This is a genomic window from Stenotrophomonas sp. GD03654, assembly GCF_029845105.1.
In the GTDB taxonomy this organism is placed as follows: domain Bacteria; phylum Pseudomonadota; class Gammaproteobacteria; order Xanthomonadales; family Xanthomonadaceae; genus Stenotrophomonas; species Stenotrophomonas africana.
Window position 1 is genome coordinate 1 of sequence record NZ_JAOCLC010000047.1, and the last position, 42022, is coordinate 42022.

The following is a 42022-nucleotide window of genomic DNA, read 5'->3' on the forward strand; positions in this document are numbered from 1 at the left end:
TGCCCGGCCCGGGACCACTCCCGAACCGGCTTGGCATCGCCCGCTCCTGCGGACCTCCCTTTCAGCGCTGTACCTTTGACTGTACGTACCGGGCGGCTTCGTCTCCCCCCGATTGTCAGTAGCCTGTGCCCTCCCCTGCATTGGGGGAGGGTTTTTTGCAGACTCCCGGCAGCCCGCGGTGATTCCCCCCGCACTCTGCCCCAACCCTCCTGCAACCTGCGTGCCAGAACCTGCGCCAGAGCATTGGCACGGCGCATGCATCAACGAAGTCCTCAAGACCCAGCGGCGCAGGCCGCTATTTTCGTTGACGACGGGTCAGCGCCTAGCGGCCAGGCCCGATACCAGGAGAATCACATGGCAAGCTTTGGATACGGTGGCATCGGCTCGGGCCTGAACATTTCAGACATCGTCAGCCAGCTGGTGGCGGCCGACCGCAAGCCCGCCGACAACGCGCTGAACCTGCAGCAGTCCAAGGCCAAGATGCAGCTGTCGTCAATCGGCACCGTCACCTCGGCCTTTGACAAGCTGAAGACCGCATTGACCGCACTGAAGGCCACCACAGCCTTCGACACCCGCACAGTAACCGCCACCGGCAAGGCCGGACCTAACAATGCCGACGACGTGCTGTCGGCATCGGTGGCACTGTACGACCAGGGTTTGACCAAGGCGGCAGCCGCCAACGGCACGCACCAGGTGGAGGTGAAATCCCTCGCCACAGCACACAAGCTGATTGCCAACGCCTCGGTGCCCAAGACCGACACCTTCGGCGCCGGAACCTTGACGCTGACCGTTGGTGTGGGCGACAAAGCAAAGACGATGAAGGTCGAGGTGGAGGCCGGCGACACGCTCACCACCGTGCGCAACAAGATCGACGCCGCAGGCCGCAAGGAAGGCGTGCAGGCGACCCTGATCGCTTCGGGCGACAACCAGTACCTGTCGATCGCTCAGGAGAAAACCGGCGCCGCCAATGCGATCAAACTCGAATACGGCGGCAGCGACCCGAAGTTGAGCGCACTGGTTGGCAGCCTTCAGGAGAACACCGCGGCAGCCGATGCCGAGCTGACCATTGATGGCGTCACGGTAATCAGCGACAGCAACACCGTGACCGATGCCGTACCAGGCCTGACCCTGAACCTAAAGGTCAAGGGCAAGAGCACGGTCGTGATCAGTACCGACACCACTGCAGCCACCAAGGTGATGCAGGACTTCGTCAAGGCCTACAACGATGCGATCGCCGCCATCAATACCGAGACCAAGTACGACGCCAAAACCAAGGAAGCGGCGACGCTGACGGGCGATGCGCAGATGCGCGGCGCTTCCAGTCAGCTGCGTTCGATGATGGGCGCTGTACTGAAGGACCTGTCTGCGGATGGATTGGACCCGAAGAAGCTCGGCCTGCAGACCCGTGGCTATCCCAATGCCGACGGCAGCCTGGTGCTGGACGCGACCAAGTTCGCAGCGGCGCTTGCCAGCCAGCCGGAGAAGATCCGCTCGGCGATCACCGGTGATACCGGCGGCGCCGGCAAGCTCTACACGATGGTCGACGGTTACGTCAGTACGACCACGGGCAAGGAAGGCGCCTTCGTCGCCCGCACCAAGGGCCTGAACACCACGCTGGACAACATCGACAAGCGACGCAAGGACTTGGACGTCCGCATGAAGAACGTCGAGGAACGCTACAAGAAGCAGTTCCTGGCATTGGACAGCCTGATGGGCAAACTGCAGCAGAGCAACACCGCATTGCAGCAACAGCTGGCACAGCTGAACCGTTAAAGGACTGCGTGCGACGCTCAAGTTTGACGTGTAACGCACCGATAACGGACGCAACAGCAATCATCGCCGCGCCGTCGGCAACGGTCCCCACGATCGCCCGGCGGCACCCCGCGCAAGGAGAATCACGAATGTACGGTTCCAGCCGTCAATATGCCGAGCAGTACCGCCAGGTGGGAGTGACCAGTGCGGTCGCCGATGCCGATCCGCACAAGCTGGTGGCGATGCTGCTGGCCGGCGCGCTGGAGCGCGTACGGCGCGCGCTGGCCAGCCTTGAGCGCGGCGACCAGGCCGGCAAGGGCAAGGCGATCGGCGAGGTCTGTGCAATTGTCGGCCACCTCAACGGCTCGCTGGATCATGAAGCCGGCGGCGAGATCGCCGGGAATCTGTCGGCGCTGTACGACTACGTGCTGCAGCGCCTGACCGAGGCCAACCTGCACAACGATCGTGCCGCGCTGGATGAATCGCTTCAGCTGCTGGGCGAGATCGACAGCGCCTGGAATGCGATCCCGCAGGAACAGCGCCGCCCGGCCGCGGTGGCGCCATGAGCCTGCACGAACTGCACGCCCAGCTGGACGCCTTCGAGAAGGCCTTGGGCGACGAGTCCCTCGAGCAGGCCGACAGCCTGCTCGACGGTCACGACAGCACCCTGCATGCACTGCTCAGCCAGCCGCTGACCGCCGCCGACCAGGCACCGCTGACCGCGCTGTTCGAACGCCAGCAGAATCTGCTCGGCCTGCTGCGCCAGCGCCGTGATGCAGCAGCCGCACTGATGAACGACGGCCAGCGCTCCCTTCGCGCGGCACATGCCTACCTGCAGGCAGAATCGCTGGCATGACCCAACTGCCGACCACGTCGCTGCATCATCCGGCCGAAAGCGAGCTGTTCGACGAGACGCTCAGCTGCGAGCTGGCCCTGCCGGCCGAGTTCCAGGCAGGCAGCGCGGCCGGTCGCACCAGCAGCGCCGAAGGCCTGCTGCGCAGCCTGGCGCTGGTTGAAGACAGCCGCGTTGACGAACATGACGACCGCAATGAAGCCAGCCTGCAGTTGCAGCGGCTGGAGGCCAAGCTGGATCTGGCGATGGTGCTGCTCGGCCGTCTGGTACGCCAGCAGGGCCAGGAACTGACCCTGCGCCCCGTGCGCTGGTCGCGCCGCGGCATCCGCCTGCAGCTGGGCCCACGCAGTGGTGCCAGCCCCGGCCAGGCCGGCGTGGTGCGCCTGCAGCCCAGCGATTGGCTGCCCGACCACATCGACCTGCCGGTGGAAGTGGTCGCCGAGGCGGCTGACGGCGGTGGTGGCCACTTCCTGTGGCTGCGTTTCCAGCGCCTGGGTGACGGCCTGGAGATGGCAATGGAGCGGCACTTGTTCCGCCTGCACCGCCGCCAGGTGGCCGAGGCGCGCCGCGCCCGCTGAAACCTGCCACCATCACGCTTTGCGGGCAAGCCTTGGCGCGCCCGTTCAGCTAAGTTAAGGTGGACTCCCCTACACGGATCTGTTGCGTGCCTGTGCGAGTTCTCATCGTCGACGATCACACCCTCGTCCGCGCCGGCCTGGCGCGGCTGCTGCAGGGGTTTGCCGACGTGCAGCTTGTTGCCGAGGCCAGCAACGCCGAACAGGCACTGCAGCTGGCCCTGCAGCACGCACCGGATGTGGTGCTGATGGACCTCTCGCTGCCGGGCCGCACCGGCCTGGAAGCACTCAGCGACATCCGCCTGCGCGCGCCCGGTACCCGGGTGGTGATGATGACCATGCACGACGATGCCGCTCACGTGCGCGATGCGCTGGATCGGGGCGCGGTCGGGTTCGTGGTCAAGGATGCAGCACCGCAGGAGTTGGAACTGGCGCTGCGCGCCGCGCACGCCGGCCAGGTGTTCCTGAGCCCGCAGATCTCCGCCAAGATGCTGGCACCGATGCTGGGCCGCGAGAAGCCCACCGGCATCGCCGCGCTGTCGCCGCGCCAGCGCGAGATCCTGCGCCGCATCGGCAAGGGTGAGAGCAACAAGGAAATCGCCGCCGACCTCGGCATCAGCGTCAAGACGGTGGAGACCCACCGCGCACGCATGATGGAATCGCTCGGCTGCCGCCGCGCCAACGATCTGCTGCTGCTTGCCGCGCGCCACCAGCACGAGCTGGAGTAAGCGCCAGCCTCGGCGTGACGAAGCGATGGCTGGGTAGAGTGGGCTGTTGGTAGAGTCGACTGCCAGTCGACTTGCGCGGAGCGCGGGACTTTTCCTTGGTCTGATCGGAGAGCAGTCGACTGACAGTCGACTCTACCGGTGATCGTCTCTATCGACAGCCGACGCAGCCAACCCGCACCCAGCGTCGAATTCCCGTCACCCTGACACTCCCCGACAGGAATCCGTACACGGCGCAGCCCGATCAACCCGGGCCCTGCACCGGAAATCAGCAACTTAGCAGCGATCATCGTCAACAATCCGCGTCGATGTAGGGAATACCCCTACACCCTGTCAGGACATTCACCAAGCCCCTCAGGAACCCCCTGATTCCGCCCCCGCCGGATCAAAAGCAAGATGTGTTCCACAAGGCGCCGGGGAGCGGTGCCGGGGAACCACGATGAAGGCTGCACTCTCGACCCAGCTGGGCCAACAACTTCACCTCACCCCGCAGTTGCTGCAGTCGATCCGGCTGCTGCAGCTCGATGGCCTGCACCTGGAGCAGGAAATCCAGCGCCTGCTGGACTCCAACCCGCTGCTGGAGATCGAAGAGGCCGAAGCGCCCGCCGCCGATGCCACCGAGGCCAGTGCCACCACGATGGACACCGCCGCCTTCGACGAACTGCCCGAGTCGTCGATGTGGGACGTGGCCGGCGCCAGCTGGCAGGACGGCGACGACGACCGCATGGCGCGCATCGCCGCCGGCGAATCGACCGACCCGCAGCTGCGGGTGCTGCAGCGCCTGTCGCTGGACATGGACGACCGCCAGCTGGCCGTCGCAGCATTCTGGCTCGATCACTGCGACGAGGCCGGCTACCTGCAGGCACCGCTGGACCAGCTGCAGCTGCTGGCCAGCGCCCAGTTCGATATCGCCGCCGACGGCGTCGAAGCCATCCGCCAGCAACTGCTGCACGGCGAGCCCGCCGGCATGGCCGCGCAGGACCTGCGCGAAGGCCTGCAGGCGCAGCTGCGCAGCCTCCACGGCGTAGTCCCCGCCCGCCACCTGGCCACCCGCATTCTCGATGGCGCACTCGACGCGCTGGCCGCGCATGACTACCCCGCCCTCGCCCGCCTGCACGACGCCGAGATCGACGACGTGCGCGAAGCCGTGCGCCTGATCCTCTCGCTGCAGCCGCGCCCGGGTGACAGCCTGCTGCCCGAACGCAATGCCGTGGTGGTGCCGGACGTGGTCGCCTGGCACGCCGACGACCAGTGGAAGGTCGCGCTGAACCCGGCCACCAGCCGCCGCGTCTCGATCAACAGCCAGTACGAACAGGCCCTGGCCGAGACCAGCGAGGCCGCACCGGCACTGCGCGAAATGCTGCAGGAAGCGCGCTGGTTCAGCCGCGGCCTGTCGATGCGCTACGACACCCTTCTGCGCACCGCGCGGGTGATCGTCGAGCGCCAGGCCGCGTTCCTGGTGCGAGGCGAGGAGGCCATGGCGCCGCTGACCCTGAAGGAAGTGGCCGAGGAAATCGGCATGCACGAGTCCACCGTCTCGCGCATCACCACCGGCAAGTTCCTTCAGACCCCCCGTGGCACCTTCGAGCTGAAGCACTTCTTCGCCGTTCGCCTGGAAGGTGCCAGCGTCTCCGGCCAGGCCGTGAAGGCCATGGTCCGCCGCCTGATCGACGCCGAACCGGCCGGCCGCCCGCTGGCCGACGAGGCCATCGCCGGCCTGCTGTCGCGTCAGGGGGTGAACATTGCCCGCCGAACCGTCGCAAAATACCGAGAACAACTGGACATCGCCCCGGCCCGTGAACGGCGCCGGCTTGGCGCCAGGCAACCGCAGCTGGCCCGGGTGGGCTGAAAAGGATGTTGGACATGAACAAGCTCACGGTCCTGTTGGTCGATGACCACGAGGGCTTCATCAATGCGGCGATGCGCCATTTCCGCAAGATCGACTGGCTGCAGATCGTCGGCAGCGCCGGCAACGGCCTGGAAGCGATCGAACGCTCGGAGACGCTGCGCCCGCAGGTGGTGCTGATGGACCTGGCCATGCCGGAAATGGGTGGCCTGCAGGCCACCCGCCTGATCAAGTCGCAGGACGATGCACCGTACATCGTGATCGCCAGCCACTTCGACGACGCCGAGCACCGCGAACACGCGCTGCGCGCCGGCGCCGACAATTTTGTCAGCAAGCTGTCCTACATCCAGGAAGTCATGCCGATCCTGGAAGGCCTCAGGGAGGATCGATCGTGAGCGAATCGCGCATCCTGGTGCTGGACAACGACGCCGTGCGCGCAGAGCGCACCGTTGCCCTGCTGGAGTTCATGGATTTCAACCCGCGCTGGGTTGCCGACGCGGCCGACTTCGACCTGGGCCGCCAGCGCCAGAACGACTGGATGGCCGTGATCGTCGGCAGCCTGGACGACACCGCTGCCAGCACCGCGCTGTACCACTGGCTGGGCGGCAGCAGCCTGCCGCCGCCGGTGCTGCTGGCCGATGGTGATGCTGCAGCGTTTGCCCAGCAGCACGGTCTGCACGAAGCCAACATCTGGCCGCTGGAAACGCCGCTGCGCCATGCGCAGATGGAAGCCCTGCTGCGCCGCGCCAGCCTCAAGCGCCTGGACGCCGAGCACCAGGCCGGCGCCGCGCAGGATCAAGGCCCGACCGGCAACGGCCCGGCGGTGACTGCACTGCGTACCATGATCGAGCAGGTTGCCGCATTCGATACCACCGTACTGGTGCTGGGCGAATCCGGTACCGGCAAGGAAGTCGTGTCGCGTGCGATCCATCAGCGCTCGCCGCGCCGTGATGGTCCGTTCGTGGCGATCAACTGCGGCGCCATTCCGGCCGACCTGCTGGAAAGCGAACTGTTCGGCCACGAAAAGGGCGCCTTTACTGGCGCACTGACCGCGCGCAAGGGCCGTTTCGAAATGGCCGAGGGCGGCACTCTGCTGCTCGACGAAATCGGCGACATGAGCCTGCCCATGCAGGTGAAGCTGCTGCGCGTGCTGCAGGAACGCAGCTTCGAGCGCGTCGGTGGCAACCAGACCATCCGCTGCAACGTGCGCGTCGTGGCCGCGACCCACCGCGATCTGGAAACGCGCATCGCCGAAGGCAAGTTCCGCGAGGATCTGTTCTATCGCCTCAACGTGTTCCCGATCGACGTGCCCGCCCTGCGCGAGCGTCGCGAAGACCTGCCGGCGCTGGTGGAAACCATCGCCGCACAGTTGGCGCGCACCGGCCGTGGCGAAGTGCGCTTCACCCCGGAAGCCCTGCAGGCACTGGCCGGCTACGACTGGCCGGGCAACGTGCGCGAACTGACCAACCTGGTCGAACGCCTGGCGGTGCTGCATCCGGGCGGTTCGGTGCGCGTGCAGGACCTGCCGGCCCGCTATCGCGGCGATGCCGCGCTGGCCGCCCCCGCGCCGGCACCTGAGGTTCCGGTTGCCAGCGAAGAACGCCTGGACCTGCGCAGCTTCTCGTTCCACACCCCAGGCAGCGGCAACCAGCCGGCGCTGGAACACGGTATCGCCGTCAATCGCGCAGCCGCCCCGGCGGCACTGCCCGACGACGGTCTGGACCTGCGCAACCACATGGCCAACATCGAACTGGGCCTGATCAACGAAGCACTGGAACGCACCCAGGGCGTGGTCGCCCACGCCGCCCAGCTGCTCGGCCTGCGCCGCACCACCCTGGTGGAAAAGCTGCGCAAGTACGGCATCGAGCGCGAGCAGGCCGAACTGGCCGGCTGAAGCGCGCTACCAGCATGAAGGGGGCACCAACGCCTGGGCTTGCCCGGGCGTTGGTGTTTCTGCCCCCCTTTACACGTTTTCCTAAAGACAGCGGAGCCGAACTGCGGTGGATTGGAGGGACACCCCAAGGAGCTCCCACCATGCATCGCACCACCCTGCTCGCCGCCCTGCTCTTCCCGGTCCTGGCAACTGCCGCCAACTGCTCCCTGCCGACCACTCTGGACCAACGCCAGTTCACCAACCTCAGCGACCCGTTGTACGCGCCCGACAACCCCAACGCCGGCGGTAGCTACCGCTATCAGCGCCTGGCCCCGCATATCGCGGAAATCCAGATGACCGAGGCCTACCCGGCCGGTCCCGCCCACTACACCCTGCTGCTGACCTGCCAGAGCAACCATCAGGGTCGCTTCATCTACACCCAGCACGACGGCCCCATCGCACCGCGCCAGCGCCAGAATTCCGGCCACTGGACCCTGCAGCCGTAGGCCAGAAAACCGACGCCGGTTAAATGGCGCCTCCAAGGGGGTCAGATCCCGAGCCGACCAAAGCGTGTCGACCAAGGTCGACACCCACCAAGAGCAGCGTGCCGACCAACGGTCGGCACCCACCATCAGCAGCAGATTCCAACAGATCGCGGCCAACTGTCGAAGGCGGGGTGGGTCCGGTTGCGGGGGCGTGAGCCGCATGGATGCGGCGACCGAGCTTACATGGACGTACTTGCAGCGCCCCCCGTAACCGGACCCACCCCGCCACCCACGGATAGCCTGATTTTGACGTTGATGTTGACGTGGCCTCTGCGGGTGCAGGGCGCAGCCCTGCCACCAAACACCCCCACCCTCACTTCACTGAATCGAAAACCGGTTTCGGCACGGCACTTGCACCTGCTCCAGCAGACAACCCCATCCCCTGTTTCTGGAACCGTTGCAGATGTCCCACTCCGTCACTTCGATCCTTTCGCAGATCCGCTCCTATCAGACCCAGATGGGACAGCCGGCGCTCAACCCGCTGGGCGAAACGCCGCGCAGCAACGCCCTGCCGGGCACGGTGCTGGACGCGCCGCAAGCCCAGCCGGCCAGCTTCACCGAAACCCTGCGTGGTGCGATTGCCGGCGTCAACGATGCGCAACAGAAGTCCGGCGCCCTCGCCAAAGCCTTCGAAATGGGCGACCCCAGCGCCGACCTCGCCAAGGTGATGGTCGCCTCGCAGCAGTCCCAGATCGCCTTCCGCGCCACCGTGGAAGTCCGCAACCGTCTCGTCCAGGCTTACCAGGACGTGATGAACATGCCGCTGTAAGGAATAGAGACGCATGGCACTGACGCTCTCCAAGGACAGCCTGAACGCCGAAAAGGCCGGGCAATGGTTCGACCGCCTGCAGAGTCTGCAGATCACCCGTCGGCTGGGCCTGATGGCGATGATCGCGGTGGCGGTGGCGGCAGGCCTGTCCGTGTTCTTCTGGTCGCAGAAGCCCGGCATGGTCCCGCTGTACACGGGCCTGGACCAGAAGGCGACCGCTGAAGCGACCGACCTGCTGCGCGCCGCGCAGATTCCGTTCGCGCTCGACCCGGCCACCGGCGGCATCACCGTGCCGGAAAAGAACCTGCATGATGCCCGCCTGAAGCTGGCCGGCTCCGGCTTGACCGACAGCGGCAAGCTCGGCTTCGAGCTGATGGAACGCGATCCGGGCTTCGGCGTCAGCCAGTTCGTGGAAAGCGCACGCTACCAGCATGCGCTGGAAACCGAGCTGTCGCGCACCATCAACACGCTGCGCCCGGTGCGCGATTCGCGCGTGCACCTGGCCATTCCCAAGCCCAGCGCCTTCACCCGCCAGCGTGACGTGGCCAGCGCCTCGGTCACCCTGGAACTGCGTGGCGGCCAGCAGCTGGAACGCAGCCAGGTGGATGCCATCGTGCACATGGTCGCGGCCAGCATTCCGGACCTCGCTCCGGAACGGGTGACCGTGGTCGACCAGAGCGGGCGCATGCTCAGCATCACCGACCCGAACAGCGAAGCGGCGGTCAACGCCGCCCAGTTCGAGCAGGTGCGCCGCCAGGAAACCTCGTTCAACCAGCGCATCCGCGAGCTGCTGGAGCCGATGACCGGCCCCGGCCGGGTCAACCCGGAAGTGAGCGTGGACATGGATTTCTCGGTGACCGAGGAAGCCCGTGAGCTCTACAACGGTGAACCGCAGAAGCTGCGCAGCGAGCAGATGAGCGAGAACACCACCAGCACCCCGGGCCCGCAGGGCGTGCCGGGCGCGACCAGCAACAGCCCGCCGGGCCAGCAGGCCGCCCCGGCCACTGCGCAGACGCCGACCGAAAGCAGCAAGAACGCGACCCGCAACTACGAGCTGGACCGCACCCTGCAGCACACCCGTCAGCCGGCGGGCCGCATCAAGCGCGTCTCGGTGGCGGTACTGGTGGACAACGTGCCGCGCGCAGGCGCCAACGGCAAGGTCAGCCCGCAGCCGCTGTCGGCCGCCGAACTGACCCGCGTCGAAGCACTGGTCAAGCAGGCCGTCGGCTTCAATGCCGAGCGTGGCGATACCGTGTCGGTGATGAACGCCCCCTTCGTGCGTGATACCACGCCGGTCGAAGGCCCGGCCTGGTGGGAGCTGCCGTGGGTGCACGACGCCGGCCGCATGCTGCTGGGCGCCGTGGTGGTGCTGGCATTGCTGTTCGGCGTGCTGCGCCCGGCATTGCGTGCGATCACCGGCCAGAACAAGAAGAACGACGAACAGGCACTGGAACCGCACACCGCGGACGTGCAGCTGGTCGATGACGATGGCATGCCGCTGCCGGCGCTCGGCGCCGACCGGGCCAGCCTGGGCGGGCCGGATGCACTGGCCCTGCCGGTGGATTCATATGAGGAACGACTGCGGATGGCGCGTGAAGCCGTAAAGACCGACTCCAAGCGCGTGGCCCAGGTGGTCAAGGGCTGGGTGGCCAATGACTGAGGCACAACTGACCGGCGTACAGCGCGCGGCCGTGCTGCTGCTGTCCCTGGGTGAGCTGGATGCAGCCGAAGTGCTGCGCCACATGGAACCCAAGGAAGTGCAGAAGATCGGCATCGCCATGGCCACCATGACCGACATCACCCGCGAACAGGTGGAACGGGTGATGGACCAGTTCGGCCAGGAGCTGGGCTCGAAGACCTCGCTGGGCGTGGGCTCGGACGACTACATCCGCAACATGCTGGTGCAGGCGCTGGGCAGCGAGAAGGCCGGCAACCTGATCGACCGCATCCTGCTGGGCCGCAACACCACCGGCCTGGACGCACTGAAGTGGATGGACCCGCGTGCGGTGGCCGACCTGGTGCGCAACGAGCACCCGCAGATCATCGCCATCGTGATGGCGCACCTGGAAACCGACCAGGCCGCCGACGCGCTGAAGCTGCTGCCGGACCGTACCCGCGTGGACGTGCTGCTGCGCATCGCCACCCTCGACGGCATTCCGCCGAACGCGCTCAATGAACTCAACGAGATCATGGAGCGCCAGTTCGCCGGCAACCAGAACCTGAAGTCGTCCAACATCGGTGGCGTGCAGTGCGCGGCCAACATTCTGAACTTCATGGACAGCGGCCAGGACCAGGCGATCCTCGGCGAGATCGCGCGCATCGATGCGCCGCTGAGCAACCGCATCCAGGACCTGATGTTCGTGTTCGACGACCTGGTCGACCTGGATGACCGCGAAATGCAGCTGGTGCTGCGTGAAGTGAGCGGCGAGCGCCTGGGTCTGGCCCTGCGCGGTGCCGACATCAAGGTCCGCGACAAGATCACTCGCAACATGTCGCAGCGTGCGGCCGAAATCCTGCTGGAAGACATGGAAGCCCGCGGTCCGGTGCGCCTGTCCGACGTGGAAGGTGCGCAGCGCGAGATCCTGGCCATCGTCAAGCGCATGGCCGATGAAGGCACCGTCACCATTGGTGGCAGTGCGGAGGCCATGCTGTGAGCAACGTCGTGCGCTGGCTTGCCCCGGACCTGCTGGCCCAGCCCGAACCGGCGCTGGAGCAGGAGGACGCGTTCGAACTCACCGAGCCGGACCCGGAACACGAGCCGGAGCCGCCGCTGCAGCTGCCGACCCTGGAGGAAATCCAGGCCATCCAGGACAACGCCGAGAAGGAAGGCTTCCAGCACGGCCATAGCGAAGGTTACGGCCAGGGCCAGGCGGAGGTGCGTCGCCTCGCCGCACAGATCGAAGGCATCCTCGACAACTTCAGCCGACCGCTGGTGAGGCTGGAGAACGAAGTGGTCGGCGCACTGGGCGAGCTGGCGGTACGCATCGCGGGCGCACTGGTCGGCCGCGCTTACGAGGCTGAGCCGGCGCTGCTGGCGCAGCTGGTCGGCGAGGCCATCGACGCGGTGGGTGGCAGCACCCGCGAGGTCGAAGTGCGACTGCACCCGGATGACATCGCCGCCCTCGCCCCGCTGTTGAGCCTGCCGCCACAACAGCGCCTGGTGCCAGACACCAGCCTGAGCCGCGGCGATCTTCGCGTGCACGCAGAAGCCGTGCGCATCGACGGCACCCTGAAAGCCCGCCTGCGAGGCGCGCTGGACGCGGTGATCCGCCAGACCGGAGCCAATGCATGAACCCCGATCCGCAGCCGACGCCGCCACCGGCCGACTGGGCCATGGCCCGCAACCTGCGCCTGGCCCGTCGGCTCGACGGCCTGCGCGTGGATACCGCCCATGGCCGTGGCCTGATCCGCGAAGGCGTGCTGCGCCGCGCGGTCGGACTGACCCTGGAAGCCGTCGGCTGCGAGGCGCCGCTGGGCGCCAGCTGCAAGGTGGAAGTGGTCGACGGCGGCTGGGTCGATGCCGAAGTGGTCGGCTTTGCCGGCGAGCGCACCTACCTGATGCCCAGCGCCGAACTGCACGGCCTGCTGCCCAACGCACGGGTGGTGCCGTCTGCGCGCCGTGGCGGCGTTGAAGTGGGCGAAGGGCTGCTCGGCCGCGTCATCGACAGCGATGGCGTGCCGCTGGACGGCAAGGGCCCGATCCGCGCCGAGGGCCACGTTGGCATGGCCGGCGTGTCGATCAATCCGCTGGCGCGTGAGCCGATCACCCAGCCGCTGGACGTGGGCGTGCGCGCGATCAACGCGCTGCTGCCGATCGGCCGCGGCCAGCGTGTCGGCCTGTTCGCCGGCTCCGGCGTCGGCAAGTCGACGCTGCTGGGCATGATGACCCGCTACACCGCCGCCGACGTGATCGTGGTCGGCCTGATCGGTGAACGTGGCCGCGAAGTACGCGATTTCGTCGAAACCACGCTGGGCGAAGAAGGCCTGCGCCGCGCCGTGGTGGTGGCCAGTCCCGCCGACCGGCCGCCGCTGGCGCGCCTGCACGGCGCCTACCGCGCCACCGCCATCGCCGAATGGTTCCGCGACCAGGGCCTGAACGTGCTGCTGCTGATGGACTCGCTGACCCGCTTCGCCCAGGCGCAGCGCGAGATCGGCCTGTCGGTCGGCGAACCGCCCACCACCCGCGGCTACCCGCCGTCGGTGTTCGCCAAGCTGCCGGCACTGGTCGAACGCGCCGGTAATGGCGCCAAGGGCCGCGGCTCGATCACCGCGTTCTACACGGTGCTGACCGAAGGCGATGATCCGCAGGATCCGATTGCCGATGCAGCGCGCGCGATCCTCGACGGCCACATCCTGCTCTCGCGGCGCGTGGCCGACAGCGGCCTGTACCCGGCCATCGACGTCGAATCGTCGGTCAGCCGCGTGGTCACGGAAATCGCCGACGAGCCGTGGCGCCTGCGCATCCGCAAGTTGAAGCGACTGGTCTCGGCCTATTCGGCCAACCGTGACCTGATCGCCATCGGTGCCTACCAGCGCGGCAACGACGCGGCCACCGACGAAGCTCTGGAACGCTGGCCGGAAATCATGGAGTTCCTCGGCCAGGACGTTGCCAAGGCCGCAGATCTCCCGCACAGCCAGGCGGCGCTGCAGCGTCTGGTGGAACAAGAGAGTTAAGCCATGAACCAGTCCAAGCGCATCGATCCCCTGCTCAAGCGGGCCCAGGAACACGAGGACGCGGTGGCCCGCGACCTGGCCGAACGCCAGCGCGTGCTCGATACCCATCTCTCGCGACTGGACGAACTGCGCCGCTACGCCGAGGAGTATGCGAATGCCCAGATGGCGGCGACCAGCCCGGCACAACTGCTGAACCGGCGTGCGTTTCTCGACCGCCTGGATAGTGCGGTCGAACAGCAGCAGGCCACGGTCAACGGCAACCGCGAGAAGGTGGAAGCTGAGCGCGCCCGCCTGATCCTGGCCAGCCGTGACAAGGCCGTGCTGGAGCAGCTGGCCGCCAGCTACCGCGCGCAGGAAAAGGTGGTGACCGACCGCCGCGACCAGCGCGAGATGGACGACATCGGTGCCCGCCGCGCTCGCCTGGTACAGACCGAAGACCAGGACGGCGCCGAGCAGGGAGGCCGCTCGTGATGCCCGCGCCATTGGCCGGCAGCGCCAACGCGCAGCCGCAGAATTCCGGCAGCAGCGCAACGCGCGCGCCACGCGGTGATGGAAACAAGGAGTTCAGCCAACTGCTGCAGGGTGGCTCATCGGGTGCCGATGCGCCCTCGAAACCCTCGAAAGCCTCGAACACGCCCACGCCGTCCACGCAGGGACCGGCATCCGACAACAATGGCCAGGCCGGCGCCGAGCGCAGGCCGGACAGCGCTGCCGCGCCCGAAGAGACCGCAGCCACGGTGCCCACAGCGCAAGCCAAGCCCGCTGCCGAAAAGGACGCCCAGGCTGCGGCCGAGGAGGCGCCCTGGCCGCCGCTCGGCCTGGCAGGACTGGTGCTGGCGGTACCGGCACCTGCCGACCCTGCCGCCGCTCTGCCGGCGGTGACAGCGACAGCCACCGACGCAGACGGCAACGCACTCCCCGCCCCCGCCGCACTACCGGTCGCAGCAGCCCTGCCGTCCACAGCAGCTGCGACCACATCGTCCACCGCCGAGGGTAATGCCCCCAGCGGCGCCGACCAGGTGACCACACTGCCGTTGCCTGAGCTGGTGCTGCCCGGCAAGCGCAGCGAGCGCGGTGAAGGCAGCGACGCACCCCTCATCGGCGACCGCACCGCGGCGCCGCTGCTGCATGCACCGGGCAACGCGGCTGTGCAGGATCTGAAGACCGCGTTGGCCACGGGCAATGCGATCTTCAATGGTGAACCGACACCGAAGCCGGTGCTCGGTGACGACGGTTTCGACCAGGCCATTGGCGCGCGCCTGGGCTGGCTGGCCGACCAGAAGATCGGCCATGCCCACATCCGGCTGAGTCCGGATGACATGGGCCCGGTCGACGTGCGCCTCCAGTTGAACGGCGACAAGGTGCATGCCAGCTTCAGCAGCCCGCACGTGGATGTGCGCCAGGCGCTGGAAAGCAGCCTGCCGCGCCTGCGCGAACTTCTCGGCGAGCAGGGCTTCCAGCTGGCTCATGCCGATGTCGGCCACCAGGCGCCCGGTGGTGACGGCAATGCGTCGGGCCAGGCCGGTGGCGGCGGCATGGCAAGTGACGGAGAACCGTCGCCGGCCGAGGGCGGTGTGTCGTCCGCACAGTTGATCCGCCAGCGCGGGTTGCTGGACGCATACGCCTGACAGGCGTGCCAACCAAGGTTGGCACCCACCAGAGCGATGCGGTCGGCACCCTCCAGAGCAGTGCGGTTGGCACCTGCCAGTATCGCGTTGGTGGGTGCGGAGCTTGCTCCGCACGGCCCCACAGGCCCCCCGACGGAATTCCGTCGCACCCCTCTGCCCCGGCTCCGGCACACCCCTTGCATATCCCGGTGAAGCAACCCTCAGGAGCTTCACCCCGTGGCCGCAGCCGCTGACAAAACCAAGAAGACCGCCGAGAAGGACAAGGCCGCCAAGCCGCGTAGTCCGATCCTGATCACCGCACTGGTGGCCGTACTGGCCGCCGCTGCCGCCGGTGGCGGCGTCTGGTTCTTCACCCAGTCCAAGCACGAAGAGAAGACCGCGCAGGCGCCGAAGAAGGCCAGCACTCCGGCACCGGCACAGTACTTCGCGCTGGACCCGGCGTTCGTGGTCAACCTCAATGGCCCGGTCGACGGCCCGCGCTACCTGCAGCTGGAAGTGCAGCTGATGACCCGCGACCCGGCCGCGCTGGAAGCGATCAAGACCCATGCCCCCGCCATCCGCGCACGCCTGCTGATGCTGTTCTCGCAGGTCAGCCCGGACCAGATCGCCGACGTCGCCGGCAAGCAGAAGCTGCAGGCCGCTTCGCTGGCCGAAGTGCAGAAAGTGCTCAAGGCCGAGACCGGCAGCAACGGCGCCGACGATCTGCTGTTCACCAGCTTCGTGACCCAGTAAGGGCCCACCGATGAATGACCTGCTGTCCCAGGACGAGATTGATGCCCTGCTCCACGGCGTGGACAGTGGTGCGGTCGAGACCGATCCGGAACCGCCGTCCGGCGAAGCACGTTCGTACGACTTCGCCAGCCAGGACCGCATCATCCGCGGTCGCATGCCGACCCTGGAAATGGTCCACGAGCGCTTCGCGCGCCTCTGGCGGATCGGCCTGTTCAACCTGATCCGCCGCTCGGCCGAGCTGTCGGTGCGCGGCATCGAGCTGATCAAGTTCAACGACTACATGCACTCGCTGTATGTGCCGACCAACCTGAACCTGATCCGCTTCAAGCCGCTGCGCGGTACCGGCCTGATCGTGTTCGAACCGACCCTGGTGTTCGCCATCGTCGACAACTTCTTCGGCGGCGACGGGCGCTACCCCACCCGCATCGAAGGCCGCGAGTTCACCGCCACCGAAATGCGGGTGATCCACCTGCTGCTGAAGCAGACCTTCGCCGACCTTCGCGAAGCCTGGGCACCGGTGATGGATGTCGACTTCGAGTACATCAACTCGGAAATCAACCCGCACTTCGCCAACATCGTGACCCCGCGCGAATACGTGGTGGTGTGCCGACTGCACGTCGAGCTCGACGGCGGTGGCGGCGACATCCACGTGACCCTGCCGTACTCGATGCTGGAGCCGATCCGCGAGCTGCTCGACGCCGGCATCCAGAGCGACCGCAACGATCGCGACGAGAGCTGGGGGCAGACCCTTCGCGAGCAGCTCAACATCGCCGAGGTGACCCTGTCCAGCGTGCTGGCCAGCAAGCGCATGACGCTGCGTGACCTGACCCAGCTGAAGGTAGGCGACATCCTGCCGATCGAGCTCAGCCCGCAGGTGCCGTTGTGCGTGGAGAACATCCCGGTGTTCACCGGCGAGTTCGGCATCGCCAACGGCATGAACGCCGTGAAGATCACCGCTACCCATCCGCCGGGCACCCGTCCGCGCGTACCCGTCATCCAGGAAGACCCGCAATGAACGATATCGACGCCCTCGAACCCACCCCGGCCCAGTTCAGCAGCCTGCAGGCCGATGAGGCGAACGGTCCGGACCTGAATCTGGACGTGATCCTGGACGTGCCGGTGACCCTGTCGCTGGAAGTCGGTCGCGCGCGCCTGCCGATCCGCAACCTGCTGCAGCTCAATCAGGGCTCGGTGGTGGAACTGGAACGCGGCGCCGGCGAATCGCTGGATGTGTTCGTCAACGGCACCCTGATCGCCCATGGCGAAGTGGTGGTGATCAATGACCGCTTCGGCGTGCGCCTGACCGACGTGGTCAGCCCGAGCGAGCGGATCCGGAGACTGCGTTGAGCCTGCTGGCCTCCACTCTGCTGGCGGTCGGCAAGGCCGCCGCTCCGGTCGGCCCGCAGATCGGCCAGCACGCAGCCGCCGCACCGAGCCTGTTCGGCGCGGTGCTGGCGCTGCTGGCAGTGCTCGCGCTGGTCATCGGACTCGGCTGGCTGCTCAAGCGCATGCCCGGCAGCGGCTTCCGCCCTGCCGAAGGCATGAAGCTGGTGGCCAGCCTCAGTGTCGGCGCCAAGGAACGCGTGGTGGTGGTCGAGGTCAATGGCCAGCAACTGCTGCTGGGCGTCACCGCCGGCGGCATCAACACCCTGCATACCCTGCCCGAACCGTTGCCGCCACCGGCACCGGTGCGCGTGCCGGATTTCAAGAACCTGCCGAATTTCGCCCAGCTGCTGCAGCAGCGGCTGCGCAAGGATCCCTGACATGCGTGTCACCCGTACCCGTCTTGCCACCCTGATGCCGTGGCTGCTGTTGCTTGCCCTGTGCCTGTTGCCTGCGCTGGCGTTCGCCGCGCCCGGTACGCCGGCCACCCCGCTGCCGGACATCAACGTGGGCAAGATCGGCGGTGCGCCGGTCAGCCTGCCGCTGCAGACCCTGCTGCTGATGACGGCGATCACCCTGATCCCGTCGATGCTGCTGGTGCTGACCTCGTTCACCCGCATCATCATCGTGCTGGGCCTGCTGCGCCAGGCGCTGGGCACCGGCCAGACGCCGTCCAACCAGGTGCTGCTGGGCCTGGCCCTGTTCCTTACCGCAATGATCATGCTGCCCACCTGGGACAAGGCCTGGAGCACCGGCATGGCGCCGTACCTCAACGGCGACATCGACTTCCAGACCGCCTGGACGCTGACCACCACGCCGCTGCGCGCCTTCATGCTGGCGCAGATCCGCGAGACCGACCTGATGACCTTCGCCGGCATCGCCGGGCACGGCACCTACACCAGCCCCGATGCGATCCCGTTCCCGGTGCTGGTCGCCTCGTTCGTCACCAGCGAACTGAAGACCGCCTTCGAAATCGGATTCCTGATCTTCATCCCGTTCGTGATCATCGACCTGGTCGTGGCCAGCGTACTGATGTCGATGGGCATGATGATGCTGTCGCCGATGCTGGTGTCGGCACCGTTCAAGATCCTGCTGTTTGTGCTGGTGGATGGCTGGGTGCTGACCGTGGGTACGTTGGCGGCGAGCTTCAATCCGGCGTGATTGAAAGGCAGTCGAGCATGGCTCGACGCTACATAAGAAGATGGAACCCGAATGACTCCCGAACTTGCCTTGACCGAACTGCGTGGCGGCCTGATCACCGTGCTGTGGGTGGCCGGCCCGCTGCTGCTGACCGTACTGGTGGTGGGCGTGGTGGTGGGCGTGGTGCAGGCTGCGACCCAGCTCAACGAACCAACCATCGCCTTCGTTGCCAAGGCGGCGGCGCTGACTGCGGTGCTGTTCGCGCTGGGAAGCCTGCTGATCGGCCACCTGGTTGAATTCACCACGCTGCTGTTCCAGCGCATCCCGCACCTGATCGGTTAGGACACGCACCTCGATGGACGCCGCCACCCAGATGGCTGCCGACGGCCTGCAGGCCTTCGGCATGATCGGCACCGTACTGTGGACCATGCTGCGCATCGGTGCGGTGGCCATGGCCATGCCCATGGTCGGTACCCGCGCGGTGCCGGCACGGATCCGCGTGATCCTGGCCGGTACCCTTGCCATCGCGCTGGCGCCGCTGCTGCCACCAGTTCCGGACTGGACCGGTTTCGATGCCGCCACGGTCCTGACCATCGCCCGCGAACTGGCCATCGGCGTATCCATCGGCTTCCTGCTGCGGCTGGTGTTCGAGGCCGGCGCGATGGCCGGCGAACTGATCGCACAGGGCACCGGCCTGGCCTTCGCGCAGATGAGCGACCCGCTGCGTGGCGGCACATCGGGCGTGATCGGCCAGTGGTTCTACCTGCTGTTCGGCCTGCTGTTCTTCACCGCCAACGGCCATCTGGCGCTGATCTCGCTGGTGGTGGACAGCTACCGCGCCCTGCCCATCGGCGCGCCCCTGCCCGACCCGCACGCGTTCTTCAGCATCGCCCCGACCTTCCTGCTGACCGTGCTGCGTGGCGCGCTGACTCTGGCCATCCCGCTGACCGTGGCGATGCTGGCGGTCAACCTGGCCTTCGGCGTGCTGGCCCGCGCCGCGCCGGCACTGAATCCGATCCAGCTGGGCCTGCCGGTCTCGCTGCTGCTGGGCCTGTTCCTGCTGGCGTTGCTGGCCGGGGAAATGGGCCCGCCGGTACAGCGCCTGTTCGATGCCGCCTTCCAGGCTGCGGACGCGGTCACACACTGACCCGATCATCACGTTTTTCTGCTTGCCCTGCCCCCGGGGCTGCGCGTTAGAGTGAATGCGCGGCAACCGGGGGGATGCCGCACGTGGCCGCCGCTCTGCGTCGGCCTGCCTCATGCATGCCCCACCGTGGTTTCCGTCGACAGGCAGGTCCGGGAGACTGACGAATGCTGGTAGGCACGTACAACCCATGGCTGGTGGCGACCTCATTGCTGGTTGCCGTGATGGCGTCCTACACCGCACTGGCGATGGCCGGGCGCACCGTCACCGCGCCCGGCAAGGGCGCGACCTGGTGGTGGCGCCTGGGCGGCGGTTTTGCGATGGGGCTGGGCATCTGGTCGATGCACTTCATCGGCATGCTCGCCTTCGACCTGCCCATTCCCTTGGGCTACGACCTGCCCATCACCCTGCTGTCGCTGGCCCTGGCCATCGCCTCGTCGGTGTTCGCACTGTGGCTGGTTTCGCTGCGCACCCTGCCGCACCGGAGATTGGCCGGCGGCGCCCTGCTGATGGGCACCGGTATCGCCGGCATGCATTACGTTGGCATGGCTGCAATGCGCATGCAGCCGGGCATCGACTACGACCCGGGCTGGCTGCTTTTTTCGCTGCTGGTAGCGGTGGCCGCTTCGTGGACCGCCTTGTACGTAGCCTTCCGCCTGCGCGCGCAGCGCACCCGCATCGGTGATCGTCTCGCAGCGGCGGGCCTGCTCGGGCTGGCCATCGTCGGCATGCACTACACCGGCATGGCCGCCGCACGCTTTCCGGAGGGCAGCATCTGCGGCGCAGCCGTCGGCGATGGGTTGCAGAGCGAATGGCTAGCCATGCTGGTGGTGATGCTCACCGTGGCGATCCTGGCCGTGGTGCTGGTGGTGTCCTGGCTGGACCAGCGGGTGGAGGCGCAGCTGCTGCGCCTGCGCAATTCCCTGTTGAGCACCTCGCTGACCGACGCGCAGCAGGAACTGACCCAGGCCGCACTGCACGACCCACTCACCCGCTTGCCCAACCGCCTGCTGCTGCAGCGTCGCATCGTGCAGGCACTGGCCGAGGCCGAACAGGGCGGCAGCCGTTTCGCTGTGATGTTCATGGACCTGGATGGCTTCAAGCAGGTCAACGATGCCTATGGCCATCAGGCCGGCGACGCGCTGCTGGTGGCAGTGGCCGAGCGCACCCGCCAGCTGCTACGTCCCAACGACATGCTGGCGCGGTTGGGCGGTGACGAATTCGTGCTGGTGGTGCGCATCGAGCACGATGAAGACTTGCCGACGCTGGCCCGGCGCATCCTGCAGGCGGTCGGCAGCGGCCCCCTGCTGCCGGACAACGAACTCCAGGTAACCGCCAGCATCGGCGTGGCGATCTGCCCGGATCACGCCGCCAGCGAACGGCAGCTGATGGCGTTTGCCGATGCAGCGATGTACCAGGCCAAGGAATCCGGACGCAACGCCTTCGTGCTGTTCGCCGACTGGATGAATGACAGCGCCGAACAACAATTCCGGCTGCTGGCCGACCTGCGCCGGGCCATTGGCAGCGAGCAGCTGTTTCTGCACTACCAGCCCAAGATCCGCGTGGCCACGCAGAAGGTGGCCGGTGCCGAAGCATTGATCCGCTGGCACCATCCGGAGCATGGCCTGATTCCGCCGGACCGCTTCATCCGGCTGGCCGAGCGCAGCGGCGCCATCAACGATATCGGGCGCTGGGCGCTGGACCAGGCCTGCCTGCAGCTGCGCCGCTGGCATGACGCCGGCCACGAAGGCTGGTCGATGTCGGTGAACCTGTCGCCGGTGCAGTTCAGTTCGCCGCACCTGCTGCAGGACGTGCGCGAAGTGATCGAACGCCATGGCATTGCCCCGCGCCACCTGGTGCTGGAGATCACCGAAAGCACGGTGATGCGCGATACCGATACCAGCCTGCGCCTGCTGCAGGCGCTCTCGGCACTGGGCGTGGGCATCTCCATCGATGACTTCGGCACCGGCTATTCCAGCCTGCTGTACCTGAAGCGGCTGCCGGCCACCGAGATCAAGATCGACCATGCCTTCGTGCGCGATCTGGAACACAGCGCCGAGGATGTGGTGATCGTCTCGGCGATCGTGGCGCTGGGCCACGCGCTGGACATGGACATCGTGGCCGAAGGCGTGGAAACCGCCGCCCAGCGCGCCTACCTGGAGCGGCTGGGCTGCGACTACCTGCAGGGCTACCTGCTCGGCCGCCCGGTGGATGCGGCGCGCTTCATGCAGCTGCACGACCTGCCGCGGCCGCGGGTGGAGTTGGCGCAGAGCCCGCCGCCCAGCGGCAACGCGCCCCTGTAGCCGAGCCCGCGCCCGGCTCCCCCCCGGGCATGACCCGGCGCTGCCGGTGCCTGCTCTGGTAGGTGCCAACCTTGGTTGGCGCATGAACCCGTCACGGCATGGTTCTTGCAGGCACCCCGGCATCTCCTGCCGCAGTGCCCGTGATGTCCGAAGACGAATCCGCCGGCGAAAAGACCGAACAACCCACCGAAAAACGCCTGCGCGACGCCCGTGAACAGGGCAACCTGCCGCGCTCGCGCGAACTCGGCACGGCCGCCGTATTCGGCGCCGGCGTACTGGCGGTGATGGCCATGAGCGGTTCGATCGGCCGCGGCGCCAGCGCCTGGATGAAGCACGCGCTCAGCCCCGAACAGAGCCTGCGGCAGAACCCGAAGGAACTGTTCGGCCACTTCGGCGACCTGCTGCTGCAGTTCATGCTGGTGATCGCGCCGCTGGTGCTGGTCTGCCTGCTGGCCAGTTTCGTCGCACCTCTGGTGATGGGCGGCCTGCGCTGGTCGCAGAAAGCATTGCTGCCCGACATCAACCGCATGAATCCGATGAGCGGGCTCAAGCGCCTGTATGGCCCGGAGGCCATCGCCGAGTTCACCAAGTCGCTGCTGCGCGTGGCCTTCGTCGGCGTCGCCGCCGGGCTGGTAGTCTGGACCGGCTTTGACACCCTGCGCGGGCTGATCCACCACCCGCTGGAGACCGCCATCACCGACGGCCTCGGCTTCACCCTGCGCCTGCTGCTGGCCACCGCCGGCGCGATGCTGGTGCTGGCCGCCATCGACGCGCCGTACCAGCGCTGGAACTGGATGCGCAAGCTGAAGATGACCCGTGAAGAACTGCGCCGGGAAATGAAGGAAAGCGAAGGCAGCCCCGAGGTGAAGGGCCGCATCCGCCAGCTGCAGCAGCAGATGGCCAACCGCCGGATGATGGAAGCAGTGCCCACGGCCGACGTGGTGGTGGTCAACCCCACCCACTATGCGGTGGCGCTGAAGTACGAGGGTGGCGCCATGAACGCCCCCACCGTGGTCGCGCTGGGCGTGGACGAGACCGCCCTGCGCATCCGTGAAGTGGCCGACGGCAACAAGGTGGCGATCGTCTCCGCCCCGCCTTTGGCACGCGCCTTGTATCGGGAAGGCCAACTCGGAAAGGAAATCCCCGTGAGACTGTATTCGGCCGTCGCCCAGGTCCTGTCCTACGTCTACCAGCTGCGCGCCTGGCGTACTGGCCCGATGCCGGACGCCCCGCACATCCAGGTGGATGAATTCGGCAAGGGAGGCCGCCCGTGAGCGCCCAGCCCTCCACCGGTTTCAACACCCGCCGCGCCCTGGAAATGATCCGCCAGGGCCTTGGCGCGCCGTTGATCGTGCTGGCCCTGCTGGCCATGGTCGTGGTGCCGCTGGCCGCGCCGGTGCTCGATGCGCTGTTCACTTTCAACATCGCCATCTCGCTGATGGTGCTGCTGGCGGTGGTCTACGTGAAGCGTCCGCTGGACTTCACCATCTTCCCGATCGTGCTGCTGATCACCACCATGCTGCGGCTGGCGCTGAACGTGGCCTCCACCCGCGTCATCCTGCTGAACGGCCAGAACGGCCACGACGCCGCGGGCAAGGTCATCGCCGCCTTCGGCGAATTCGTGATCGGCGGCAACTACGCGGTGGGCATCGTGGTGTTCGCGATCCTCACCATCATCAACTTCGTGGTGATCACCAAGGGCGCCGGCCGCGTCTCGGAAGTGACCGCGCGCTTCATCCTCGACGCGATGCCCGGCAAGCAGATGGCGATCGACGCCGACCTCAACGCCGGTTTGCTGACGCGTGAAGAAGCCAAGCTGCGCCGCGAGGAAGTCCGCGAGGAAGCCGACTTCTACGGCGCGATGGACGGTGCCAGCAAGTTCATCCGTGGTGATGCCATCGCCGGCATCCTGATCCTGTTCATCAACATGCTCGGCGGCCTGGCCGTGGGCGTGCTGCAGCATGGCATGCCGTTCGGCGACGCCGCCGCCACCTACACCCTGCTGTCGATCGGTGACGGGCTGGTGGCGCAGCTGCCGGCGCTGCTGGTCTCCAGCGCGGTGGCGATGCTGGTCACCCGCGCCTCGCGCTCGCAGGACATGGCCCAGGCGATGACCGGCCAGGTGTTCGGCCAGTACCGCGCGCTGGCGATCACCGCCGGCATCATCGGCGTGGTCGGCCTGGTGCCGGGCATGCCCAACGTCGCTTTCCTGACGCTGTCCGCGATCCTCGGCTTCATCGCCTGGAAGATCTACCGCAAGGGCAAGGCCGCGGCCACCGATCCGGCAGCCGCCGGCAATGACGCTGCCGCACTCAACGCACTCGGCCGCCCGGCGGCACCAGCGCCGACCGCCGAACTGAGCTGGGACGAACTGCGCCCGGTCGATCCGCTGGGCCTGGAGGTCGGCTACCGGCTGATCCCGCTGGTGGACAGCAACCAGGGCGGCGAGCTGATGGCGCGCATCAAGGGCGTGCGCCGCAAGCTGACCCAGGATGTCGGTTTCCTGATTCCGTCGGTGCACATCCGCGACAATCTGGAACTTCCGGCCAACGGCTACCGCGTGCTGGTGCACGGCGTGCCGGTGGCCACCGCCGAGATCCATCCCGACCGCGAGCTGGCCCTTGATCCGGGCAGCGCGCTGGGCACCCTGGAGGGCATCGCCGGCAAGGACCCCGCGTTCGGCCTGGATGCCACCTGGATCCAGCCGCACCAGCGCGCCCAGGCCGAAACGCTGGGCTACACCGTGGTCGATCCGGCCACCGTGGTCGCCACCCATCTGTCGCACCTGATCCGCGAACACGCGCCCGAGCTGCTCGGCCACGAAGAGGTGCAGCACCTGCTGGCCAACCTGGCCAAGAGCGCGCCCAAGCTCGTCGAAGATCTGACGCCGAAGGCGCTGCCGCTGTCGGCGGTGGTGCGCGTGCTGCAGAACCTGCTGGTCGAGCGCATTCCGATCCGCCAGCTGCGCAAGATCGCCGAAGCACTGGTCGAACACGCTCCAAACAGCCAGGACCCGGCGGTGCTGACCGCCGCCGTGCGCACCGCACTGGGCCGCTTCATCGTGCAGGAGATCGCCGGAATGTCGGCGGAGCTGCCGGTGTTCACCCTCAACCCGCAATTGGAACGTGTCTTGCAGGAGTCCACGCAGGGCAACGGCGCCGCGCTGGAACCCGGACTCGCTGAGCGACTGCACCAGAGCCTGGCCGAATGTGTCAGCAAGCAGGAAGCCCGCAACGAGCCCGCGATTGTGCTGGTACCTGGCCCGGTGCGCGCCGCGCTGGCGCGCCTGGTCCGCCACAGCGTTCCGTCGCTGTCGGTCCTGGCCTACAGCGAGGTGCCGGAGGACAAGCGCCTGAAGCTGGTCGGAACGATCAGCTGACGCCGCCCTCCGATGCGCCAGAAAACAGACACCACTTTCGAACCGACGCAACAGACAGATACCAAGGGGAACCCGCAACGTGCAGACCACCGACCACCCGAGTTCTCCGACCGCCACCCCGCCGTCTTCGTCCCGTGACCACAGCATGAAAATCAAACGATTCGTCGCCGCCGACATGCGCTCGGCCATGAACCTGGTGCGCAAGGAACATGGTCCTGACGCCGTGATCCTGTCCAACCGCCGGATCGAGGAAGGCATCGAGATCGTCGCCGCCGCCAACTACGATGAGAGCGCCGTGCAGCGTGCGCTGGAAGCCTCGCGTCGTGACATCGCTCCGCCGCCGGCGCCGAAGCCGCGCACCGCCGCCGACGCGGTGATCGCCGCCGTCACCCGACGCCGCAGCAACACCCCGGCGCCGGAACCGGTCGCCGCCACCACCTCGGCCGTGGCCGCCCTCGCCCGCGCTGCGGTCGGCGCCACTGGCCGCACCCTGGACAGTGCCGACGAGATCGTGCCGACCCGTGGCAGCAGCGGCTTCGCCGCCACCCTGGCGCGTGCCGCCGTCAACGAACCGGCGCTGCCGGAACAGATCTTCGCCCCGTTCGCTGAAGCCATCGTCGCACCGGCGCCCGCCAGCGCCACGTCGGCCAACCGCGCCCACTTCCAGATCGACCCGCCGCACGAGACTCATCACGAAAGCCCGGCCCCGGCTGTGCAGCCGCCGCCGCTGCCGACCGCTGCTGTGGCTGATGTGCAGCCCGGGATCACCGCCAGCGAACCGGCACCGGCTGAAGCCAGTGACCAAGCCAGCCCAGCACCGGTCCAGGCCCCGGCCCCGGCGCTGACCCTGGTTGCCCAGGACGACGCCGAGATCCGCCAGCTGCGCCAGGAAGTGGCCGGCATGCGCCATGTGATCGAGCGCGAAATGAACCGCTTCACCGACGAGCGCCTGCGCGGCTGCCCGGTGCGCGCCACTGCGCTGGACCTGATGGACGAGTACGGCTTCGACGCCGGCCTGGCCCGCGACGTGGCCATGCAGATCCCGCTGGAGACCGAGGCCCACCGTGGCCGCGGCCTGATGCTGGGGCTGATTTCGCGCAAGCTGCCGATCGCCCCGGTCGACCCGCTGGAAGAAGGCGGCGTGATCGCCCTTGTGGGCCCGACCGGCGCCGGCAAGACCACCACCATCGCCAAGCTGGCCTCGCGCTTCGCCGAGAAGCACGCGCCGCGTGACGTCGCCCTGGTCACCACCGACACCACCCGCATCGGCGCCCGCGAGCAGCTGTACGGCTACGGCCGCCAGCTCGGCATCGCGGTGCACGAGGCCAACAGCGGTACCGATCTGGACCAGCTGCTGGAACGCCTGAAGGACTACAAGCTGGTGCTGATCGACACCGCCGGCCTGGGCCCGCGCGACCGCGCGCTGGCCGCCCAGCTGCAGTGGCTGCGCGCCGCCCGCCAGGTGCGCACCCTGCTGGTGCTGCCGGCCAACACCAGTTTCGGCGACATGGACGAGGTGGTCCGCCGCTTCGGCGCGGCCAACCTGCAGGGCCTGGTGCTGAGCAAGCTGGACGAGACCGGCCGCTTCGGCAATGCCCTGTCGGTGGCCGTGGACCACGCCCTGCCGATCACCTGGGTGACCGATGGCCAGGACGTTCCGGAGGACCTGCACCGGGCCAGTGCAGCCAATCTCGTACTTCGCCTTGAAGATTTGCGCCGCGCGGCCGATATGCCCTGCAACCCGGAGTTGAACCATGCCGTCGCGTGAGTACGCCAAGCTGACCAAGACCTTCCCGCTGTCGGCCACCCGCAGCGAGCCGCTCGGCCCTGTGCGCACCATTGCCGTCACTGGCGGCAAGGGCGGCGTGGGCAAGACCAACGTTTCGGCCAACCTTGCCGTAGCGCTGGCCGGCATGGGCAAGCGCACCCTGCTGCTGGACGCCGACCTCGGCCTGGCCAACATCGACGTGATCCTGGGGCTGAACCCCACCTTTACCCTGGCCGACCTGGTCGCCGGCCGCTGCACGCTGGATGACGTCATCGTCGAAGGCCCGAACGGCGTGCTGGTGGTGCCGGCCGCGTCCGGCCGCCGCCACATGGCCGAACTGGCCCCGGCCGAGCACGTCGGCCTGGTCAACGTGTTCTCCGAGCTGGAACGCGAACTGGACATCATGGTGGTGGACACGGCCGCCGGCATCACCGATGGCGTGCTGACCTTCTGCCAGGCCGCGCAGGACACCGTGGTGGTGGTCTGTGACGAACCGGCTTCGATCACCGACGCCTATGCGCTGATCAAGGTACTCTCGCGCGAGCGTGGCGTGGACCGCATCCAGGTGGTGGCCAACATGGTGCGGGACCCGAACGAGGGCCGCGTGCTGTACGAGAAGCTGACCCGCGTCTGCGAGAAGTTCCTCGCCGATGTCTCCCTGAACTATCTGGGCTGCGTGCCGCAGGATGACTGGCTGCGCCTGTCGGTGCAGCGCCAGCAGCCGGTGGTGAAGGCCTACCCGTCCAGTCCTGCAGCACTGGCGATCACCGAGATCGCGCGCCGTACCGCACGCTGGCAGGCGCCGACCGAACCGCGCGGCGGCGTTGAATTCTTCCTCGAGCGCATCCTCAAGCAGCGAGGGGTGGCCGCATGAAAGGCGCAGCCCAGTACAGGGAAGTCCAGCGCTCGGCGGCCAACGAGGTGATCGCCCAGCACTCGGACCTGGTGCGGCGCATCGCCCACCACCTGGCCGCACGCCTGCCGGCGAGCGTCGAGGTCGACGATCTGATCCAGGCCGGCATGATGGGGCTGATCGAAGCCTCGCGCAGCTATGACGCTGACCAGGGTGCTTCGTTCGAGACGTACGCATCGATCCGCATCCGCGGTTCGATGATCGATGAGATCCGCCGTGGCGACTGGGTGCCGCGCTCGGTGCACCGCCGTGCACGTGATGCCGCCGCCACCATCCGCCGCCTGGAACAGAGCAGCGGCCGTGCCGCCAGCGCCACCGAAGTGGCCGCCGCGATGGAGATGCCGCTGCCCGAGTACCTGCGGCTGATGGAAGACGCCGCCCGTGGCCAGGTGCTGAGCCTTGAATCGCGCATCGAGGACCAGGGCGAGCTGGACACCGTCGCCCAGGGTGGCCCGACCCCGCAGCAGGTGCTGGAGCGCGGCGAGTTCGGCCGCGAACTGGGCAAGGCCATCGGCCACCTGCCTGAGCGCGAACAACTGGTGCTCTCGCTGTACTACGAGCAGGAACTGAACCTGAAGGAGATCGGCGCGGTGCTCGGCGTGAGCGAGTCGCGGGTCTGCCAGATCCACGGCCAGGCGGTACTGCGCCTGCGTGGCCGGCTGAAGCTGTTCGAGGCTGCCGACGCCGGCCTCGAAGAATGAACATCCCCGAGGCGGCTGCCCCCGGCCGTCCGGAATGAACAACAAAGGAATTCTGCTTTGAACAAGAACATGCGCATCCTGATCGTCGACGACTTCTCGACCATGCGTCGAATCGTCAAGAACCTGCTGGGCGACCTGGGCTTCACCAACACCGCCGAAGCCGAAGACGGGCATGCTGCGCTGTCGCTGCTGCAGAGCCAGCCGTTCGATTTCGTGGTGACTGACTGGAACATGCCGGTGATGACCGGCATCGAGCTGCTCAAGGCGATCCGTGCCGATGCCAAGCTGAAGACCCTGCCGGTGCTGATGGTCACCGCAGAAGCCAAGCGCGAGCAGATCATCGAAGCCGCCCAGAGCGGTGTGAACGGCTACATCATCAAACCGTTCACCGCACAGACGCTGGAAGAGAAGCTCGGCAAGATCTTCGAACGCCTGGCGGCCAGCGCCTGATGGATACCACGGTCGACAAGAACGCCCTCGCCCTGCGCCTGCAGGAAGCCCTGGACGCACTGGAGTCCGGTGACGAGGCCGCCTGGCGGCAGCGCATCGACGGACTGGTCGCGCTGCGCACGCAGCCGATGATGAGCGGCCTCTCGCGGCTGGCCCGCGAACTGGGACAGGCGCTGGGTGAACTGCCGACCGTGCCCAGCGAAGCCGGCGAACTGGACGATGCCTGCGCGCGCCTGGACCACGTGGTGGCGATGACCGAACAGGCCACGCACCGCACCCTGGACCTGGCCGAGGAATGCCGCAGCCTGACCGAACAGCTGCGCGCCGAAGGCCTGCAGCCTGGCCAGGACGCGCAGCTCGAGCGCATCCGCCACAACCTGACCGAGATCGCCCTGACCCAGAGCTACCAGGACCTGACCGGGCAGATCATCCGTCGTGTGGTCGGCATTGTCCGCCGCGTGCACGAAGGCTTCGGCGCGCTCGGCCTGCCGCCGGAACAGCATCGCACCGACCCGGAACTGGCCGGGCCGGCACTGAAGGGACTGGACCGCCACGCGGTCTCGCAGAACGACGCCGACGACCTGTTGTCGGATCTGGGGCTGTAAGCATGAGCGCGGTATCCGACGACATCACTGCCGATTTCATCATCGAGGCACAGGAAATCCTGGATCGCCTCGGCGAACAGCTGGTGTCGCTGGAGCAGGCACCGCAGGACAGCGATCAGCTCAACGCGGTGTTCCGCGGCTATCACACGCTCAAGGGCGGCGCCGGCTTCCTCGGCGTCACCGCCATGGTCGAGCTGTGCCACGCCGCTGAAGAAGCGCTGGGCGCCGCGCGCGCCGGGCAGGCCGTGCTGCAGGCCCACCACTTCGACGCGGCCCAGCAATCACTGGACTACCTGCAGGCGATGCTGGACGCGGTGTCGTCCGGCACCGAGCCGGGCTATGCGCCGCCGGATCTGATTGCCCAGTTCGACGTGCACGGTGGTGCCGTGGCTGCTCCCGCCGCCGCAGCAGCGCCCGCCGCGGGCGGCAGCGACCTGATCACCGACGACGAGTTCGAGGCCCTGCTCGACCAGCTTCACGGCGGCAATGCACCGACCGCCGTCTCGCCGGCAAAAAAAGCCGACGACGGACTGATCAGCGAAGACGAGTTCGAAGCCCTGCTGGACCAGCTGCACGGTGGCGCCGCGCCAGGTGCCAAGCCTGCTGCCGCCGTGGCACCGACGCCGGTGGCAGCCCCGCGCCCGGCGGCCGCACCGGCACCGGCCGCCAAGCCGGCCGCCAAGCCGCTGGCCGAGGCCGAGCACACCGTGCGCGTGGACACCAAGCGCCTGGATGCGATCGTCAACCTGATCGGCGAACTGGTGCTGTCACGCAATCGGCTCAAGACCCTGCGCGCACGCCTGCGCGATGAGGAGCTGGACCGCGCCGTGTCCACCCTGGACATCGCCACCGCACGCCTGCAGTCGGCAGTGATGCGTACCCGCATGCAGCCGGTGGGCAAGGTGTTCTCGCGCTTCCCCAAGGTTGCCCGCGACGTCGCCCGCTCGCTGAAGAAGGAAGTGGATCTGGAGCTGATCGGCGCCGAGACCGAGCTCGACCGAAATCTGGTGGAAGCTCTGGCCGACCCGCTGGTGCATCTGGTCCGCAATGCCATCGACCATGGCGTGGAAATGCCCGACCTGCGCGAAGCACAAGGGAAGCCGCGGATGGGCCATGTACGCCTGTCGGCGCAGCAGGAAGGCGACTACGTCAGCATCGAGGTGCAGGACGATGGCGCCGGCATCGACCCTGAGAAGCTGCGCGCGAAGGCGCGTGAGAAAGGCCTGATCGATCCGGAAGCCGCTGCCCGCCTGAGCAGCGAGGAGTGCCTGCACCTGGTGTTCCTGCCCGGCTTCTCGACCAAGCAGCAGGTCACCGACATCTCCGGCCGTGGCGTCGGCATGGACGTGGTGCAGTCGCGCATCCGCGAACTGAGTGGCCAGATCCAGATCCAGTCGGAACTGGGTCGTGGCAGCCGGTTCATGATCCGCGTGCCGCTGACCCTGGCCATTCTGCCAACCCTGCTGGTGCAGGCCGGTGAGGATGTGTATGCACTGCCGCTGGCGCGCGTGATGGAGGTGCTGCACGCGCCGCGTACCTCGCTGGGCTGGTTCGATGGCCGCGCCGTGCTCGACCGCCGTTCGCACACGCTGCCGCTGGTCGATCTGCGCCAGTGGCTGGATGTGACGCCCACCGCGTCGACCCTGCTGACGATCGTGGTGCTGCAGGCTGGCGAAGCGCGCTTCGGCCTGGTCGTGGACCAGGTGCGCGGGCGCGAGGAGGTGGTCATCAAGCCGCTGCCGAAAGCCCTGCGCGGCCTGCGCGGTTACGCCGGTGCAACCTTGATCGGCGATGGTCGCATGGCCTTGATCCTGGACGTGGACGGCCTGCGTACTCCGCACGACTGAGCCACTTGCTGAACCCGTAAAACTGTGAAGTCGCACCAGTAGCCCGTACCGGTGTCTCAAGTCCCATTCATACAAGCCGATACCGGATCCATGGATAGACTCAGCCTCATTGGACTCTTTCTCGCCCTGGCCTCGCTGGTCGGTGGCAGCATCCTCAAGGGCGCCGGCCTGGCGTCGTTGTGGTCGCCTGCGGCATTCGTGATCGTCATCGTCGGCACCATCGCCGCGATCCTGCTGCATACCTCGCCGGCGGTGTTCAAGCATGCGTTCAAGATCGTGCGCTGGGTCGTGCGCCCGCCGCACAGCGATCGCCGCGAACTGATCCAGCAGATCGTCGAGTGGAGCAACATCGCTCGCCGCCAGGGCCTGCTGGGCCTGGAGTCGCAGGTGGAAGCGCAGCAGGATCCGTTCCTGCGCAAAGGCCTGCAGCTGCTGGTGGACGGCGTTGAGCCCGAATCGATGCGGCACATGCTGGAAATCGAACTGGGCAGCCAGGAGCACCAGGACCAGGCCGGCGCCAAGGTCTTCGAGGCGATGGGCATCTATGCACCGACGCTGGGCATCATCGGCGCCGTGCTGGGCCTGATCGCAGTGATGAAGAACCTGGCCGACCCGAGCAAGCTCGGCCACGGCATCGCCGCAGCGTTCACTGCCACCATCTACGGCATCGCTTCGGCCAACCTGCTGTTCCTGCCGATCTCGGCCAAGCTCAAGAGTGTGATCTCGCACAACACGCGCGACCGCGAGATGGTCATTGAAGGCCTGATCTCGATCGCCCAGGGCGAGAACCCGCGCAACATCGAAACCAACCTCTCCGGCTTCCTGCACTGACATGGCCCGCCGCAAGCACCACGAAGAGCACGCCAACCACGAAGCATGGGCGATCCCCTATGCCGACCTGATGACGCTGCTGCTGGCCTTCTTCGTGGTCATGTATGCGATTTCTTCGGTCAACGAAGGCAAGTACCGGATCATGGCCGACGCCCTCACCGATGCCTTCGGCGGTGCGCCGCGCACGATCAATCCGGTGCAGGTGGGCAACAAGCAGGTGCAGGGCGGCGGATGGGACAGCCCGTCGGTGATCAAGTCCGGCACCAAGATCGGCCCGTCCGCGCCGGCACCGTCGCACGACCCGACCCTGCTGCCGTCGATGGCCTCGCAGATGCGCATGCCTGTCTCGGTGCACAACCAGGAACAGATCGCGCGCGCCGAGCGCCAGCTCAACAGCATCGCCGACCGCCTCACCGCCGCACTTGCACCGCTGATCGACCGCGGCATGATCAGCGTGCGTCGCACCGAGCTGTGGATCGAAGTCGAGATCAACAGCGACATCCTGTTCCCGACCGGCTCGGCCGCGCTGGACGTGCACGCGCGGCAGACCCTGGCCAGCCTGGCTGACGTACTGCGCGATGTACCCAACAGCGTGCGCGTGGAAGGCCACACCGACAACGTGCCGATCGCCACTGCCACCTTTCCGTCCAACTGGGAACTGTCGGCCGGGCGCGCCGCCAGCGTGGTGCACCTGTTCGCCGACCAGGGCGTGCAGCCGTCGCGGCTGGCGATGGTCGGCTACGGCCAGTTCCGCCCGCGCGAAGAGAACGACAGCGCGCAGGGACGCAACCGCAACCGCCGGGTGATGGTCATCATCCTGGCCGACACCTCGCATTCGGTGGACCCGCTCGGCCAGCGCCTGAACGCAGCCACCGGCGCCACCGACAGCACCGCTACCGAACAGGCCGCCGCAACTCCGGCCAGCGCCCCCACCTCCCCCATCGCACCGGTGAAGTTGCCGCCGGTGCCGGCTGGCAGCCGCGTCGGCGCCGCCGTTCCCCCGGCAATGAAGGAGTAATCCGATGCGCATCTGGGCAGTCGCCAACCAGAAGGGCGGAGTCGGCAAGACCACCACCACCCTCGCCCTCGGCCGCGGCCTGGCCGCGCTTGGCCATCGCGTGCTGCTGATCGATCTCGATCCGCATGCCTCGCTCAGCCGCGCCTTCGGCGTGCCGGTGGATCCGCCGCCGGCCGGCGTGCTGGAACTGTTCGGCGCCCCGCCGGCCGATCTTTCCAGCCTGTGCCATGCCAGCAGCATCCACGGCCTGGACTATGTCTGCGCACAGTCCGCGCTGGCCACGCTGGAGCGCCGCAGCGCCAACCAGCCCGGCCTCGGCCTGGCCCTGCAGAACGCGCTGGCGCGCCACCAGGGACAGCACGACTACATCCTGCTGGACTGCGCACCCACCCTCGGCCTGCTGATGATCAATGCACTGGCCGCAGCCGACCGCCTGATCATCCCGACCCAGGCCGAACCGCTGGCCCTGCATGGCCTGGATGGCATGGTCCGCACCGGAGAGATGGTCGAGCGTTCACGCCGCCGCCCGCTGCCGATCTCGATCCTGCCGACCCTGTTCGACCGCCGTACCCGCGCCGGCAACGAGTCGCTGCGCACGATGCAGGATCGTCACGGCAGCCGCGTGTGGGAAGACGCGATTCCGATTGATACCCGCATCAGCAACGCCGCCGGCCTGACCCTGCCGAGCGTCGGCGAGGACTACCCGGGCCGCGGCCTGGCTGCCTACCGCCGCGCCCTGAACTGGATTCTCGGCGAGGACGCCCGTGCCCTGGAGCAGGCCGCATGAACAGCACCGGCGTACTGGACGACTATCTGGACGAACTGCTGGGCGAAGCGATCGCCCCGGCAGCCGTCGTACTGCCAACGCCGGACAGTGCCGCCCCGGCTTCGGCCGGCGCACCGCATCCGGAACGCGAGCCGACCTGGGATGACCTGCCGGCCGAGGTGATCTACGAAACCGGGAGCGTCGCCGCTGCACCTGCCGTGGACAACGCCGCGCTGGAAGACGCCTTCGAAGCGGCGGCAACGGCCGAGCGCGAGCCCACGTGGGACGATCTGCCCGCCGAAGTGATCTACGAAACGGAGGCTGTTGCTGCTGTCCCTGCAGAGGACGACGCCACACTGGAGGCTGCCTTCGAGGCCGCCGCACTGCCTGTCGCCGCCCCCGAGCGCGAACCGACCTGGGATGACCTGCCCGACGAAGTGATCCACGAGACGGCCCCTGCTCCGGCCGCCGCCAAGGCAGGCCCGGAACCGACCTGGGACGATCTGCCGGACGAAGTGATCTACGAGACCGATACGGCCGACAGCCATCGACTCGCCCACACCGATAGCCCGAGCCTGCAGGCAGCGTTCGAGGCCGCCGCCGGTGGCGAGGACGTTGCCACGCCGCCGCCCGCCCTGGTCGCAGCATCGGTTGCGTCATCGGCCCCGCGCCCTGCGCCAGCGCCGGCCGCGCGCGCCGCCACACCGCCGCCACGCGTCGCCATCGATGCCCCCGCAGGCAACCGCCCCGGCACCTGGCAGGAACTGCAGGCGCAGGCTCACCAGCCCGCCCGCAGCCCACACCCGCAGAACCGACGCGCCGGTGAACGCACCTCGCGCTGGCTGCGCCTGCGCTGCGGCACCCAGGCCTATGCACTGGAACTGCTGAAGGTGCAGGAGGTCGTGCTGCCCGTGCCGCTGCTGCCGTTGCGCGGTACCGCCGCAGCCATGCTGGGCATCATGAACCTGCGCGGCCAGGTCGTGCCGGTGATGGATCTGGGCCTTCACCTGGGCGCAGCCGCCGCCGAAGACGACGCACAGACCCGCATCGTGGTGCTGGAGGAAGACGGCGAGACCATCGGCCTGCGCGTATCAGCGGTGGAAGACGTCGCCAACCTCACCGATTCGCAGATTGAGCCGCCGGATACCGCGCGCATCTGCCAGATCTCCAACGACCTGTTCCGTGGCGTCGCACGGGTCAGCCAGCGCCCGATGATCCTGCTTGATGCCACCCGGCTGTTGAGCTGAGCGGGAAAAAGGGGACGGAGGGGATTAAGTCGCAAGTGGCTCGGCGCTTTGCGCCGACGCGGTGCCTGTCGGGGACGCCGTTGCCGAGGGCGGCTGCAGTAGAGCCAGGTCGATTGCGACTTAATCCCCTCCGTCCCCTTTTCAACAGCGACCGCATCAACGCACCGCGTCGATTCCCCTAAAGAACCCCACCGGGGTGCCGTTATGGATCACGGAACCGTTTGTCCGGAGCAACGATGAGCACTGTCGAACTGGGTGGGGATCTCGGCATCGAGAGCACTGCCGAGCTCAAGAACCGCCTCGCCCCATTGGTGGCGCAGGCAGGCGAGCTGACCCTGGATGCAAGCCAGGTCGCCCGCATCCACACGGCCGCCGTGCAGGTGCTGTGTGCGTTCGTGCAGGCCCGCCGCGAGGCAGGCCTGGGCACCGGCTTCCACGGTTGCACCGCAACCTTCCGTGACGCCGCGCGCCTGCTGGGCGTCACCCAGGCCCTGGGCCTGGACGTAACCCATGACAACCTGAAATCTGTGGAGAACGCTGCATGAGCGCACGTATCTTGGTGGTGGACGATTCGGCGTCGATGCGCCAGATGGTGTCCTTCGCCCTCACCTCGGCCGGTTTTGCCGTCGAAGAAGCTGAAGACGGCGCGGTCGCGCTCGGTCGTGCCAAGGGCCAGCGCTTCAATGCGGTGGTCACCGACGTCAACATGCCGAACATGGACGGCATCGCGCTGATCCGTGAACTGCGCCAGCTGCCGGACTACAAGTTCACCCCGCTGCTGATGCTGACCACCGAATCGGCCGCCGACAAGAAGTCCGAAGGCAAGGCCGCCGGCGCCACCGGTTGGCTGGTCAAGCCGTTCAATCCGGAACAGCTGGTCGCCACCGTGCAGAAAGTGCTGGGCTGATCGCCCGCGCCGCTTCCCCCTCTTCGCTTCCGGACCACCACCGCCATGAGCATGGACCTGCAACGCTTCCACGCCACCTTCTTCGAGGAGAGCCGCGAAGGCCTCGACGCGATGGAGGCTGGCCTGCTGGCCCTGGAATCGGGGCAGCAGGACGCGGAGATCATCAATTCGGTGTTCCGCGCCGCCCACTCGATCAAGGGCGGCGCCGGCACCTTCGGCTTCGATGCCATCGCCGGCCTGACCCACGTGCTGGAGACGCTGCTCGATGAGCTGCGCGCCGGCAAGCGGGCCCTGGAAGGCCACGCCGTCGACGCCATGCTGTCCTCGGTGGACGTACTGCGCGCCCTGCTGCGCGAAGCCGAACACGGCCAGGCCGCCGATCCCGCTGCGGTCGCTGCGGTGAAGGCGCGCCTGGAAGCGGTGCTTTCCGGCCAGGCAGCACCCAGCGCCCCGGCTGCTGCCGCGGCCAAGGTTGACGATACGCCGGAAGCCTGGCAGATCGGCTTTACCCCGGCGCCGTCGCTGTTCATGAGCGGCAACGATCCGCTGCGCATCATCCGCGAGCTGGAACACCTCGGCTCGCTGCAGGTGGCCGCGCGCATGGAACGCCTGCCCGGCTTCGCCCAGCTCGACCCGCTGGAGGCCCACCTGGCGTGGGACCTGGGCCTGGTCGGCAAGGTGCCGCGCAGCAAGATCGAAGACACCTTCGCCTGGGTGCTGGACGACTGCGAGCTGGACATCCGTCCGGCCGCACCGCCGAGCCTGGCTACCCAGGCCCCGGCCGCAGCCGCTCCCGCTCCGGTGGCAGCGGCGCCGTCGGCACCTGCCGCGCCTGCCGCCAGCGGTGGCGCCAACCAGGAAGCGGAAACCTCGATCCGCGTCAGCGTCGACAAGGTCGATGCGCTGATCAACCTGGTCGGCGAACTGGTCATCACCCAGGCCATGCTCAAGCAGGTCTCGCACGCACTGGACCCGGTCCACGCCGAGAGCCTGTTCGCCGGCCTGGACCAGCTTGAGCGGAATACCCGCGACCTGCAGGAAGCAGTGATCGGCGTGCGCATGCTGCCGGTCGATGCAGTGTTCCGCCGCTTCCCGCGCCTGGTCCGCGATCTGTCCAGCCGGCTCGGCAAGCAGGTCCGCCTGCGCACCGTCGGCGAAGGCACCGAACTGGACAAGGGCCTGATCGAAAAGATCGCCGATCCGCTGGTTCACCTGGTGCGCAACTCGATCGACCACGGCCTGGAAATGCCCGATGTGCGTCGCGGTGCAGGCAAGGACGAGACCGGCACGATCACCCTGGCCGCCTCGCACCAGGGCGGTCACATCGTCATCGAAGTCAGCGACGACGGCCGCGGCCTCGACCGCGCCAAGATCCTGGCCAAGGCCACCGAACGCGGCCTGGCGGTGCCGGACAACCCGACCGATTCGCAGGTCTGGGACCTGATCTTCCAGCCCGGCTTCTCCACTGCTGATGCAGTCACGGACCTGTCCGGTCGTGGCGTTGGTATGGATGTGGTCCGCCGCAACATCCAGGCATTGGGTGGCGAGGTACAGATCGAAAGCAGCCTCGGCGCTGGCACGCGCACGCTGATACGCCTGCCGCTGACCCTGGCCATCCTCGACGGCATGACCGTGGCGGTGGCCGGCGAAACCCTGATCCTGCCGCTGGCCTATGTGCTTGAGGCGTTGCAGCCGCAGGCCGAGGACATCCGCAGCATGGCCGGCGAAGGCCGCGTACTGCGCGTGCGCGGCGAGTACCTGCCGATCCTGTCGCTGAGTGAGTATTACGGCTACGGCCACCGGGCACCGGGCAGCGAGTCGCTGGTGGTGGTGGTCGAAGGCGATGGCCAGAAGATCGCGCTGGAAGTGGACGAGCTGGTCGGCCAGCAGCAGGTGGTGGTGAAGAACATCGAGAACAACTACCGCCGCATCGGCGGAGTATCCGGTGCCACCATCCTGGGCGACGGCCGCGTCGCGCTGATTGTCGACATCGGCGGGCTTGTGCGTTCACTGCGGATGCCGCAGGCCGCCTGATCCACGCTGCATGTGTGTACCGGACCGCCGCCCTTCGGGGCGGCGGTTTTTGTTTGCATGCGCCCTGCCAAGGGGGCAGATCCCATTCCTGCGGAAAGGAATCTGACCCCGACCCACAACACCGTGCATTCCGTGAACTCCGTCGACGCGATGGTTTCGCGCGCAACCACGTCACTCAAGCGCAAGCCCCGCCAGGCCTGCACTTTCGCGCCGTCATCCCTACGCAGCCGAATGTGATCTGCGTCCATAAAGTCCACCCAAACTGCGCCGCTATTTCGCTTTGACGGCCGTCACCGAACCCCACCGGGCACCCCCGTTCGCTCTGCAACCACCCCCAAACCGGCGCACAGACGCCGGCACTCTGCCCACCTGGAGCACCCTGCATGAAGTGGTTCCAAGATCTGCCCATCGCCCGCAAGCTGGCCGTGGGGTTCACCCTCACCACCTTGATGACCCTGATCCTCGGCGCCTTCGCACTGCTGCGCCTGAGCGAAGCCAACGCGCAGTTGCGCGAGATGGCTGGCAACGACATCCCCTCGGTCCAGCACCTGGGCGAGGCGCGCTCGCAGCTCGGTGAGTTCCGCACCTACGAACTGGCCCAGCTGAGCATGCTGGACCAGCCGGAGAAGGTCGCCGACTACAACAAGCGCATGGACGACACCGCCAAAGCCGTGCATGACGAACTGGCGGCGTACTCGGCGCTGCCGGCGCTGGACAAGGAGCGCGAACTGTATCGCGCGGCCAGCACGCAGCTGGATCGCTACTTCGCCGCCAACAAGGCGATGCGCGAAGCCGTGGCCGCCGGCGATGGCGCCCAGGCCCAGCAGATCTCCGATGAGCAGTCACGCCCGGCGCGTCGTGACCTGTTCGCTGCAATGAAGGCACTGGGCACCCACATCGCCGGGCAGATGGACGGCAAGATTGCCGACGCCAACGCCACCCATCGCACCAGCATGATCGCGATCGTCAGCTGCATCGTGCTGCTTTCGTTGGTGGCCGCCGCACTGGCCACGGTCATCTCGCGCGCCGTCACTGGCCCGTTGGGCAAGGCCGTGCATGCCATCCAGGCGGTTGCCCGCAGCGACCTCAGCGTCAGCACCCAGGCCACCAGCAAGGACGAAGCCGGCAAGATGCTGGCCGCCACCGCCGAGATGACCGCAATGCTGCGGCGCTTCAGCGAGCAGACCCAGTTGATGGCACAGATGCACGCTGGGCCGGACATCAGCCACCGCATCCCGGAGGATTTCCCGGGTGTGTATGGCCAGCTGGCCAACGGCATCAACACGGTGATCTTCGAACACCTCGATGCAATCGTCGATGCCATTGAAGTACTCAACCAGTACGCCACCGGCAACCTCGCCCCGGACGCCCGCCGCCTGCCGGGCAGCCGCGCGATCCTGCACGAGTCGATGGATGCGGCCAAGGCCAGCCTGCTGGCCATCAACACGCAGATCCAGCAGCTGGCCTCTGCCGCTGCCGCCGGCGACTTCAGCCAGCGTGGTGATGCGCAGCGTTTCGATCACGACTTCCGCGTGATGATCGAGCAGCTGAACAGCATGATGCAGGTGGCCGACGGCAACCTCGGCCAGCTCTCGCAGCTGCTGCAGTCGATCGCCGCCGGCGATCTGACCGCACGCATGGACGGCCAGTTCAACGGCGTGTTCGCACGCATGCGTGACGATGCCAACACCACCGTTGCGCAGCTGACCCAGATCGTCGGCCAGATCCAGGCCAGCGCCGGCAGCATCACCCTGGCCGCTGGCGAGATCGCCTCGGGCAACAGCGACCTGTCGCGCCGTACCGAGCAGCAGGCCGCCAACCTGGAAGAAACCGCTGCATCGATGGAGGAACTGACCTCCACCGTGCGCCAGAACGCCGAGCACGCCCGCCAGGCCAACCAGCTCGCCATCGGCGCGCATGGCGTCGCCTCGCAGGGCGGTGAAGTGGTCGGCCAGGTGGTCACCACCATGTCGGCCATCGAAGCCTCGTCGAAGAAGATCGCCGAGATCATCAGTGTCATCGACGGCATCGCTTTCCAGACCAACATCCTGGCGCTGAACGCTGCGGTGGAAGCCGCACGTGCCGGCGAACAGGGCCGCGGCTTCGCCGTGGTCGCCAGCGAAGTGCGTACCCTCGCCCAGCGCTCGGCCGCCGCGGCCAAGGAGATCAAGGGCCTGATCGATGATTCGGTCGGCAAGGTCGCCGAAGGCTCCAGCCTGGTCCACCAGGCCGGCAGCACCATGGGCGAGATCGTCGCTTCAGTGCAGCGCGTGACCGACATCATGGCCGAGATCTCCGCCGCCTCGCAGGAACAGTCCGCCGGCATCGAGCAGGTCAACCAGACCGTGGTGCAGATGGACGAAACCACCCAGCAGAACGCCGCACTGGTGGAAGAAGCCACCGCCGCCGCGCGTGCAATGGAAGACCAGGCCGTGCAGCTGGGTGAGGCCGTGGCACGCTTCCGGCTGGCGTCACAGGGGGCCACCGTCGCGCCGGCACGCCTGACCACCGCGCCAGTGCCGCGCCAGGTGGCGGCCGCCGGGTCGGCTGCCAGGCCCGCTCCCGCTCGCCCGCTGCGCGCATCGGCAGCACAGCCAGCACTGGCCGCAGACGGCGACTGGCAGGAGTTCTGACCCACGCGGAACGCATCCGCATATCGCGTGATTCCAACTGCGCGGCGGGCCAGGGGCCAGGATCCCTTTCCTCCGGGAAAGGGATCCGACCCCGGACGCATGGAAAGTGATGCAATTCTCACTTCATAATCCGGCACAGTGGCCGATATCCCCATCGAGCCTCGCGCCAACGCGTGGTGGCGCCCGCCCTTGACCGTAGATTCCATGTCCGACGGCAACGACACTGCAGTGCATGATGTCCACGCGGCTGATGCCGCTGACGAACGTTTCCTGGTCCGTAATCCGCGCCAGCTGCGGCAGCTTCTGCGATCGCTGATCGACCAGCGATCGCTTATCAATGCGCATATCGACGGCCGCGACCGTTCGTTCCCGACCGCGCTGCTTGAGCTCGACGAGGACGAAGACACGCTGCTGCTCGATGGCAGCCTGCAGGAAGCGTCCAACCGCGCCGCCGAACAGGCCGACCATCTGCTGTGCTTCGCCCAGCTCGAACGCGTGCTGGTGCGGTTCCGCCTGCAGGCACTGCAGCGTGTGGACAACGACGGTCACGTCGCCTTCCGCGCCGCCCTGCCGGAGGAACTGGTCCATCTGCAACGGCGTGAGATGTACCGGCTGGAGACCCCGGTCACCGATTCGCCCCAGCTGCTGATCCCTGCCGGCGAGAGCCGCGCCGAAGCGCTGTCGATGCGGGTGGTGGACATCAGCGGCGGCGGCCTGGCGGTGGCCGTGCCTACCGATTGCGCGGTGTTCAGCCTGCAGAAGCGCTACCCGGCCGTGCTGTCGCTGCCCGATGGCCCGGACCTGGAGATCGAGCTGGTCGTCTGCAACCTGCTGCCGCAGCGCCAACCCAACGGCATCGAGATCAAACGCGTGGGCATGCGCTTCGACGTCCTGCCGCGTGGCGCCGACAGTGCCATCCAGCGCTACATCTTCCGCATCGACCGCCAGCGCAAGGCGCGCCGCAACGGCGAGCTGTAAAGC

At 67.5% G+C, this 42022-nt stretch carries 40 protein-coding genes and 1 pseudogene; all 41 read left to right on the forward strand.

What is annotated here, in order from left to right:
- Positions 1-354: 354 nt before the first annotated feature.
- Complete coding sequence (gene fliD, locus N5J73_RS16425) at positions 355-1773, forward strand: flagellar filament capping protein FliD (RefSeq protein WP_010485908.1); 1419 nt, start codon at positions 355-357, stop codon at positions 1771-1773.
- A gap of 128 nt (positions 1774-1901) precedes the next feature.
- Positions 1902-2318 (forward strand): flagellar export chaperone FliS, encoded by a 417-nt coding sequence (fliS, locus tag N5J73_RS16430; protein WP_005409561.1) that lies wholly within the window; start codon positions 1902-1904, stop codon positions 2316-2318.
- On the forward strand, positions 2315-2608 hold the full coding sequence (locus tag N5J73_RS16435) for a hypothetical protein (protein ID WP_049449550.1): 294 nt from the start codon (positions 2315-2317) through the stop codon (positions 2606-2608). The genes fliS and N5J73_RS16435 overlap by 4 nt, the downstream gene beginning before the upstream one ends.
- A complete protein-coding gene (locus N5J73_RS16440) occupies positions 2605-3183 on the forward strand; it encodes a PilZ domain-containing protein (protein WP_049449549.1) in 579 nt (192 codons plus the stop codon). The genes N5J73_RS16435 and N5J73_RS16440 overlap by 4 nt, the downstream gene beginning before the upstream one ends.
- A gap of 92 nt (positions 3184-3275) precedes the next feature.
- Positions 3276-3908, forward strand: a complete 633-nt coding sequence (locus N5J73_RS16445) for a response regulator transcription factor (RefSeq protein ID WP_005413261.1) — start codon at positions 3276-3278, stop codon at positions 3906-3908.
- A 436-nt stretch (positions 3909-4344) separates the two neighbouring features.
- On the forward strand, positions 4345-5754 hold the full coding sequence (rpoN, locus tag N5J73_RS16450; RefSeq protein ID WP_049449547.1) for an RNA polymerase factor sigma-54: 1410 nt from the start codon (positions 4345-4347) through the stop codon (positions 5752-5754).
- A 14-nt stretch (positions 5755-5768) separates the two neighbouring features.
- Entirely contained in the window at positions 5769-6146 is a 378-nt protein-coding gene (locus tag N5J73_RS16455) for a response regulator transcription factor (protein ID WP_010485922.1), read from the forward strand.
- Positions 6143-7645, forward strand: a complete 1503-nt coding sequence (locus N5J73_RS16460) for a sigma-54 dependent transcriptional regulator (protein ID WP_088479345.1) — start codon at positions 6143-6145, stop codon at positions 7643-7645. The genes N5J73_RS16455 and N5J73_RS16460 overlap by 4 nt, the downstream gene beginning before the upstream one ends.
- A gap of 140 nt (positions 7646-7785) precedes the next feature.
- Positions 7786-8130: a hypothetical protein gene (locus N5J73_RS16465; RefSeq protein ID WP_049449543.1), complete on the forward strand. Its 345-nt coding sequence runs from the start codon at positions 7786-7788 to the stop codon at positions 8128-8130.
- 442 nt (positions 8131-8572) lie between these two features.
- A complete protein-coding gene (gene fliE, locus N5J73_RS16470; protein ID WP_005409552.1) occupies positions 8573-8938 on the forward strand; it encodes a flagellar hook-basal body complex protein FliE in 366 nt (121 codons plus the stop codon).
- 13 nt (positions 8939-8951) lie between these two features.
- Entirely contained in the window at positions 8952-10598 is a 1647-nt protein-coding gene (fliF, locus tag N5J73_RS16475; RefSeq protein ID WP_049444832.1) for a flagellar basal-body MS-ring/collar protein FliF, read from the forward strand.
- Between the two features lie 7 nt (positions 10599-10605).
- Positions 10606-11592 carry a flagellar motor switch protein FliG gene (gene fliG, locus N5J73_RS16480; protein ID WP_024958226.1) on the forward strand — a complete coding sequence of 329 codons (987 nt, stop codon included), beginning with the start codon at positions 10606-10608 and terminating at the stop codon, positions 11590-11592.
- Complete coding sequence (locus tag N5J73_RS16485) at positions 11589-12230, forward strand: FliH/SctL family protein (protein WP_049444834.1); 642 nt, start codon at positions 11589-11591, stop codon at positions 12228-12230. Before fliG ends, N5J73_RS16485 begins: the two co-directional genes overlap by 4 nt.
- On the forward strand, positions 12227-13612 hold the full coding sequence (locus N5J73_RS16490; protein ID WP_005413257.1) for a FliI/YscN family ATPase: 1386 nt from the start codon (positions 12227-12229) through the stop codon (positions 13610-13612). Before N5J73_RS16485 ends, N5J73_RS16490 begins: the two co-directional genes overlap by 4 nt.
- Positions 13613-13615: 3 nt before the next feature.
- Positions 13616-14083, forward strand: a complete 468-nt coding sequence (gene fliJ, locus N5J73_RS16495) for a flagellar export protein FliJ (protein ID WP_049434692.1) — start codon at positions 13616-13618, stop codon at positions 14081-14083.
- Positions 14083-15240 carry a flagellar hook-length control protein FliK gene (locus N5J73_RS16500; protein ID WP_049444836.1) on the forward strand — a complete coding sequence of 386 codons (1158 nt, stop codon included), beginning with the start codon at positions 14083-14085 and terminating at the stop codon, positions 15238-15240. The genes fliJ and N5J73_RS16500 overlap by 1 nt, the downstream gene beginning before the upstream one ends.
- A 216-nt stretch (positions 15241-15456) precedes the next feature.
- Positions 15457-15972: a flagellar basal body-associated FliL family protein gene (locus N5J73_RS16505; protein ID WP_005409545.1), complete on the forward strand. Its 516-nt coding sequence runs from the start codon at positions 15457-15459 to the stop codon at positions 15970-15972.
- A 10-nt stretch (positions 15973-15982) separates the two neighbouring features.
- Positions 15983-16987, forward strand: coding sequence for a flagellar motor switch protein FliM (gene fliM / locus N5J73_RS16510; protein ID WP_049431106.1), 1005 nt, complete (start codon positions 15983-15985; stop codon positions 16985-16987).
- Positions 16984-17319: a flagellar motor switch protein FliN gene (gene fliN / locus N5J73_RS16515; RefSeq protein ID WP_005409543.1), complete on the forward strand. Its 336-nt coding sequence runs from the start codon at positions 16984-16986 to the stop codon at positions 17317-17319. Before fliM ends, fliN begins: the two co-directional genes overlap by 4 nt.
- Before the next feature lie 17 nt (positions 17320-17336).
- Positions 17337-17735, forward strand: coding sequence for a flagellar biosynthetic protein FliO (fliO, locus tag N5J73_RS16520; RefSeq protein ID WP_170272481.1), 399 nt, complete (start codon positions 17337-17339; stop codon positions 17733-17735).
- A 1-nt stretch (position 17736) separates the two neighbouring features.
- A complete protein-coding gene (fliP, locus tag N5J73_RS16525; protein WP_049444839.1) occupies positions 17737-18516 on the forward strand; it encodes a flagellar type III secretion system pore protein FliP in 780 nt (259 codons plus the stop codon).
- Between the two features lie 51 nt (positions 18517-18567).
- Complete coding sequence (locus N5J73_RS16530; protein ID WP_012510965.1) at positions 18568-18837, forward strand: flagellar biosynthetic protein FliQ; 270 nt, start codon at positions 18568-18570, stop codon at positions 18835-18837.
- 13 nt (positions 18838-18850) lie between these two features.
- Positions 18851-19642, forward strand: coding sequence for a flagellar biosynthetic protein FliR (gene fliR, locus N5J73_RS16535; RefSeq protein WP_005409539.1), 792 nt, complete (start codon positions 18851-18853; stop codon positions 19640-19642).
- A gap of 164 nt (positions 19643-19806) precedes the next feature.
- A complete protein-coding gene (locus N5J73_RS16540; protein WP_049444842.1) occupies positions 19807-21942 on the forward strand; it encodes a bifunctional diguanylate cyclase/phosphodiesterase in 2136 nt (711 codons plus the stop codon).
- A 143-nt stretch (positions 21943-22085) separates the two neighbouring features.
- Positions 22086-23216, forward strand: coding sequence for a flagellar biosynthesis protein FlhB (gene flhB, locus N5J73_RS16545; protein WP_049444843.1), 1131 nt, complete (start codon positions 22086-22088; stop codon positions 23214-23216).
- 44 nt (positions 23217-23260) lie between these two features.
- A complete protein-coding gene (gene flhA / locus N5J73_RS16550) occupies positions 23261-25321 on the forward strand; it encodes a flagellar biosynthesis protein FlhA (protein WP_192840558.1) in 2061 nt (686 codons plus the stop codon).
- 145 nt (positions 25322-25466) lie between these two features.
- A complete protein-coding gene (gene flhF / locus N5J73_RS16555; RefSeq protein WP_049444847.1) occupies positions 25467-27089 on the forward strand; it encodes a flagellar biosynthesis protein FlhF in 1623 nt (540 codons plus the stop codon).
- Positions 27076-27963, forward strand: a complete 888-nt coding sequence (locus N5J73_RS16560) for a P-loop NTPase (protein ID WP_010482449.1) — start codon at positions 27076-27078, stop codon at positions 27961-27963. Before flhF ends, N5J73_RS16560 begins: the two co-directional genes overlap by 14 nt.
- Positions 27960-28703, forward strand: a complete 744-nt coding sequence (locus tag N5J73_RS16565) for an RNA polymerase sigma factor FliA (RefSeq protein ID WP_049401180.1) — start codon at positions 27960-27962, stop codon at positions 28701-28703. Before N5J73_RS16560 ends, N5J73_RS16565 begins: the two co-directional genes overlap by 4 nt.
- A gap of 57 nt (positions 28704-28760) precedes the next feature.
- A complete protein-coding gene (gene cheY / locus N5J73_RS16570; protein ID WP_006365466.1) occupies positions 28761-29153 on the forward strand; it encodes a chemotaxis response regulator CheY in 393 nt (130 codons plus the stop codon).
- A complete protein-coding gene (locus tag N5J73_RS16575; protein WP_006442968.1) occupies positions 29153-29758 on the forward strand; it encodes a protein phosphatase CheZ in 606 nt (201 codons plus the stop codon). Before cheY ends, N5J73_RS16575 begins: the two co-directional genes overlap by 1 nt.
- A gap of 2 nt (positions 29759-29760) precedes the next feature.
- On the forward strand, positions 29761-31605 hold the full coding sequence (locus N5J73_RS16580; protein ID WP_049444849.1) for a chemotaxis protein CheA: 1845 nt from the start codon (positions 29761-29763) through the stop codon (positions 31603-31605).
- Between the two features lie 90 nt (positions 31606-31695).
- A complete protein-coding gene (locus N5J73_RS16585; RefSeq protein ID WP_049444851.1) occupies positions 31696-32436 on the forward strand; it encodes a flagellar motor protein in 741 nt (246 codons plus the stop codon).
- A 1-nt stretch (position 32437) separates the two neighbouring features.
- Positions 32438-33283, forward strand: a pseudogene (motD, locus tag N5J73_RS16590) (flagellar motor protein MotD); the annotation flags it as partial.
- A 175-nt stretch (positions 33284-33458) separates the two neighbouring features.
- Positions 33459-34241, forward strand: a complete 783-nt coding sequence (locus tag N5J73_RS16595) for a ParA family protein (RefSeq protein ID WP_049444855.1) — start codon at positions 33459-33461, stop codon at positions 34239-34241.
- Complete coding sequence (locus N5J73_RS16600) at positions 34238-35467, forward strand: chemotaxis protein CheW (protein ID WP_049444858.1); 1230 nt, start codon at positions 34238-34240, stop codon at positions 35465-35467. Before N5J73_RS16595 ends, N5J73_RS16600 begins: the two co-directional genes overlap by 4 nt.
- Before the next feature lie 236 nt (positions 35468-35703).
- Positions 35704-36012: an STAS domain-containing protein gene (locus N5J73_RS16605; protein ID WP_049444859.1), complete on the forward strand. Its 309-nt coding sequence runs from the start codon at positions 35704-35706 to the stop codon at positions 36010-36012.
- A complete protein-coding gene (locus N5J73_RS16610; protein WP_005409521.1) occupies positions 36009-36374 on the forward strand; it encodes a response regulator in 366 nt (121 codons plus the stop codon). The genes N5J73_RS16605 and N5J73_RS16610 overlap by 4 nt, the downstream gene beginning before the upstream one ends.
- 45 nt (positions 36375-36419) lie before the next feature.
- Complete coding sequence (locus N5J73_RS16615) at positions 36420-38408, forward strand: chemotaxis protein CheA (RefSeq protein WP_049444861.1); 1989 nt, start codon at positions 36420-36422, stop codon at positions 38406-38408.
- 383 nt (positions 38409-38791) lie between these two features.
- The gene (locus N5J73_RS16620) at positions 38792-41041 is read left to right on the forward strand and encodes a methyl-accepting chemotaxis protein (protein WP_279941206.1); all 2250 of its coding nucleotides are present in this window, start codon (positions 38792-38794) and stop codon (positions 41039-41041) included.
- 204 nt (positions 41042-41245) lie between these two features.
- A complete protein-coding gene (locus tag N5J73_RS16625; RefSeq protein ID WP_049448760.1) occupies positions 41246-42019 on the forward strand; it encodes a flagellar brake protein in 774 nt (257 codons plus the stop codon).
- Positions 42020-42022 lie beyond the last annotated feature (3 nt).

What these genes read in the sequence shown, in the direction of transcription:
- fliJ (WP_049434692.1), top strand. Translation starts at nt 13,616, where the DNA reads ATGAACCAGTCCAAGCGCATCGATCCCCTGCTCAAGCGGGCCCAGGAA.
- N5J73_RS16560 (WP_010482449.1), top strand. Translation starts at nt 27,076, where the DNA reads ATGCCGTCGCGTGAGTACGCCAAGCTGACCAAGACCTTCCCGCTGTCG.
- N5J73_RS16565 (WP_049401180.1), top strand. Translation starts at nt 27,960, where the DNA reads ATGAAAGGCGCAGCCCAGTACAGGGAAGTCCAGCGCTCGGCGGCCAAC.
- N5J73_RS16580 (WP_049444849.1), top strand. Translation starts at nt 29,761, where the DNA reads ATGAGCGCGGTATCCGACGACATCACTGCCGATTTCATCATCGAGGCA.
- N5J73_RS16620 (WP_279941206.1), top strand. Translation starts at nt 38,792, where the DNA reads ATGAAGTGGTTCCAAGATCTGCCCATCGCCCGCAAGCTGGCCGTGGGG.
- N5J73_RS16615 (WP_049444861.1), top strand. Translation starts at nt 36,420, where the DNA reads ATGAGCATGGACCTGCAACGCTTCCACGCCACCTTCTTCGAGGAGAGC.
- fliR (WP_005409539.1), top strand. Translation starts at nt 18,851, where the DNA reads ATGGACGCCGCCACCCAGATGGCTGCCGACGGCCTGCAGGCCTTCGGC.
- N5J73_RS16605 (WP_049444859.1), top strand. Translation starts at nt 35,704, where the DNA reads ATGAGCACTGTCGAACTGGGTGGGGATCTCGGCATCGAGAGCACTGCC.
- N5J73_RS16595 (WP_049444855.1), top strand. Translation starts at nt 33,459, where the DNA reads ATGCGCATCTGGGCAGTCGCCAACCAGAAGGGCGGAGTCGGCAAGACC.
- N5J73_RS16435 (WP_049449550.1), top strand. Translation starts at nt 2,315, where the DNA reads ATGAGCCTGCACGAACTGCACGCCCAGCTGGACGCCTTCGAGAAGGCC.
- fliS (WP_005409561.1), top strand. Translation starts at nt 1,902, where the DNA reads ATGTACGGTTCCAGCCGTCAATATGCCGAGCAGTACCGCCAGGTGGGA.
- N5J73_RS16540 (WP_049444842.1), top strand. Translation starts at nt 19,807, where the DNA reads ATGCTGGTAGGCACGTACAACCCATGGCTGGTGGCGACCTCATTGCTG.
- N5J73_RS16575 (WP_006442968.1), top strand. Translation starts at nt 29,153, where the DNA reads ATGGATACCACGGTCGACAAGAACGCCCTCGCCCTGCGCCTGCAGGAA.
- fliM (WP_049431106.1), top strand. Translation starts at nt 15,983, where the DNA reads ATGAATGACCTGCTGTCCCAGGACGAGATTGATGCCCTGCTCCACGGC.
- flhF (WP_049444847.1), top strand. Translation starts at nt 25,467, where the DNA reads ATGAAAATCAAACGATTCGTCGCCGCCGACATGCGCTCGGCCATGAAC.
- N5J73_RS16465 (WP_049449543.1), top strand. Translation starts at nt 7,786, where the DNA reads ATGCATCGCACCACCCTGCTCGCCGCCCTGCTCTTCCCGGTCCTGGCA.
- N5J73_RS16625 (WP_049448760.1), top strand. Translation starts at nt 41,246, where the DNA reads ATGTCCGACGGCAACGACACTGCAGTGCATGATGTCCACGCGGCTGAT.
- N5J73_RS16610 (WP_005409521.1), top strand. Translation starts at nt 36,009, where the DNA reads ATGAGCGCACGTATCTTGGTGGTGGACGATTCGGCGTCGATGCGCCAG.
- N5J73_RS16440 (WP_049449549.1), top strand. Translation starts at nt 2,605, where the DNA reads ATGACCCAACTGCCGACCACGTCGCTGCATCATCCGGCCGAAAGCGAG.
- fliD (WP_010485908.1), top strand. Translation starts at nt 355, where the DNA reads ATGGCAAGCTTTGGATACGGTGGCATCGGCTCGGGCCTGAACATTTCA.
- N5J73_RS16455 (WP_010485922.1), top strand. Translation starts at nt 5,769, where the DNA reads ATGAACAAGCTCACGGTCCTGTTGGTCGATGACCACGAGGGCTTCATC.
- rpoN (WP_049449547.1), top strand. Translation starts at nt 4,345, where the DNA reads ATGAAGGCTGCACTCTCGACCCAGCTGGGCCAACAACTTCACCTCACC.
- fliN (WP_005409543.1), top strand. Translation starts at nt 16,984, where the DNA reads ATGAACGATATCGACGCCCTCGAACCCACCCCGGCCCAGTTCAGCAGC.
- fliE (WP_005409552.1), top strand. Translation starts at nt 8,573, where the DNA reads ATGTCCCACTCCGTCACTTCGATCCTTTCGCAGATCCGCTCCTATCAG.
- N5J73_RS16600 (WP_049444858.1), top strand. Translation starts at nt 34,238, where the DNA reads ATGAACAGCACCGGCGTACTGGACGACTATCTGGACGAACTGCTGGGC.
- fliF (WP_049444832.1), top strand. Translation starts at nt 8,952, where the DNA reads ATGGCACTGACGCTCTCCAAGGACAGCCTGAACGCCGAAAAGGCCGGG.
- N5J73_RS16530 (WP_012510965.1), top strand. Translation starts at nt 18,568, where the DNA reads ATGACTCCCGAACTTGCCTTGACCGAACTGCGTGGCGGCCTGATCACC.
- flhA (WP_192840558.1), top strand. Translation starts at nt 23,261, where the DNA reads ATGATCCGCCAGGGCCTTGGCGCGCCGTTGATCGTGCTGGCCCTGCTG.
- N5J73_RS16500 (WP_049444836.1), top strand. Translation starts at nt 14,083, where the DNA reads ATGCCCGCGCCATTGGCCGGCAGCGCCAACGCGCAGCCGCAGAATTCC.
- fliP (WP_049444839.1), top strand. Translation starts at nt 17,737, where the DNA reads ATGCGTGTCACCCGTACCCGTCTTGCCACCCTGATGCCGTGGCTGCTG.
- N5J73_RS16585 (WP_049444851.1), top strand. Translation starts at nt 31,696, where the DNA reads ATGGATAGACTCAGCCTCATTGGACTCTTTCTCGCCCTGGCCTCGCTG.
- flhB (WP_049444843.1), top strand. Translation starts at nt 22,086, where the DNA reads ATGTCCGAAGACGAATCCGCCGGCGAAAAGACCGAACAACCCACCGAA.
- N5J73_RS16490 (WP_005413257.1), top strand. Translation starts at nt 12,227, where the DNA reads ATGAACCCCGATCCGCAGCCGACGCCGCCACCGGCCGACTGGGCCATG.